The sequence below is a fragment of the Macromonas nakdongensis genome, from assembly GCF_002837145.1.
Lineage (GTDB): Bacteria > Pseudomonadota > Gammaproteobacteria > Burkholderiales > Burkholderiaceae_C > Macromonas_B > Macromonas_B nakdongensis.
Genome location: NZ_NWMV01000013.1, coordinates 1 through 57,671, shown reverse-complemented (window position 1 = coordinate 57,671; position 57,671 = coordinate 1). Strand labels below are relative to the sequence as shown.

At 67.5% G+C, this 57,671-nt stretch carries 46 protein-coding genes (1 of these 46 running past the window's edge); 30 read left to right on the top strand and 16 right to left on the bottom strand.

The genetic code is table 11. The annotated features are described in order from the left end of the window. The 18 genes from pyrH to CON77_RS02290 form a co-directional block, all read left to right on the top strand. Positions 1-524, top strand: the 3' portion of a protein-coding gene (pyrH, locus tag CON77_RS02375) for a UMP kinase (protein WP_101047453.1). The gene continues 187 nt to the left of window position 1, outside the view; the window shows 524 of its 711 coding nt (coding positions 188-711); its start codon lies off the left edge, out of view; its stop codon occupies positions 522-524. A gap of 33 nt (positions 525-557) precedes the next feature. Beyond that, positions 558-1,118: a ribosome recycling factor gene (gene frr, locus CON77_RS02370; RefSeq protein WP_101047451.1), complete on the top strand. Its 561-nt coding sequence runs from the start codon at positions 558-560 to the stop codon at positions 1,116-1,118. Positions 1,119-1,151: 33 nt separating this feature from the next. Then, a complete protein-coding gene (gene uppS, locus CON77_RS02365) occupies positions 1,152-1,889 on the top strand; it encodes a polyprenyl diphosphate synthase (protein ID WP_101047449.1) in 738 nt (245 codons plus the stop codon). An 18-nt stretch (positions 1,890-1,907) separates the two neighbouring features. Then, positions 1,908-2,729: a phosphatidate cytidylyltransferase gene (locus CON77_RS02360; protein WP_101047447.1), complete on the top strand. Its 822-nt coding sequence runs from the start codon at positions 1,908-1,910 to the stop codon at positions 2,727-2,729. 37 nt (positions 2,730-2,766) lie between these two features. Then, complete coding sequence (gene ispC / locus CON77_RS02355) at positions 2,767-3,960, top strand: 1-deoxy-D-xylulose-5-phosphate reductoisomerase (RefSeq protein ID WP_101047445.1); 1,194 nt, start codon at positions 2,767-2,769, stop codon at positions 3,958-3,960. Between the two features lie 13 nt (positions 3,961-3,973). Then, a complete protein-coding gene (rseP, locus tag CON77_RS02350) occupies positions 3,974-5,338 on the top strand; it encodes an RIP metalloprotease RseP (RefSeq protein WP_101047443.1) in 1,365 nt (454 codons plus the stop codon). A 12-nt stretch (positions 5,339-5,350) separates the two neighbouring features. Then, the gene (bamA, locus tag CON77_RS02345) at positions 5,351-7,669 is read left to right on the top strand and encodes an outer membrane protein assembly factor BamA (protein ID WP_101047441.1); all 2,319 of its coding nucleotides are present in this window, start codon (positions 5,351-5,353) and stop codon (positions 7,667-7,669) included. Continuing rightward, the gene (locus tag CON77_RS02340; protein WP_198552242.1) at positions 7,669-8,190 is read left to right on the top strand and encodes an OmpH/Skp family outer membrane protein; all 522 of its coding nucleotides are present in this window, start codon (positions 7,669-7,671) and stop codon (positions 8,188-8,190) included. Before bamA ends, CON77_RS02340 begins: the two co-directional genes overlap by 1 nt. Before the next feature lie 10 nt (positions 8,191-8,200). Next, positions 8,201-9,235 (top strand): UDP-3-O-(3-hydroxymyristoyl)glucosamine N-acyltransferase, encoded by a 1,035-nt coding sequence (lpxD, locus tag CON77_RS02335; RefSeq protein WP_232788372.1) that lies wholly within the window; start codon positions 8,201-8,203, stop codon positions 9,233-9,235. Continuing rightward, the gene (gene fabZ, locus CON77_RS02330) at positions 9,232-9,672 is read left to right on the top strand and encodes a 3-hydroxyacyl-ACP dehydratase FabZ (protein WP_101047437.1); all 441 of its coding nucleotides are present in this window, start codon (positions 9,232-9,234) and stop codon (positions 9,670-9,672) included. Before lpxD ends, fabZ begins: the two co-directional genes overlap by 4 nt. A 16-nt stretch (positions 9,673-9,688) precedes the next feature. Beyond that, complete coding sequence (gene lpxA / locus CON77_RS02325; protein WP_101047435.1) at positions 9,689-10,483, top strand: acyl-ACP--UDP-N-acetylglucosamine O-acyltransferase; 795 nt, start codon at positions 9,689-9,691, stop codon at positions 10,481-10,483. Next, complete coding sequence (lpxB, locus tag CON77_RS02320; protein WP_232788371.1) at positions 10,483-11,646, top strand: lipid-A-disaccharide synthase; 1,164 nt, start codon at positions 10,483-10,485, stop codon at positions 11,644-11,646. The genes lpxA and lpxB overlap by 1 nt, the downstream gene beginning before the upstream one ends. Further along, positions 11,618-12,280, top strand: coding sequence for a ribonuclease HII (gene rnhB, locus CON77_RS02315; RefSeq protein ID WP_101047433.1), 663 nt, complete (start codon positions 11,618-11,620; stop codon positions 12,278-12,280). Before lpxB ends, rnhB begins: the two co-directional genes overlap by 29 nt. Continuing rightward, positions 12,277-13,041 (top strand): TrmH family RNA methyltransferase, encoded by a 765-nt coding sequence (locus CON77_RS02310; RefSeq protein ID WP_101047431.1) that lies wholly within the window; start codon positions 12,277-12,279, stop codon positions 13,039-13,041. The genes rnhB and CON77_RS02310 overlap by 4 nt, the downstream gene beginning before the upstream one ends. A gap of 152 nt (positions 13,042-13,193) precedes the next feature. Next, the gene (gene carA, locus CON77_RS02305; RefSeq protein ID WP_101047429.1) at positions 13,194-14,360 is read left to right on the top strand and encodes a glutamine-hydrolyzing carbamoyl-phosphate synthase small subunit; all 1,167 of its coding nucleotides are present in this window, start codon (positions 13,194-13,196) and stop codon (positions 14,358-14,360) included. Position 14,361: 1 nt separating this feature from the next. Continuing rightward, positions 14,362-17,619, top strand: coding sequence for a carbamoyl-phosphate synthase large subunit (gene carB / locus CON77_RS02300; protein ID WP_101047427.1), 3,258 nt, complete (start codon positions 14,362-14,364; stop codon positions 17,617-17,619). Between the two features lie 123 nt (positions 17,620-17,742). After that, positions 17,743-18,219 carry a transcription elongation factor GreA gene (gene greA, locus CON77_RS02295; protein WP_101047425.1) on the top strand — a complete coding sequence of 159 codons (477 nt, stop codon included), beginning with the start codon at positions 17,743-17,745 and terminating at the stop codon, positions 18,217-18,219. Continuing rightward, positions 18,216-18,671, top strand: coding sequence for a DUF4149 domain-containing protein (locus tag CON77_RS02290; protein WP_101047423.1), 456 nt, complete (start codon positions 18,216-18,218; stop codon positions 18,669-18,671). The genes greA and CON77_RS02290 overlap by 4 nt, the downstream gene beginning before the upstream one ends. 34 nt (positions 18,672-18,705) lie before the next feature. On the opposite strand, the gene folD is transcribed toward CON77_RS02290, so the two are convergent. From folD to CON77_RS02275, 3 genes are read right to left on the bottom strand one after another with little or no spacing between them, the layout of a single operon-like run. Further along, positions 18,706-19,557 (bottom strand): bifunctional methylenetetrahydrofolate dehydrogenase/methenyltetrahydrofolate cyclohydrolase FolD, encoded by an 852-nt coding sequence (gene folD / locus CON77_RS02285; protein ID WP_101047421.1) that lies wholly within the window; start codon positions 19,555-19,557, stop codon positions 18,706-18,708. Between the two features lie 13 nt (positions 19,558-19,570). Next, on the bottom strand, positions 19,571-20,197 hold the full coding sequence (locus tag CON77_RS02280) for a response regulator transcription factor (RefSeq protein WP_101047419.1): 627 nt from the start codon (positions 20,195-20,197) through the stop codon (positions 19,571-19,573). 54 nt (positions 20,198-20,251) lie between these two features. Then, positions 20,252-22,756, bottom strand: a complete 2,505-nt coding sequence (locus CON77_RS02275) for a PAS domain-containing sensor histidine kinase (protein ID WP_101047417.1) — start codon at positions 22,754-22,756, stop codon at positions 20,252-20,254. Positions 22,757-22,924: 168 nt separating this feature from the next. Here CON77_RS02275 and aceE point away from each other — a divergent pair, with 168 nt between their 5' ends. The 3 genes from aceE to lpdA are packed head-to-tail and all read left to right on the top strand — an operon-like array spanning position 22,925 to position 29,141. Next, complete coding sequence (gene aceE, locus CON77_RS02270; protein WP_101047415.1) at positions 22,925-25,630, top strand: pyruvate dehydrogenase (acetyl-transferring), homodimeric type; 2,706 nt, start codon at positions 22,925-22,927, stop codon at positions 25,628-25,630. Between the two features lie 18 nt (positions 25,631-25,648). Continuing rightward, positions 25,649-27,310 carry a dihydrolipoyllysine-residue acetyltransferase gene (gene aceF / locus CON77_RS02265; protein ID WP_101047413.1) on the top strand — a complete coding sequence of 554 codons (1,662 nt, stop codon included), beginning with the start codon at positions 25,649-25,651 and terminating at the stop codon, positions 27,308-27,310. A 10-nt stretch (positions 27,311-27,320) separates the two neighbouring features. Then, positions 27,321-29,141 (top strand): dihydrolipoyl dehydrogenase, encoded by a 1,821-nt coding sequence (gene lpdA / locus CON77_RS02260; protein ID WP_101047411.1) that lies wholly within the window; start codon positions 27,321-27,323, stop codon positions 29,139-29,141. Positions 29,142-29,537: 396 nt separating this feature from the next. On the opposite strand, the gene fabI is transcribed toward lpdA, so the two are convergent. After that, positions 29,538-30,338: an enoyl-ACP reductase FabI gene (gene fabI, locus CON77_RS02255; RefSeq protein WP_101047409.1), complete on the bottom strand. Its 801-nt coding sequence runs from the start codon at positions 30,336-30,338 to the stop codon at positions 29,538-29,540. Positions 30,339-30,445: 107 nt separating this feature from the next. On the opposite strand from fabI, the gene CON77_RS02250 reads away from it, so the two are divergent. The 7 genes from CON77_RS02250 to CON77_RS02220 are packed head-to-tail and all read left to right on the top strand — an operon-like array spanning position 30,446 to position 39,497. Next, positions 30,446-32,266 carry an extracellular solute-binding protein gene (locus CON77_RS02250; RefSeq protein WP_101047465.1) on the top strand — a complete coding sequence of 607 codons (1,821 nt, stop codon included), beginning with the start codon at positions 30,446-30,448 and terminating at the stop codon, positions 32,264-32,266. 29 nt (positions 32,267-32,295) lie between these two features. Further along, the gene (locus tag CON77_RS02245; protein WP_101047407.1) at positions 32,296-33,321 is read left to right on the top strand and encodes a microcin C ABC transporter permease YejB; all 1,026 of its coding nucleotides are present in this window, start codon (positions 32,296-32,298) and stop codon (positions 33,319-33,321) included. 10 nt (positions 33,322-33,331) lie between these two features. Continuing rightward, positions 33,332-34,369: an ABC transporter permease gene (locus CON77_RS02240; protein WP_101047405.1), complete on the top strand. Its 1,038-nt coding sequence runs from the start codon at positions 33,332-33,334 to the stop codon at positions 34,367-34,369. Continuing rightward, positions 34,366-35,985: an ABC transporter ATP-binding protein gene (locus tag CON77_RS02235; protein WP_101047403.1), complete on the top strand. Its 1,620-nt coding sequence runs from the start codon at positions 34,366-34,368 to the stop codon at positions 35,983-35,985. The genes CON77_RS02240 and CON77_RS02235 overlap by 4 nt, the downstream gene beginning before the upstream one ends. Positions 35,986-36,016: 31 nt before the next feature. Further along, entirely contained in the window at positions 36,017-36,787 is a 771-nt protein-coding gene (locus CON77_RS02230; protein WP_101047401.1) for a DUF2189 domain-containing protein, read from the top strand. 12 nt (positions 36,788-36,799) lie between these two features. After that, a complete protein-coding gene (locus tag CON77_RS02225; RefSeq protein ID WP_198552241.1) occupies positions 36,800-37,021 on the top strand; it encodes a DUF2788 domain-containing protein in 222 nt (73 codons plus the stop codon). Positions 37,022-37,052: 31 nt separating this feature from the next. Continuing rightward, positions 37,053-39,497, top strand: a complete 2,445-nt coding sequence (locus CON77_RS02220; RefSeq protein WP_232788370.1) for a GspE/PulE family protein — start codon at positions 37,053-37,055, stop codon at positions 39,495-39,497. Positions 39,498-39,587: 90 nt separating this feature from the next. Here CON77_RS02220 and CON77_RS02215 read toward each other — a convergent pair whose 3' ends face one another. From CON77_RS02215 to CON77_RS02195, 5 genes are all read right to left on the bottom strand, one after another. Beyond that, on the bottom strand, positions 39,588-40,847 hold the full coding sequence (locus CON77_RS02215; protein ID WP_101047399.1) for an acyl-CoA dehydrogenase family protein: 1,260 nt from the start codon (positions 40,845-40,847) through the stop codon (positions 39,588-39,590). Positions 40,848-40,888: 41 nt separating this feature from the next. Then, positions 40,889-41,971: a phosphotransferase gene (locus tag CON77_RS02210; protein WP_101047397.1), complete on the bottom strand. Its 1,083-nt coding sequence runs from the start codon at positions 41,969-41,971 to the stop codon at positions 40,889-40,891. A gap of 22 nt (positions 41,972-41,993) precedes the next feature. Beyond that, complete coding sequence (locus tag CON77_RS02205; RefSeq protein WP_101047395.1) at positions 41,994-42,713, bottom strand: Crp/Fnr family transcriptional regulator; 720 nt, start codon at positions 42,711-42,713, stop codon at positions 41,994-41,996. A 68-nt stretch (positions 42,714-42,781) separates the two neighbouring features. Then, complete coding sequence (locus tag CON77_RS02200) at positions 42,782-43,561, bottom strand: oxepin-CoA hydrolase, alternative type (protein ID WP_101047393.1); 780 nt, start codon at positions 43,559-43,561, stop codon at positions 42,782-42,784. A gap of 1 nt (position 43,562) precedes the next feature. Then, positions 43,563-45,083: a 3-hydroxyacyl-CoA dehydrogenase gene (locus CON77_RS02195; protein ID WP_101047391.1), complete on the bottom strand. Its 1,521-nt coding sequence runs from the start codon at positions 45,081-45,083 to the stop codon at positions 43,563-43,565. 91 nt (positions 45,084-45,174) lie between these two features. Here CON77_RS02195 and CON77_RS02190 point away from each other — a divergent pair, with 91 nt between their 5' ends. Beyond that, the gene (locus CON77_RS02190) at positions 45,175-47,157 is read left to right on the top strand and encodes a hypothetical protein (protein WP_157826823.1); all 1,983 of its coding nucleotides are present in this window, start codon (positions 45,175-45,177) and stop codon (positions 47,155-47,157) included. A gap of 24 nt (positions 47,158-47,181) precedes the next feature. On the opposite strand, the gene CON77_RS02185 is transcribed toward CON77_RS02190, so the two are convergent. From CON77_RS02185 to dapC, 7 genes are all read right to left on the bottom strand, one after another. Next, positions 47,182-48,189, bottom strand: a complete 1,008-nt coding sequence (locus CON77_RS02185; RefSeq protein ID WP_101047387.1) for a D-2-hydroxyacid dehydrogenase family protein — start codon at positions 48,187-48,189, stop codon at positions 47,182-47,184. Between the two features lie 81 nt (positions 48,190-48,270). Beyond that, positions 48,271-50,295 (bottom strand): ABC-F family ATP-binding cassette domain-containing protein, encoded by a 2,025-nt coding sequence (locus CON77_RS02180; protein WP_101047385.1) that lies wholly within the window; start codon positions 50,293-50,295, stop codon positions 48,271-48,273. Next, positions 50,292-51,224: a 50S ribosomal protein L3 N(5)-glutamine methyltransferase gene (gene prmB / locus CON77_RS02175; RefSeq protein WP_101047383.1), complete on the bottom strand. Its 933-nt coding sequence runs from the start codon at positions 51,222-51,224 to the stop codon at positions 50,292-50,294. Before prmB ends, CON77_RS02180 begins: the two co-directional genes overlap by 4 nt. Continuing rightward, the gene (gene dapE, locus CON77_RS02170; protein WP_101047381.1) at positions 51,221-52,405 is read right to left on the bottom strand and encodes a succinyl-diaminopimelate desuccinylase; all 1,185 of its coding nucleotides are present in this window, start codon (positions 52,403-52,405) and stop codon (positions 51,221-51,223) included. The genes prmB and dapE overlap by 4 nt, the downstream gene beginning before the upstream one ends. A gap of 20 nt (positions 52,406-52,425) precedes the next feature. Continuing rightward, positions 52,426-53,586: a PilT/PilU family type 4a pilus ATPase gene (locus tag CON77_RS02165; RefSeq protein WP_101047459.1), complete on the bottom strand. Its 1,161-nt coding sequence runs from the start codon at positions 53,584-53,586 to the stop codon at positions 52,426-52,428. 27 nt (positions 53,587-53,613) lie between these two features. Further along, on the bottom strand, positions 53,614-54,447 hold the full coding sequence (dapD, locus tag CON77_RS02160; RefSeq protein WP_101047379.1) for a 2,3,4,5-tetrahydropyridine-2,6-dicarboxylate N-succinyltransferase: 834 nt from the start codon (positions 54,445-54,447) through the stop codon (positions 53,614-53,616). 26 nt (positions 54,448-54,473) lie between these two features. Continuing rightward, positions 54,474-55,709, bottom strand: a complete 1,236-nt coding sequence (gene dapC, locus CON77_RS02155; RefSeq protein WP_101047377.1) for a succinyldiaminopimelate transaminase — start codon at positions 55,707-55,709, stop codon at positions 54,474-54,476. Positions 55,710-55,855: 146 nt separating this feature from the next. Here dapC and CON77_RS02150 point away from each other — a divergent pair. Further along, a partial coding sequence (locus tag CON77_RS02150; protein WP_232788369.1) for a sensor histidine kinase occupies positions 55,856-57,671 on the top strand: 1,816 nt, incomplete at its 3' end.

The following is a 57,671-nucleotide window of genomic DNA, read 5'->3' as shown; positions in this document are numbered from 1 at the left end:
CCGTCGGCATGGACCGCGCCACGGCGGACTACATGGGCATGCTGGCCACGGTCATGAACTCCCTGGCCCTGGGTGACGCCATGGAAAAGGCCGGCGTCAAGGCCCGTGTGATGTCCGCCATTGCCATCGACCAGGTGGTCGAGCCCTATGTCCGACCCAAAGCCCTGCAGTACCTGGAGGAGGGCAAGGTGGTGGTGTTTGCGGCCGGTACCGGCAACCCCTTCTTCACCACCGACACCGCCGCGGCCCTGCGCGGTGCCGAGATCGGCGCGGAGATCGTGCTCAAGGCCACCAAGGTCGATGGCGTCTACACCGCCGATCCCAAAAAAGACCCGACCGCGACGCGCTTCCAGTCCATCAGCTTCGACGAGGCCATGTCGCGCCAGTTGCAGGTGATGGACGCCACCGCCTTCGCGCTGTGCCGCGACCAGAACCTGCCGGTGCGGGTGTTCAGCATTTTCAAGCCGGGTGCGCTGCGCCGCGTGGTGCTGGGTGAAGACGAAGGCACGCTGGTGCACGTCTGAGTGCGCCGGTCCTACAGAACAACGAGGTGAACCATGGAACTGTCTGAAATCAAACCCACCACCGAGCACAAGATGAACCAGTCGCTGGAGGCGCTCAAGGGCCAGCTGGCCAAGGTGCGCACCGGCCGTGCCAACCCAGCCCTGCTGGACACCGTGCACGTCGAGTACTACGGCTCCATGGTGCCGCTGTCGCAGGTGGCCAACCTGACCCTGATCGACGGCCGCACCATCGGCGTGGCCCCCTGGGAAAAAGGCATGGGCGCCAAGATCGAAAAGGCGATCCGCGAATCCGACCTGGGTCTGAACCCGGCGTCGCAGGGCGATCTGATCCGCGTGCCGATTCCCGCCATGACCGAAGAGCGCCGCAAGGAGTTGACCAAGGTGGTGCGCGGTGAAGGCGAGCAAAGCAAGATCGCCATCCGCAACCTGCGCCGCGACGCCAACGAACACGTGAAAAAGCTGGTCAAGGACAAGCTGGCCTCCGAGGACGACGAGCGCCGCAGCCAGGACGAGATCCAGAAGCTGACCGACAAAATGATCGGCGAAGTGGACAAGATCATTGCCTCCAAAGAACAGGAATTGATGGCGATCTGACCGCGCGTCCGCCCGCTTGTGTCGCCTTGTTCGATGGTGTCCGATTCCCTTCCCCCGTCCGCGGTGCCGACGCACGTGGCCATCGTCATGGATGGCAATGGCCGCTGGGCCAAGCAGCGCTTTTTGCCGCGCTTGGCCGGCCACCGCCAGGGCCTGGAAACCCTGCGCGCGGTGGTGCGCTGGAGCATGGCCCGCGGCGTGCGCGTGCTCACCGTGTTCGCGTTTTCGTCCGAAAACTGGAAGCGCCCGGCCGACGAAGTCTCTGGCCTCATGGGCCTGATGGCCAAGGCCCTGGTGCGCGAGGTGCCCGATCTGCTGAAGGCGGGCGTGCAACTGCATTTTCCCGGTGACCGCTCGGGCCTGCCCGCGGCCGTGTCGCAAGGCCTGCTGCAGGCCGAGCGCGACACCGCCGGCAACGAGCGTCTGGTGTTGAACATCTGCTTCAACTACGGTGGGCGCTGGGACATCGTGCAGGCCGCCGCCCGGCTGGCCGAATGTGGAGCCACCATCACCGAGCAGGCGCTGTCGGCCGAACTGGCCCTGTCGCACGTGCCCGACCCGGATCTGCTGATCCGCACCGGGGGCGAGGTGCGGATCAGCAACTTCCTGCTGTGGCAACTGGCCTATAGCGAACTGTATTTTTCCGACCGGCTCTGGCCCGCCTTCGACGAGGCCGAGTACGACCGTGCGCTGGCCGTCTTCGCCGGCCGCGAGCGCCGTTTCGGCCAGACGACCGAGCAGCTGCAGGCGCCGTCTGCGGCCCCCCACTGACCGACCGGCCTTCCCTTCATGCTCAAACAACGTGTGATCACCGCGCTGCTGCTGCTGGCGGTGCTGTTGCCGGCCCTGTTTTACCCGAGCCCCGAACCGTTTTGCGCGGTCACGCTGCTGCTCATCGTGGGTGGCGGTTGGGAGTGGGCGCGCCTGAACGGTTTCGGCCCCGTCGCGTCCTGGCTGTCGGGTGGCTTGCTGGGCGCCGTGTTGCTGGGGCTCTGGTGGCAACTGGGCCTGACCACCCCCATGCCCGGCTTGTGGCTGGCGGCCGCAGGGCTCTGGGGGCTGTTGTCGGTCGGGCTGCTGCGCGCCGGGGTGGCCGGCTGGCCGCGCATCCCCCGTGCCCTGCGTTTTGGGCTGGGCTGGGTGCTCATTGGCCTGGCGTGGTGGGCCATGGCCCAGGCGCGCCACCTGGGCGTGGCCATGCTGCTGAGCATGCTGCTGCTGGTCTGGATGGCCGACATCGCGGCGTATTTCGGCGGTCGGGCCTTCGGTCGCCGCAAGCTGGCGCCCACCATCAGCCCCGGCAAAAGCTGGGCCGGGGTGTACAGCGGTGCCTTGGGGGTGCTGCTGCTGGCGCTGGCCTGGGTGGCGGTTGATCCGGCTGGCACCAGCCTGTACGGTCGGCTCTGGGCCCTGGGGCCTGTACCGGCGCTGCTGGCCTTGTTCGGCCTGACAGCCCTGAGCGTGGCCGGCGACCTGATCGAGTCCCTGGTCAAGCGCAGCGCCGGCGTGAAAGACTCCAGCGGCTTGCTGCCGGGCCACGGCGGTGTGCTCGACCGTGTCGATGCCCTGCTGCCGGTGTTGCCGGTGGCCATGATGTTGGCGACCTGGTGACGCCGGGCGCCGCGAACCTTTCTTTCTTCACACCGGCATGCCTGCGCCCACCCCGTCCCGTCCCCAGCGCGTCACCGTGTTGGGCTCCACCGGCTCCATCGGCACCAGCACGCTGGACGTCATCGGTCGCCACCCCGAGCGTTTCGAAGTGTTTGCGCTCACCGCTTTCAGCCGGGTCGAGGAATTGCTGGCCCAGTGCCTGCGTTTTCGCCCGCGCTACGCCGTCATCGAGGCGCGCTACGCGCCCACGCTGCGCCAAGGGTTGCAGCAGCACGGCCTGCCGACCGAGGTGCTGTCGGGAGAGCAGGCGCTGTGTGACGTGGCCGCCGACGCGGACGTGGACGCGGTCATGGCCGCCATCGTCGGTGCCGCGGGCCTGCCGCCCTGTCTGAGCGCGGCCCGTGCCGGCAAAAAGCTGCTCCTGGCCAACAAGGAGGCCCTGGTGGTGGGCGGCGATTTTTTCATGGACACGGTGCGCCGCGGTGGGGCCACGCTGCTGCCCATCGACAGCGAGCATTCGGCCGTCTTCCAATCCCTCCCGGACGACCCGGCCACCTGGGCCGCGCGCGTCGACAAAATCATCCTGACCGCCTCGGGCGGGCCCTTCCGCCAGCGCGATCCGCAGACCCTGGCCGAAGTCACCCCGGAGCAGGCCTGTGCCCACCCGAACTGGGTCATGGGCCGCAAGATTTCGGTCGATTCCGCCACCATGATGAACAAGGCGCTGGAGGTGATCGAGGCCAAGTACCTGTTCGGCGTGGCACCCGAGCAGATCGAGGTGGTCATCCACCCCCAGAGCGTGGTGCACTCCATGGTGCAGTACCGCGACCGCTCGGTGGTGGCGCAGCTGGGCACGCCCGACATGCGGGTGCCGATCGCCTACGGCCTGTCCTGGCCCGACCGCATGGACTCCGGCGCCCAGGCCCTGGATTTTCTGGCGCTGGGGGGCTTGACCTTCGAGCCACCCACCCCCGAGCGTTTCCCCGGTCTGTTCCTGGCTTGGGAGGCGCTGCAGGCCCCGGCGGGCACCACGGCGGTGCTGAACGCGGCCAACGAGGTCGCGGTGGCGGCCTTCCTGGCCGGGCAATTGCGTTTCGACCGCATCCCGGCGCTCAACCGTGCAACTTTGGAGGCCTGCCCGCCCTCCAAGCCCGATGGCCTGGAGGCCCTGGTGGACCTGGACCGGTCCGCCCGGGCCTGGGCCGAGGCGCAGGTGCGCCGCTGGTCCTGAAGAAGGAGTGCAGATGCTGACGGTGCTGTCTTTCGTCGTGGCGCTGGCGATCCTGATCGCGGTGCACGAATACGGCCATTACCGGATGGCGCTGGCCTGCGGCGTTCGGGTGCTGCGCTTTTCCATCGGTTTTGGCAAGCCCCTGTGGCGCTGGACCTCGCGCCAACGCGGCACCGAATTCGTGTTGTGTGCCTTGCCGCTGGGCGGCTATGTGCGGATGCTGGACGAGCGCGAGGGTCCGGTCGATCCGGCCGAGCGCCACCGCGCCTTCAACACGCAAAGCCTGCGCGCGCGCGCCGCCATCGTGGCGGCCGGGCCGGCGGCCAACCTGCTGCTGGCCGTGCTGCTGTACGCAGTGGTCTCGTGGTACGGGGTGGAAGAGCCCGAGCCCATCTTGTCGAGCCCGCCCACCGCGACGCTGGCCGAGCGGGCCGGTCTGCGCGGTGGCGAACATGTCTTGCAGCTGGCCGCCGCGGACGCCGAGCCTGAGCCTGTCGTCTCCTTCGAGGCCTTGCGTTGGCACCTGACCCGGGCCGCGCTGGCGCAACAGGACGTGCGGCTGTGGGTGGCCGACAGCCCCGAGGGAGCGGCGCGCGAGGTCGTCCTGCCCCTGTCCGGCCTGGACGCACAGGACGCCGATGCCACCTTGTTCCAGAAAATCGGGGTGGTGGCGCCCTGGTCCGCTCCGGAAATCGGCGAGGTGCTGCCCGATGGGGCTGCTGCCGCCGCCGGCCTGCGCCCGGGTGATCGGGTGCGTGCCGTCGATGGACGCCCGGTGGCCGATGCGCAGCAACTGCGCACCTGGATCCGTGCCGGCGTGGCCCGCGACGGCCAGGCCCAAGCGCAGCGCTGGACGGTGGAGCGTGCCGGTCAGCGGCTGGAGTTGAGCGTCGTGCCCAAGGCCGAGCGCCAGGGCGATGCCTGGTCGGGGCGGGTGGGGGCCTACATCGGGGCGCTGCCCGCCATGCGCACCGTGACCGCCGGGCCCATCGAAGGCCTGTGGAAAGGCGCGGTCAAGACCTGGGAGGTGTCGGTCCTGTCGCTGAACATGATGTTCAAGATGCTGATCGGCGAGGCCTCCCTCAAGAACCTGAGCGGGCCGCTCACCATCGCCGACTACGCCGGCAAATCGGCCAGCCTGGGCGCCACGTCCTACCTGCTGTTTCTGGCGCTGATCAGCGTCAGCCTGGGGGTGCTCAACCTGCTGCCGCTGCCGGTCTTGGACGGTGGGCACCTGATGTATTATCTGTGGGAGGCGGTGACCGGGCGCCCGGTGTCCGACGTCTGGATGGAACGCCTGCAGCGCGGTGGTGTGGCCGTGCTGCTGTGCCTCATGTCCATCGCCATGTTCAACGATGTCGCCCGCTTGCTGGGCTGAAGACTCTCTTTCATGAAAATCAAGCAAACGCGTTGGCGCGGTGTCACCTGGGGTGCCCTGTTGTCCACGGTGGTCGCCTCCCTGCCGGCCTGGGCCGTCGATCCCTTCACCGTCCGTGACATCCGCGTCGAAGGCCTGCAGCGGGTCGAGCCCGGCACCATCTTCGCTTCCCTGCCGTTCCGTGTGGGCGACACCTACAACGACGAGCAGGGTTCCGCCGCCATCCGTTCGCTGTTCGGCCTGGGCCTGTTCTCCGACGTGCGCTTGCAGGTCGATGGCAACGTGCTGGTCGTCATCGTCGAAGAACGCCCGACCGTGGCCGACGTGGGCTTTTCTGGCGTCAAGGAGTTCGACAACGAGGTCTTGCGCAAGGCCTTGCGTGACGTCGGCCTGACCGAAGGTCGCCCCTTCGACAAGGCCCTGGCCGACCGCGCCGAGCAGGAACTCAAGCGCCAGTACCTCAACCGCAGCATGTACGCGGCCCAGGTGACCACCACCGTCACCCCGATCGAGCGCAACCGCGTCAACGTCAACTTCAGCGTGACCGAGGGCGACGTCGCCAAGATCACCGACATCCGCATCGTCGGCAACCAGGCCTTCAGCGAATCGACGCTGCGCGACCTGTTCGATCTGGACACCGGTGGCTGGCTGAGCTGGTACACCAAGTCCGACCGCTATTCGCGGGCCAAGCTCAACGCCGACCTGGAAAGCCTGCGTTCCTACTACCTGACCCGCGGTTTCCTCGAGTTCAGCATCGACTCCACCCAGGTGGCCATCGCCCCGGGAAAGGACGACATGTCCATCACCATCAATGTCACCGAAGGCAAGCGCTACGCCGTGTCTTCGGTGCGCCTGGAAGGCGACTACCTGGGCAAGGAAGCCGAATTCAAGACGCTGGTGAAGCTGCGCCCCGGCCAGGCCTACAACGCCGAGGATGTGACCGAAACCACCAAGGCCTTCACCGATTATTTTGGCGGCTTTGGCTACGCCTTTGCCCGCGTCGAGGCGGTGCCCGAGATCGACCGCGAGAACAGTGCCGTGGCCTTTGTGCTGCGGGCCCAGCCTTCGCGCCGTGCCTACGTGCGCCGCATCAACGTCGAAGGCAACAACCGCACCCGCGACGAGGTCGTGCGCCGCGAATTCCGCCAGCTCGAAGCCGGCTGGTACGACAGCGACCGCATCCGCCTGTCGCGCGACCGGGTGGACCGTCTGGGCTTTTTCACCCAGGTCAGCGTGGACACCCAGGAAGTGCCCGACGCGCCCGACCAGGTCGATCTGGTGGTGAGCGTGGTCGAAAAGCCCACCGGCAACCTGACCTTGGGTGCGGGCTACTCGCAGTCCGAGAAGCTGTCCTTCGTGGCCGGCATCCAGCAGGAAAACGTGTTCGGCACCGGCAACTACCTGGGCTTGAACGTCAACACCAGCAAGTTCAACAAGCAGCTGGTGGTCAGCACCACCGACCCGTACTTCACCGCCGACGGCATCTCGCGCTCGCTCGACGTCTACTACCGCACCACCCGCCCGCTGACCGAGCAGGAAGGCGACTATCGCCTGGTCACGCCTGGTGCCAGCATCCGCTTTGGTGTGCCCTTCACCGAAACCGACACCGTCTTCTTCGGCCTCGGGGTGGAGCAGACCCGCATCGAGCCGGGCAACGGCCTGCCGGTGGCCTACGGCACCTTCATCAACGATTTCGGCGATTCTGCCACCTCCATCCCCCTGACCGTGGGCTGGGCGCGCGACACCCGCGACAGCGCCCTGGTGCCGTCCGCCGGCCGCCTGCAGCGTTTCAACGGCGAACTGGGCGTGGCCGGCGACACCCGCTATGCCAAGGTCAACTACCAGTTCCAGCAGTACATCCCGCTGAACAAGAAGTTCACTCTGGCCTTCAACGCCGAAGCCGGTTGGGGCAAGGGCCTGGGCGGCAAGCCCTTCCCGCTGTTCAAGAACTTCTACGGCGGTGGCCTGGGCTCGGTGCGCGGCTTCGAGCAGGGCACCTTGGGCGGTATCAGCGCCATTCAGGGCAGCACCAGCAACTCCTACATCGGGGGCTCCAAGAAATTGGTGCTGAACACCGAAGTGATCGCGCCGTTCCCGGGCGCCGGCAACGACCGCACCCTGCGCATGTTCGGCTTCTTCGACATCGGCAACATCTCCGACGACACGCCGGGCAGCACCGCCAAGTTCACCGACCTGCGCGCCTCGGCCGGCGTGGGCATCAGCTGGATCTCGCCGGTGGGGCCGCTTAGAATCGCGTACGCCCGTCCGGTGCGCAAGCAGGACGGCGACAAGACCCAGAGCATTCAATTCCAGATCGGAACCTCGTTTTGATGAAATCGACTTTGCGTGAAATGTTGCGCCACGGCGTGTTGGCGTGTGTGCTGGGTTGTGCCACGGCCGCGATGGCGGCCCAGGACTTCAAGATCGGCTTTGTCAGCACCGACCGGATCTTCCGCGACTCGACCGCCGCCAAGGCCGCGCAGACCAAGCTGGAGCAGGAATTCGCCCGCCGCGAACGCGAAGTGGAAACCCTGGGCACCCAGCTGCGCACGGCGTCCGAGAAATTCGAAAAAGACTCGCCGACCCTGTCGGAGAGCCAACGCACCACCCGCCAGCGCCAGCTGGTCGAGATGGACCGCGAGTTCCAGCGCAAGCGCCGCGAATTCCAGGAAGACCTGAACCAGCGCAAGAACGAAGAGCTGCAGCAGGTGCTGGAGCGTGCCAACCGCGTCATCAAGCAGGTGGCCGAGGCGGAGAAGTACGACCTGATCCTCCAGGAGGCGGTGTACATCAACCCCAAGCACGACATCACCGAAAAAGTCATCAACACCCTCAATGCGGGTGGCAAGTGACGGGGTGTCTGTGACCGCCACCTTGCGCGAGATCCACGCCGCCTTGGGCGGCGTTTTGCATGGTGCGGGCGAGCGGGCGCTGTTGCGCATCGCCTCGCTCGCGGTCGCGGGTGCGGACGACCTGTCTTTCGTTTCGCACGCGCGCTACACCAGCCAGCTGGCCAGCACCGGGGCGGGCGGCCTGATCGTGCCGCCGGCGCTGGTCGAGGCGACGCGGGCGCGTGGCCTCGACTGCATCGAAGCGGCCGACCCCTACCTGTATTTTGCCCACCTGACCCAGTGGTGGAAGGCCCGTCGCGACGCGGCCGACCGCGCCGATGAGGCGCCCATCCACGCCACGGCCCAGGTGCACCCGTCGGCCCGCTTCGGCCATGGGGTGGTGGTGGGGGCTTTTGCCGTCATCGGGCCGCAGGTCGAATTGGGGCCGGGGGCGCACATCGGGGCGCACACGGTGCTGGAGCGTGGGGCGGTTGTGGGGGCGGGCACGCGCCTGGCCGCGCGCGTGGTGCTGGGGCGCGATTGCCGCATCGGCGATCGCGGCATCGTGCACAGCGGGGTCGTCATCGGAGCCGATGGGTTCGGCTTTGCCCCGCACCAGGGGCAGTGGGTCAAGATCGAGCAGCTCGGGGCGGTGCGCATCGGCCACGACGTGGAGATCGGCGCCAACTGCTGCATCGACCGGGGTGCCTTGGAAGACACGGTGCTGGAAGACGGCGTCAAGCTCGACAACCTGATCCAGATCGGCCATAACGTGCACGTGGGCGCCCACACCGCCATGGCCGGCTGCGTGGGCGTGGCAGGCAGTGCCAAAATCGGCGCGCATTGCACGGTGGGCGGTGGCGCGGTGGTGCTGGGGCACCTGACCCTGGCCGACGGCGTGCACATCTCGGCCGCCTCGGTGGTGATGCGCTCCATCCTGCAACCGGGCCAGTACAGCGGCGTCTTCCCCATCGACGACAATAAGAGTTGGGAAAAAAATGCCGCCACCTTGCGGCAACTGCACCGCTTGCGCGAGCGCATCAAAGCATTGGAAAACAGACCATGATGGACATTCACCAGATTCTCAAACAACTGCCCCACCGTTACCCCTTCCTACTGGTGGACCGGGTGCTGGCCGTGGAAAAGGGCAAGTCCATCCAGGCGCTGAAGAACGTCAGCATGAACGAGCCGCAGTTCACCGGCCACTTCCCGCACCGCCCGGTGTTCCCGGGGGTGCTGATGCTCGAGGCCATGGCCCAGACCGCCGCGCTGCTGGCCTTCGACACCCTGGGCGTGACGCCCGACGACAAGACCGTGTACTACTTCGCCGGCATCGACGGCGCGCGTTTCAAGCGCCCGGTGGAGCCCGGCGACCAGCTGGTGATGGACGTGACGCTGGAGCGCATGAAGGCCGGCATCTTCAAGTTCAAGGGCACCGCCCGCGTGGGCAACGAGGTGGCTTGCGAAGCCGAACTGATGTGCACCATGCGCACCATCGCCTGAAGCGCGGGAGCCGCGCATGACGAACATCCATCCCACCGCGGTGGTGGACCCGGCGGCGCAGCTGGATGCCAGCGTCACCGTCGGCCCCTACACCGTGATCGGCCCGCACGTGAAAGTGGGCGCGGGCACCACCATCGCCGCGCATTGCGTGCTGGAGGGCCACACCACCATCGGCCGGGACAACCGCATTTTCCAGTTCACCTCGCTGGGGGCGATCAACCAAGACAAGAAGTACGCCGGAGAGCCCTGCGAACTGATCATCGGTGACCGCAACACCATCCGCGAGTTCAGCACCTACCACATCGGCACGGTGCAGGGCGGCGGCGTCACCCGCTTGGGCAACGACAACTGGATGATGGCCTACACCCACTTGGCGCACGACTGCCTGGTGGGCAACCACACCATCTTCGCCAACAACGCGCAGATCGCCGGCCACGTGGTGGTGGACGACTGGGTGATCCTGGGCGCCTACACCTGTGTGCACCAGTTCGTGCGCATCGGCGCGCACGGCATGACCGGCATGGGCTCGGTGCTGCTTGCCGACCAGCCGCCCTTCGTGATGAGCGAAGGTCAGCCGGCAGGGGCGCGGTCCATGAACTTCGAGGGCTTGCGCCGCCGCGGTTTCAATGCCGCGCGCATCGCTGCCGTCAAGGCCATGCACAAGGCCCTGTACCGCGACAACCTGACCCTGGAGCAAGCCCAGGCCCGCATCGGGGCCTTGCCGGCGCAATACCCCGACGCCCAGGCCGACGTGGCGATGATGCTGCACTTCCTGCAGGGCCTGACCCCGCAGCGGGGCATCGTGCGCTGATGGCCGAGGCGCGCGGCGTGAGCGCGCTGGCCATGGTGGCCGGCGAGACTTCGGGCGATCTGCTGGCCGCCCAGTTGCTGGACGGCATCCAGCGGCGCTGGCCCGCGTGCCGAGCCTTCGGCATCGGCGGGCCGGCCATGCAGTCCCGGGGTTTCGAGGCCTGGTGGCCCAGCGAAAAGCTGGCGGTGCGCGGCTACGTCGAGGTGCTGCGCCATTACCGCGAGATCGTCGGCATCCGCCGGGCCTTGAAGGCGCGCCTGCTGACCGACCGGCCCCAGGTCTTTATCGGTGTGGACGCGCCGGACTTCAACCTCGATCTGGAGGGCGATTTGCGCGCCGCCGGCTGCAAGACGGTCCACTTTGTGGCGCCCGCTGTGTGGGCCTGGCGCCCGGAGCGCGTGGAAAAAATCCGCCGCTGCGTGGACCACGTGCTGTGCATCTTCCCGTTCGAGCCGGAACTGCTGGCGCGCCACGGCATTGCCGCCACCTACGTGGGCCACCCTCTGGCGCCCTTGATACCGAAAGAACCCGACCGCGCCGCCGCGCGCGCGCACCTGGGCCTGCCGCAGGACGCCCCGGTGGTGGCCTTGCTGCCCGGCAGCCGGCGCGCCGAAATCGAACACCTGCTGCCCCGGTTTTTGCAGGCCGCGCGCCTGATGCGCCAGGCCAACCCGACGTTGCGGCTGGTGGTGCCCGTGGTGCCGGCGCTGTGGGACGCCGTGCAGGCGCTGCTGCGCCAGTCCGGTCTGGCGGGTGAGGTGCTGGCGGTGCGGGGCGATTCGCACCGCGTGCTGGCCGCTTGCGACGTCACGCTGATCGCCAGCGGCACGGCCACGCTGGAAGCCGCGCTGTTCAAGCGCCCGATGGTGATCGCTTACCACATGAACTGGCTGTCCTGGCAACTCACCCGGCGCAAGATGCTGCAGCCCTGGGTCGGCTTGCCCAACATCCTGGCCGGCGAATTCGTCGTGCCCGAGTTGTTGCAGGACGCGGCCACGCCCGAGGCCCTGGCCCGCGAAACCCTGGCCTGGCTGGCCCCGGATGCGGCCACCCGGAGCCGGGTGCAGGCCTTGCAGCAGCGCTTTGCCGCCTTGCACGACGCGCTCTGGCGCGACACCCCGACCTTGGCCCTCGATGCGATCGAAACCGTCCTCGCGGCCTGAGCAGGCCGCCTTCACCTGGGACACGCCCGCCTTGATGGCCGGTGTGGACGAGGCCGGGCGCGGACCGCTGGCCGGGCCGGTCTACGCCGCGGCCGTCATCCTCGACGAGCAGCAGCCGATCGCCGGGCTGGCCGATTCGAAGAAGCTCTCGGCCGCGCGCCGCGACCGCCTGTACGACGAGATCCGGGCGCGGGCCCTGTGCACAGCGGTGGCCTGGGCCACGGTGGAGGAGATCGACCGCCTCAACATCCTGCAGGCCACGCTGCTGGCCATGCAGCGGGCCGTGGCCGGTCTGCGCCTGCGCCCCGGCCTGGTGTTGGTGGACGGCAACCGCTTGCCCGTGCTGGAGGTGCGGGCCGAGGCCATTGTCCAGGGCGACGCCAAGGTGCCGGCGATTTCGGCGGCCTCCATCTTGGCCAAGGTGGCGCGCGACCGCGAACTCGACCGCCTGCACACGGCACACCCGGCCTACGGCTTCGACCGCCACAAAGGCTACGGCACGGCGCAGCACCTGCAGGCCCTGCGTGCCTTCGGCCCCATTGCGGCGCACCGCCGCAGTTTTGCACCCGTGGCCGCGGCCCTGAGCGCCACGTCCTCTGCCGCGTCCCCGGTGGGCACGGCCATGCACCCATGAACGAAGCCATCACCTCCCGCGACAACCCCCTGGTCAAGCAGATCCGCGCCCTGGCCCAGGACCCCGGCGCCTACCGCAAGCTCGGTCAGGTCTGGCTGGAGGGCGACCACCTGTGTCGTGCCTTGCTGGCCCGCGGGGCCCAGCCGGCGGTGGTCGTCACCACGGCGGCGGCGCAACACCTGCCCGACGCCTGGGGGCTGGCCCCGGGGGTGCGCCGGGTGCTGCTGGCCGACGGGCTGATGGCCCAGGTCAGCGGGCTGGAGTCGCCGGCCCCGGTGGGCTGTTTGTTCGCCCCCACGCTCCACGCCGCGCCCGAAGCCGGGTGGCCGACCGTGGTGCTCGACCGCCTGCAAGACCCGGGCAACGTCGGCTCGGTGTTGCGCAGCGCGGCGGCCTTCGGGTTTCGGCAGGTCGTCGCGCTCAAGGGCACGGCGGCCCTGTGGTCGCCCAAGGTGCTGCGGGCGGGCATGGGCGCGCACTTCGGTTTGCGCCTGGTAGAGGGGGTGCAGGCCGCGGCCCTGGCCGATCTGGCGCTGCCGCTGCTGGCCACCAGCTCCCACGATGGCGCCTGGCTGCACCGGGCCGATCTGCCCTGGCCTTGCGCCTGGCTGCTGGGCCACGAAGGGCAGGGCGTGTCTCCGGAGTTGATGGCCCGGGCGCAACAGACGGTGCGCATCGCCCAGCCGGGGGGCGAGGAATCGCTCAACGTCGCCGCTGCGGCCGCGATATGCCTGCACGCCAGCGCCGCCGCCCGCTTGTGAGTGAACAACCGGCCAGCAAGCGGCGGGTGCGTCGGTTACAATAGCAAGGTTTACCCTAACCACACGCACCTGTCGGCGGCACAGGCCGAATCCCCTCGAAAACACCACTTTTCACAGCGGGCACAGGTGCGTCCAAAACTGGAGAGTTCCCCGTGTTTCCCGTCCCCGCACAAGCCATCCTCGCGCTCGCAGACGGCACGGTCTTTGTCGGCGCATCCATCGGCGCCACCGGTCAAACCGTGGGTGAAGTGGTGTTCAACACCGCCATCACCGGTTACCAGGAAATCCTCACCGACCCCAGCTACCGCCAGCAGATCGTCACCCTGACGTACCCGCACATCGGTAACTACGGCATCAACGAGGAAGACGTGGAGGCCGATGCCGTCCACGCCGCCGGCCTGATCATCAAAGACCTGCCCCTGCTCGCTTCCAACTTCCGCTCCACCCTGACGCTGAGCGACTACCTGAAGCGCGAAGGCACGGTGGCGATTGCCGGGATCGACACCCGCCAGCTGACCCGCATCCTGCGTGAAAAGGGTTCGCAGAACGGCGCCATCGTTGGCTTGGCCGAAGGCGTGGCCGTGACTGAGGCCCTGAAGGCGCAAGCCGTGGCCGCCGCCCAGGCCGCCCCCAGCATGGCCGGCCAGGACCTGGCCCAGGTGGTGAGCACCCAGGCCCCCTACATCTGGACCCAGACCGAGTGGCAACTGGCCCGCGCCGACGGCACACCGGGCTACGGCGAGCAGACCGCCCCGCGTTTCCACGTGGTGGCCTACGACTTCGGCGTGAAAAAGAACATCCTGCGCATGCTGGCTGAACGCGGGTGCAAGGTCACCGTGGTGCCCGCGCAAACCCCGGCCGCCGAAGTGCTCAAGTACAACCCCGACGGCATTTTCCTGTCCAACGGCCCCGGCGACCCGCAGCCTTGCGACTACGCCATTGCCGCCGCGAAAGAGTTGATCGAAACCGGCAAGCCGGTGTTCGGCATTTGCCTGGGGCACCAGATCATGGCCCTGGCTTCTGGCGCCAAAACCTTCAAGATGCCGCACGGCCACCACGGTGCCAACCACCCGGTGAAAGACCTGGACAACGGCCGCGTCAGCATCACCAGCCAGAACCACGGTTTTTCGGTGGACATGGACAACCTGCCCGCCAACCTGCGTGCCACCCACATCAGCCTGTTCGATGGCACCCTGCAAGGCCTGGAGCGCACCGACAAGCCCGCCTTCTGCTTCCAGGGCCACCCGGAAGCCTCGCCCGGCCCGCACGACATCGCCTACCTGTTCGACCGTTTCATCCAGCTGATGGAGGCGAAATAACATGCCCAAGCGCACAGACATCAAGAGCATCCTCATCATCGGCGCCGGCCCGATCGTCATCGGTCAGGCCTGTGAATTCGACTACTCCGGCGTGCAGGCCTGCAAGGCGCTGCGCGAAGAGGGGTACAAGGTTATCCTGATCAACAGCAACCCCGCGACGATCATGACCGACCCGGCCACGGCCGACGTCACCTACATCGAGCCGATCACCTGGCAGACGGTCGAGAAGATCATCGCCAAGGAACGCCCGGACGCCATCCTGCCGACCATGGGCGGCCAGACAGCGCTGAACTGCGCGCTGGACCTGTGGCACCACGGCGTGCTCAACAAGTACAAGGTCGAGCTGATCGGCGCCACGCCCGAGGCCATCGACAAGGCAGAAGACCGCCTGAAGTTCAAGGACGCGATGACCCGCATCGGCCTGGGTTCGGCGCGTTCGGGCATCGCGCACAGCATGGACGAGGCTTGGGGCGTGCAGAAGAAGGTCGGCTTCCCGACCGTGATCCGCCCCAGCTTCACGCTGGGCGGCACGGGCGGCGGTATTGCCTACAACCCGGAAGAGTTCGAGACCATCTGCAAGCGCGGCCTGGAAGCCTCGCCCACCAACGAGCTGCTGATCGAAGAGTCGCTCGTGGGCTGGAAAGAGTACGAGATGGAAGTGGTCCGCGACAAGAAGGACAACTGCATCATCGTCTGCTCGATCGAGAACCTGGACCCGATGGGCGTGCACACCGGTGACTCGATCACCGTGGCGCCGGCGCAGACGCTGACCGACAAGGAATACCAGATCATGCGCAACGCCTCGCTGGCGGTGCTGCGTGAAATTGGTGTGGATACTGGCGGCTCCAACGTGCAGTTCTCGATCAACCCGAAAGACGGCCGCATGGTCGTGATCGAGATGAACCCGCGCGTGTCGCGTTCGTCGGCGCTGGCCTCCAAGGCCACTGGCTTCCCCATCGCCAAGATCGCGGCCAAGCTGGCCGTGGGCTACACGCTGGACGAGCTGAAGAACGAGATCACCGGCGGTGCGACCCCGGCGTCGTTCGAGCCCTCGATCGATTATGTGGTGACCAAGATCCCGCGTTTCGCGTTCGAGAAATTCCCCACCGCCGACAGCCGCCTGACCACCCAGATGAAGTCGGTGGGCGAGGTGATGGCCATGGGCCGAACCTTCCAGGAAAGCTTCCAAAAAGCCCTGCGTGGCCTGGAAGTAGGCGTGGACGGCATGAACGAGAAAACCCAGGACCGCGAGATCCTGGAGCGCGAGCTGGGCGAGCCCGGACCCGAGCGCATCTGGTACGTGGGCGATGCCTTTGCCGCCGGCTGGTCGCTGGACGAGGTGTTCAACCTGACCAAGATCGACAAGTGGTTCCTGGTGCAGATCGAAGAGATCGTCAAGATCGAACTGCAACTGGACCAGCTGACCGCCGACAAGGGCGAGGGCGCCCTGGCGTCCTTGAGCGCGGACACCCTGCGCATCCTGAAGCAAAAGGGCTTTTCCGACCGCCGCCTGGCCAAGCTGCTGAAGACCACCGAAAAAGCCGTGCGCGACCAGCGCCGCGCCCTGAAGGTGCGTCCGGTCTACAAGCGCGTGGACACCTGCGCGGCCGAGTTCGCCACCAACACCGCCTACATGTACTCGACCTACGAGGCCGAGTGCGAGGCCGCGCCGTCGGACAAGAAGAAGATCATGGTGCTGGGCGGCGGGCCGAACCGCATCGGCCAGGGCATCGAGTTCGATTACTGCTGCGTGCACGCCGCGCTCGCCATGCGCGAAGACGGGTACGAGACCATCATGGTCAACTGCAACCCGGAAACCGTGTCCACCGACTACGATACCAGCGACCGCCTGTATTTCGAGCCGCTGACGCTGGAAGACGTGTTGGAAATCGTGGACAAGGAAAAACCGGCCGGCGTGATCGTGCAGTACGGTGGTCAGACGCCGCTGAAGCTGGCCTTGGGCCTGGAGGCCGAGGGCGTGCCCATCATCGGCACCAGCCCGGACATGATCGACGCGGCCGAAGACCGCGAGCGCTTCCAGAAGCTGCTGCACGAACTGGGTCTGAAGCAGCCGCCCAACGCCACCGCCCGCACCGAAGCCGAGGCGCTGGAAAAGGCCGCCGAACTGGGTTACCCGCTGGTGGTGCGCCCCAGCTACGTGCTGGGCGGCCGTGCGATGGAGATCGTGCACGAACAGCGCGATCTGGAGCGCTACATGCGCGAGGCCGTGAAGGTGAGCAACGACAGCCCGGTGCTGCTCGACCGCTTCCTCAACGATGCCATCGAATGCGACGTGGACTGCCTGCGCGACAGCGAAGGCCAGACCCTGATCGGTGGCGTGATGGAGCACATCGAACAGGCCGGCGTGCACTCGGGCGACTCCGCCTGTTCGCTGCCGCCCTACAGCCTGAGCGCCGACACCGTGGCCGAAATCAAGCGCCAGTCCCAGGCCATGGCCGCGTCGCTGAACGTGGTCGGCCTGATGAACGTGCAGTTCGCGGTGCAAAAGCAGAACGGCCAGGACGTGATCTACGTGCTGGAAGTGAACCCGCGCGCCTCGCGCACGGTGCCCTTCGTGTCCAAGGCCACCGGCATCCAGCTGGCCAAGGTGGCCGCGCGCTGCATGGCCGGCCAGACGCTGGCGCAGCAGGGCATCACCCAGGAAGTGACCCCGCCGTACTACAGCGTCAAGGAAGCGGTGTTCCCCTTCGTCAAGTTTCCGGGCGTGGACACCATCCTGGGCCCCGAGATGAAGTCCACCGGCGAAGTGATGGGCGTGGGCAAGACTTTCGGCGAAGCCTTCGTCAAATCGCAGATGGGCGCGGGCACCAAGCTGCCGCGCGCCAGCGACGAGGTGAAGAAGGTGTTCCTGTCGGTGAAGAACAACGACAAGGCGCGTGCCGTGAACGTGGCGCGCGACCTGGTGGCGCTGGGCTTCGAGCTGGTGGCCACGCGCGGTTCCGCGGCGTCCATCACCGCAGCCGGCGTGCCCTGCACCGTGGTCAACAAGGTGACGGAAGGCCGCCCGAACATCGTGGACATGATCAAGAACGGCGAAATCGCCATGGTCATCAACACGGTGGAAGAGCGCCGCAACGCCATCGCTGATTCGCGCTACATCCGCACCTCGGCGCTGGTGAACCGTGTGACCACCTTCACCACCATCGCCGGCGCCGAAGCCGCGGTGGAGGGCATGAAGCACCTGGACACCCTGGGCGTGATCTCGGTGCAGGAGATGCACGCACAGCTCGCGGCCTGAGCCGCGCGCCGGGTTTGTCCGGATCTGGCCGAAACGCGCGTCTTGGTCCGGTTCGGGCATAATCTGCCGCAGACACACACCGCCGACCGGCAACGATCGGCGGTTTGCTTTTGGAGAATTGAAATGTCGACCTTTCCCGTCACCAAGCGCGGCGCCGACAAGCTCAAGGAAGAGCTGCAGCGCCTGAAATCCGTCGAACGCCCGGCCGTCATCACCGCCATTGCCGAAGCGCGCGCCCAGGGCGACCTGAGCGAAAACGCCGACTACGACGCGGCTAAGGAGCGCCAGGGCTTCATCGAAGGCCGCATCGCCGAGATCGAGGGCAAGCTGTCGGTGGCGCAGGTCATCGACCCGGCCTCTCTGGACGCTGGTGGCCGGGTGGTGTTCGGGGCCACGGTGGAACTGGAAGACGAGGCTTCGGGTGACGGCGTGACTTACCAGATCGTGGGTGAGGACGAGGCCGACCTGAAGCAGGGCCTGATCAACATCTCCAGCCCAATAGCACGCGCGCTGATCGGCAAGGAAGAGGGCGACGTGGCCGAGGTGCAGGCGCCGGGCGGCGTCAAGCGCTACGAGATCGTCACGGTCCGCTACCAATGAAACCTGGCTGCGGCGCGGGGCTGCACCGTTGGCCGCTGCTGCTGGCGGCCCTGTGGTGGGGCGGTTTGAGCGGCTTGAGTTTTGTCGCAGTGCCGATGGCGTTCGCTTTTTTCGGCAACCCGGCCGTGGCCGGCCCGTTCGCGGCCAAGCTGTTCCAGGTGCAGGCCTGGATGAGCTTGGTCGCGGCCTTGACCTTGCTGGTGTGGGGCCGTTTGCAGCGTCTGCAAGGCGGCGAAGTGACCGCGCGCTGGGTGATGCTGCCGTGGTTGCTGCTCGCGGCTTTGGCGGCGCTGGTGCAGGAGCATGGGGTTGCTGAGCGCATCCTGACGGCGCGCAGCACCGGGGGCAACCTGCGGTTGTGGCACGCGGTTGGCACGGGCTTGATTGTGTTGCAGTGGCTCAGCGCCTTGCGCGTGCTGTGCTGGCTGGCGTCGCGCAACGGCCGGCACTGAACGGGGGGGGCGCCGCCCCCCACCTGTGGCACGTTCAGGCCAGCGCGCGCTCGGCCGATTCCAGGGTGTTGACCATCAGCATGGTGATGGTCATGGGGCCCACGCCACCGGGCACTGGGGTGATGTAACCCGCCACGTCCTTCACCCCGTCGAAGTCCACGTCGCCGCAGAGCTTGCCGGCGTCGTTGCGGTTCATGCCCACGTCCAGCACCACCGCGCCGGGCTTGACCATGTCGGCCGTCAGCACGTTGCGCTTGCCCACCGCGGCCACGATCACGTCGGCCTGCAGCGTCTGCGCCTTCAGGTCGGCGGTGCGCGAATGGCAGACGGTGACGGTAGCGTCTTGTTGCAGCAGCATCATGGCCATGGGCTTGCCGACAATGTTGCTGCGGCCGATGACGACCGCGTGCTTGCCGCGTAGGTCGTAGCCGATGCTTTCGAGCATCTTCATGCAGCCGTAGGGAGTGCAGGGCCAGAAGCCGGGCTGACCCACCATCAGGGCACCGGCGCTGGCGACGTGGAAGCCGTCCACATCCTTGGCCGGGCTGATGGCCTCGATGACCTTGTGCGCATCGATGTGCGCCGGCAGCGGCAGCTGCACCAGGATGCCGTGGATGGTCGGGTCGTTGTTCAGGGCATCGACCCGGGCCAGCAGCTCGGCCTCGGTCATGCTGGCGGGGTATTGCTCCAGGACCGAATGCATGCCGGTGTCGTGGCAGGCCTTGACCTTGTTGCGCACGTAGACCTGGCTGGCCGGGTTGTCGCCCACCAGGACGACGGCCAGCCCAGGGGTGTGGCCCTGGGCGCGCAGGGTGGCGACGCGTTCGGAAACTTCGGTGCGCAGTTGGCGCGAGAGGGCGTTGCCGTCGATCAGTTGTGCGGTCATGCGAAACAGGAGGTCAGGCCTTGGCGGTGGCGGGTGCCAAGGCGATTTTGAGCAGGTCGGCCACGGTGTTGGCGCCCAGCTTTTCCATGATGTTGGCGCGGTGCGCCTCCACCGTCTTGATGCTGATGCCGAGGTCGTCGGCGATCTGCTTGTTCAGGCGCCCGGCGACGATGCGTTCGAGCACCTGCGATTCGCGCGTGGTCAGGCGGCCGAGCAGGGCGTCGCGGTTGGCGGCCTGCTGATGCACCGAGAAGGCCTCGCGCGCGGTTTCCAGCATGCGTTCAACCAGGCCCACCAGTTGCTCTTCGTTGAAGGGTTTCTGAATGAAGTCGAGCGCGCCCTTTTTCATGGTCTCCACCGCCATGGGCACGTCGCCGTGGCCGGTGATGAAGACGATGGGCAGGGGGGACTGGCGCTCCAGCAGGCGGTTCTGCAGGTCCAGGCCGGTCATGCCGCCCATGCGGATGTCGGCGATCAGGCAGGCCACTTCGCGCGGGTCGTAGCGGCTCAGAAAAGCCTCGGCGGATTCGAAGCAGCGGACCCGGTAGTCCTTGCCCTCGAGCAGCCATTGCAACGAGTCGCGCACGGCCTCGTCGTCGTCCACCACGTACACCGTGCCTCTTTTCGGAATCAAGCTCATCTCACTCTTTCTGGTGTTGTGATTCGTGCATCGGGTGCGACCCCGACCGGGTTATCACGCATTGACCGTGGACGCGACAGGAATCCAGAAACTGAATTCGCAACCCGTGATTTCCGAGCCATTGTAGAGGTTTCGCGCCTGCAGTCTGCCGTGGTGCGACTCGACGATGGAGCGGCACAATTTCAGGCCGATGCCCATGCCTTCGGACTTGGTGCTGTAGAAGGCTTCGTAGATGCGTTCGAGCTGCTCCATCGGCACGCCCTGGCCGCTGTCGCGGACCACGAATTCGACCGCATCGGTGTCGTCGATCTTGCGCGGGGCCACGGTCAGCTCGACGTGCCGTTGCGCTGGGGCGCGCTGGGCCTGGGCGATGGATTCGCCCCCGTTCTTGATCAGGTTGATCAGCACCTGTTCGATCAGGATCGGGTCCACCATCAGGCGCGGCAGGCGCGCCGCGACGTAGGTGTTCAGCCGCACCGTGTGCCGGCGCAGGTCGATTTCGGCCAGCTCGGTGGCGTTGCTCACCATCTGCGCCACGTCCGAGAGGGTGGGGTTGGGCTCGCTGCGCTTCACGAAGGCGCGGATGCGCTGGATGATCTGCCCGGCGCGCTGCGCCTGCTTCGCGGTTTTTTCCAGGGCACCCAGCAACTCCTCTTCGCTGATCTGCTTTTTTTGCAGCCGCGAGATCATGCCGCTGCTGTAGTTGCTGATGGCGGTCAGCGGCTGGTTCAGCTCGTGCGCCACGCTGGACGCCATTTCGCCCATGGTGATGAGCCGGCTGGCGGTTTCGGCACGCTCGGCCTGGAGCGCGGCCTGCTCTTCGGCGAGGCGGCGGGCGGTGATGTCGGTGGCGATGACCATCTGCGCCAGGCGGCCGTCGACCCAGGTCAGGTAGCGGGTGCGCACCTCCAGCCACTTGTTGAGTTCGCCGATGTAGACCTGGACGTTCTCGGCGCTGGCGTCGAGCAGGGTGTCGGTGGGCAGGCCCGCCAGGCCATCGACCAGGTCGGCCCCTTCGGTGGACGGGACTGCCGGCAAGGTGGAGGACTGGTCGAGCAGCATCCGGTGCCCGCGCCCGCCGCTGCCCAGCCAGGTCTGGTACATCTTGTTGGCGAACAGCAGTTCGGCGCTGCCCAGCGGCGCCACCGAAATGGCTTCGTCCAGGCTGTCGAGTACGGTGGTGAAGCGGTCGTAGGAGGCGGTCAGTTCCTCGCGGATGCGCTTGGGTTCGGTGATGTCGGTCATGGACGTCATCCAGCCGGTCTGCCGGCCGTGCGCGTCCACCAGGGGCGAGACGTACATCCGCGCATAGAAGATGCTGCCGTTCTTGCGCTTGACGGGCACTTCAAACCCGCCCGGCAGGGAGCGGCCGTGCAGTTCGTCTTCCAGCCGGGCCATGAGGGTGTCGTGCTCGGCATCGGGCCAGTAGGGGAAGGGCGGGCTTCGGCCGAGCAGGTCGTCTTCGGTCCAGCCGGTCATGCGGCAGAAGGCCGGGTTGACGTAGGCGATCCGGCCCTGCAGGTCGAGTGCCCGCATGCCGGTGAGCATGGAGTTCTCCATGGCGCGGCGGAAATTGGTTTCGGCCACCAGGGCGCGCTGGGCCTGCAGGCGCCGGCGCGTATGGCGCATGTTGGCCAGCAGCATCCAGACGGTGAGGGCGCTCATCGCGCCCACGACCCAGAAAAAGGTTTCGCCGATGGTGTCGCGGCTGGTGCGGTAGCCCTCGGCCCGGATGACCAGGCTGTTGCCGACCGGGGACACCGGCATCTCGTGCGATTGGGGCTTTGCGGCCCAGGGCAGGCGGCGCAGCCCGGTCAGGGTGACGGCGTGCGCGGTGCCCGCCAGGACGTTGTGCTGGTCGTCGAGCAGGGTCACGGCGTACCGGGCCAACACCTCGTTGGGCACGCCGAAACGCATCAGCGCATCGACCGAGTATTCGGCCATCAGCACGCCGCTGAAGCGGCCCTGCTCGTTCAGCGGCACCAGCAGCAGGATGGTGCGTTCTTCGCCCGGCAGGCCCAGGGGGCGCGAGTAAAGGGTCTGGCGCAGGTCGCGGGCCAGCTCGAAGGTGCCGTCGGTGCTTTCCGGGGAGAGGGCCTGGCCGCTGGCCCGCGCCATGTGGGCCGGCGCGCTGGGCGAGGCGTAGCCGGTGACCACTTCGCGCAGGGCGTTGACCCAGGTCACCGCCAGCAACTCGGGGTACTGGGAGACCAGGGTTTCGATCTGGAAGCCGAATTCGGTTTCTTCGATCTCCCGGTTGGAGATGTCGCGCGCGATGCGCATCAGCTGCTCCTGGCGCTCCAGCAGGCGCAGCCGCAGGCGTTGCTGGGCGTACTCGACGTCGCGGGTGACGGCCTCCTGCTCCCGGTCGATTTCTTCCAGGGTGAAGTAGGTGATGGCGGAAAAGATGGCGGCCAGGAAGAGAAACACCGACAGCAGCGGGCCGATCGCGGCCAGCCTGTCCTGCTGCGTGGGGGGGAGGCTGCGCCAACGGTTGCGCCACCACGTCAAGGGCGAGGCGCTCCGGGTGGCGGGTTTCAAGGACGGGGGAACGGGCATGGCGCGAGTCTAGAGGATTGTCCGGTGCTTGCCACGATCGACGCGACATTTAAATTCCATAATATAAAAAAACAAATCGCATGTTGAAAATGAATCGAAACCGTGCGAAACTTCGTGACACGGTGAGGCGCTCACCGTTATCTTTGTTCAAACGCCCAGGAGACATCCATGTCCAACAGCCCCGCGCCGGCCAAAGGCTACGTGCCGCTCGACACCGACCAACAAGAAACCCGCGAGTGGCTCGATGCCTTGCGCGCGGTGATCGAGAAAGAGGGGGGCGAACGGGCCCACTTTCTGCTGGAGCAATTGCTGGAAGAGGCCCGCGAAAGCAGCATCGACCTGCCGTTCTCGGCCACCACGGGCTACGTCAACACGCTGGAGCCGACCGAAGAGGCGCGCTGCCCGGGCAACATCGAGATCGAGGAGCGCCTGCGCGCCTACATGCGCTGGAACGCCATGGCGATGGTGGTCAAGGCCAACCGCCACAACCCGGCCGACGGCGGCGATCTGGGCGGCCACATCGGCTCCTTCGCATCGCTGGCCCACATGTTTGGGGCCGGCTTCAACCACTTCTGGCACGCCGAGAGCGAAGGCCACGGCGGCGACTGCATCTACATCCAGGGTCATGTGTCGCCCGGCGTGTACGCCCGCGCCTACCTGGAAGGCCGCCTGACCGAAGAGCAACTGCTGAACTTCCGCCAGGAAGTGGACGGCCGGGGGCTGTCGAGCTACCCGCACCCCAAGCTGATGCCGGAGTTCTGGCAGTTCCCGACCGTGTCCATGGGCCTGGGCCCGCTGATGGCGATTTACCAGGCGCGTTTCCTGAAATACCTGCACGCCCGCGGCATTGCCGACACCAGCAACCGCAAGGTCTGGGTCTTCTGCGGCGACGGCGAAATGGACGAGCCGGAAAGCCTGGGCGCCATCGGCCTGGCCGCGCGCGAAGGCCTGGACAACCTGATCTTCGTCATCAACTGCAACCTGCAGCGGCTGGACGGCCCGGTGCGCGGCAACGGCAAGATCGTGCAGGAGCTGGAAGGCGAGTTTCGCGGGGCCGGCTGGAACGTGATCAAGCTGCTGTGGGGCTCGGGCTGGGACCCGCTGCTGGCGCGCGACAAGGATGGCGCCCTGCGCAAGATCATGATGGAGACGCTGGACGGCGACTACCAGGCCTTCAAGGCCAACGACGGTGCCTACGTGCGCAAGCACTTCTTCGGCCGCGACCCCAAGGCGCTGGAGCTGGTGGCGCACATGAGCGACGACGACATCTGGAACCTGAAGCGCGGTGGCCACGACCCGCAGAAGGTGTACGCCGCCTACCACAAGGCGGTGAACCACAAGGGCCAGCCGACCGTGCTGCTGATCAAGACCGTCAAGGGTTTTGGCATGGGCAAGGCCGGTGAGGGCAAGAACACCGTGCACCAGACCAAGAAGCTGACGGACGAGGACATCAAGTACATCCGCGACCGCTTCAATATCCCGATCCCGGACAGCGAGCTGCCCAAGATCCCGTTTTACAAACCGGCCGACGACACGCCGGAAATGCAGTACCTGCACGAGCGCCGCCAAGCCCTGGGCGGCTACCTGCCGCACCGCCGCACCCACGCCGACGAAAGTTTCACCGTGCCGGCGTTGGACACCTTCAAGGCGGTGCTGGAGCCCACCGCGGAAGGCCGGGAAATTTCCACCACCCAGGCCTATGTGCGTTTCCTGACGCAACTGCTGCGCGACCAGGCCCTGGGCCCGCGCGTGGTGCCGATTCTGGTGGACGAGGCCCGCACCTTCGGCATGGAAGGCCTGTTCCGCCAGGTCGGCATCTACAACCCACTGGGCCAGCAGTACACCCCGGTCGACAAAGACCAGGTCATGTACTACAAGGAAGACAAGGCCGGCCAGATCCTGCAGGAAGGCATCAACGAGGCCGGCGGCATGAGCAGCTGGATCGCCGCGGCCACGTCTTACAGCACGTCCAACCGCATCATGGTGCCGTTCTACGTGTACTACTCGATGTTTGGCTTCCAGCGCATCGGCGACCTGGCCTGGGCGGCCGGCGACATGCAGGCGCGCGGCTTCCTGCTGGGCGGCACCTCTGGGCGCACCACGCTGAACGGCGAAGGCCTGCAGCACGAGGACGGCCACAGCCACATCATGGCCGGCACCATTCCGAACTGCATCAGCTATGACCCCACGTTTGCCCACGAGGTGGCGGTGATCCTGCACCATGGCCTCAAGCGCATGGTGGAAAAGCAGGACAACGTCTTCTACTACCTGACCCTGCTGAACGAGAACTACGCCATGCCCGGCCTGACCGCCGGCACAGAAGAGCAGATCATCAAGGGCATGTACCTGTGCAAGGAAGGCGCCAAGCTGACCCCGCGCGTGCAATTGCTGGGTTCGGGCACCATCCTGCGCGAGAGCATCGCCGCGCAGGAACTGCTGGAGAAAGACTGGGGCGTGGCCGCCAACGTGTGGAGCTGCCCGAGCTTCAACGAACTGACCCGCGACGGCCAGGACGCCGAGCGCTGGAACCTGCTGCACCCGCTGGAAGCGCCGCGCGTGCCGTTCGTGGCCCAGCAACTGGCCGCGCACACCGGGCCGGTGGTCGCCTCCACCGACTACATGAAGGCCTATGCCGAGCAGGTCCGCCCCTTCATCCCCAAGGGCCGCACCTATAAGGTGCTGGGCACCGACGGTTTTGGTCGCAGCGACTTCCGCAGCAAGCTGCGCGAGCACTTCGAGGTGAACCGCCACTACATCGTGGTGGCGGCGCTCAAGGCCCTGGCCGAAGAGGGCACCGTGCCGGCGACCAAGGTGGCCGAAGCCATTGCCAAGTACGGCATCAACGCCGACAAAGTCAACCCCCTGTACGCCTGAAGCACCGGAGACACGAACATGGCACTGATTGAAGTGAAGGTCCCGGACATCGGCGACTTTGATGAAGTGGCGGTGATTGAACTGCTGGTGAAGGTGGGCGATACCGTGCAGGCCGAGCAGTCGCTGATCACGGTCGAGTCCGACAAGGCCTCGATGGAAATCCCGTCCAGCACGGCCGGCGTGGTGAAAGAAATGCGCGTGGCGCTGGGCGACAAGGTGAAAGAAGGTTCGGTGGTGCTGGTGGTGGAGGCCGCGGATGAAGCGGCTGCGTTGGCGCCTGCAGCGGCCCCTGCCAGCGCCGCCCCCGTGGCGGTTTCGGCGCCGGCCCCGGTGGCCGCACCCGTGGCAGCGCCTGCCGCGGCCGCGGGCCCGGTGGAGGTGCGTGTGCCCGACATCGGCGACTTCAAGGACGTCGCGGTGATCGAGGTGTTCGTGAAGCCGGGCGACACGGTGAAAGTAGAGCAATCGCTCATCACTGTGGAGTCCGACAAGGCGTCGATGGAAATTCCGTCGTCGGCCGCGGGCGTGGTCAAGGAACTCAAGGTCCAGTTGGGCGACAAGGTCAACATCGGCGACCTGCTGGCCATTTTGGAAGGCGCCGCTGGCGCACCTGCAGCGGCTCCGGTGGCTGCAGCACCCGCTGCCGTGGCAACTGCTGCCGCTGCGGCCGCAGCTCCGGTGGCGGCCAGCGTGTCGGCCCCGGTCGCCGCGCCGGCCCACAACCCCACCGCCACCTCGGCGCTGGGTCTGCCGCACGCTTCGCCCTCGGTGCGCAAGTTCGCCCGCGAACTGGGTGTTCCGCTGGCGGAAGTCAAGGGTTCCGGCGCCAAGGGGCGCATCACCCAGGAAGACGTGCAGGCCTTCACCCAGTCGGTCATGGCCGGCGCCATCCAGACCTTGGCGCAAGCCGCGAAAGCACCGGCTGCGGCGGCTGGTGGTGGCTCCGAACTGGGCCTGATCCCCTGGCCCAAGGTGGACTTTGCCAAGTTCGGCCCGATCGAGCGCAAGGAGCTGTCGCGCATCAAGAAGATCAGCGGCGCCAACCTGCTGCGCAACGCGGTGATGATCCCCGCCGTCACCAACCACGACGACGCCGACATCACCGACCTGGAAGCCTTCCGCGTGGCCACCAACAAGGAAAACGAGAAGTCGGGCGTCAAGGTGACGATGCTGGCCTTCCTGATCAAGGCCTGCGTGGCCGCCCTCAAGAAGTTCCCCGAGTTCAACTCCAGCCTGGACGGCGACGCGCTGGTCTACAAGCAGTACTACCACATCGGCTTCGCGGCCGACACGCCCAACGGTCTGGTGGTTCCGGTCATCAAGGACGCCGACAAGAAGGGCGTGCTGCAGATCAGCCAGGAAATGGGCGAACTGGCCAAGAAGGCGCGCGACGGCAAGCTGGGCCCGGCCGACATGTCCGGCGCGACCTTCACCATTTCGTCGCTGGGTGGCATTGGCGGGCGGTATTTCACGCCCATCATCAACGCGCCCGAAGTGGCCATTCTGGGCGTCTGCAAGAGCCAGATGGAGCCGGTGTGGGACGGCAAGGCCTTCCAGCCGCGCCTGATGTTGCCGCTTTCCCTGACCTGGGACCACCGCGTGATCGACGGCGCTGCCGCCGCCCGCTTCAACGTGTACCTGGGCCAGATCCTGGCCGACTTCCGCCGCGTGCTGCTGTAAGGAGAACAAGATGGCATTGATGGACATCCAGGTTCCCGACATCGGCGACTTCGACGCGGTGGCGGTGATTGAATTGCTGGTCAAACCCGGCGACACGGTGAAGCCCGAGCAATCGCTGATCACGGTCGAATCGGACAAGGCTTCGATGGAGATTCCGTCGTCGCACGCCGGCGTGGTGAAAGAACTCAAAGTCAAGCTGGGCGACAAGGTGAGCCAGGGCTCGGTGGTGCTGTCGCTGGAGGTGGAGGGCGCTGCGGCGGCGCCGGTTCCGGCCGCTGCGCCCGCACCGGTGGCTGCTCCGGTGGCCGCCCCGGCCGCGCCGGTGGTGGCCCCCACGGCCGCCAGCTTTGGCGGTTCGGCCGACATCGACTGCGACGTGCTGGTGCTGGGCGCCGGCCCCGGCGGCTATTCGGCCGCCTTCCGCGCGGCCGACCTCGGCCTGAAGGTCGTGCTCGTCGAGCGCTACGCCCAACTGGGCGGCGTCTGCCTGAACGTGGGTTGCATCCCGTCCAAGGCGCTGCTGCACGTGGCGGCGGTGATGGACGAGGTCTCGCACCTGGGCGATCTGGGCGTGGAGTTCGGCCAGCCCACGGTCAGCGTGGACAAGCTGCGCGCCCACAAGGAAAAGGTCATCGGCAAGCTGACCGGTGGTCTGGCCGCCATGGCCAAGATGCGCAAGGTCACCACCGTGCGCGGCTACGGCGCCTTCGTCGGCCCCAACCATGTGGAGGTCGAAGAGACCACCGGCACTGGGCAGGAGAAGACGGGCACCAAGAAGGTCGTGGCCTTCAAGACCTGCATCATCGCGGCCGGCTCGCAGGCCGTGCGCCTGCCCTTCATGCCGGACGATCCGCGCGTGGTGGACTCCACCGGTGCGCTGGCGCTGCAGGGCGTGCCCAAGAAGATGCTCATCGTCGGCGGCGGCATCATCGGCCTGGAAATGGGCACGGTTTACAGCACGCTGGGCGCGCGCCTGGACGTGGTCGAGATGATGGACGGCCTGATGCAGGGCGCCGACCGCGACCTGGTCAAGGTCTGGGAAAAGATGAACAAGGGCCGCTTCGACAAGATCATGTTGAAGACCAAGACCGTGGGCGCCACGGCCACGCCCGAGGGCATCCAGGTCCAGTTCGAGGGCCTGGACGGCAGCAAGAGCGAAGGCACCTACGACCTGGTGCTGCAGGCCGTCGGCCGTACCCCGAACGGCAAGAAGATCGCCGCCGACAAGGCCGGCGTGGCCGTCACCGACCGCGGCTTCATCAACGTTGACATCCAGATGCGCACCAACGTGCCGCACATCTTCGCCATCGGCGACATCGTGGGCCAGCCCATGCTGGCGCACAAGGCGGTGCACGAGGCGCACGTGGCGGCCGAAGTCATCGCTGGCGAACTGCAAGGCAACCAGGAACTGGCCAGTGCCGCCTTCAACGCCCGGGTGATTCCGTCGGTGGCCTACACCGACCCCGAGGTGGCCTGGGTGGGCTTGACCGAGGACCAGGCCAAAGCGCAGGGCATCAAGGTCAAGAAGGGCCTGTTCCCCTGGACGGCTTCGGGCCGCGCCATCGCCAACGGCCGCGACGAGGGCTTCACCAAGCTGCTGTTCGACGATTCGCCCGAGGCCCATGGCCACGGCAAGATCCTGGGCGGCGGCATGGTGGGCACCCACGCCGGCGACATGATCGGCGAGATCGCGCTGGCGATCGAGATGGGCGCCGACGCGTTGGACATCGGCAAGACCATCCACCCGCACCCCACGTTGGGCGAAAGCATCGGCATGGCGGCGGAGGTGGCGCACGGCTCCTGCACCGATTTGCCGCCGAGCAAGAAGTAAGGCATTCACCGCCCATCCACAAAGCCCGGACCGGCGACGGTTCGGGCTTTTTCGTTTCACTCCAGGATTTTCCTCAGGCAGGCGACCAACCAGCGGTGCTGGTATCACGCCCCAACGGCCTCTTCATCGAAGGGAGGCAAGCCCTCCGAAGGCTGCCGGGTCCTGCAGTGTCCCCAAACGCATGTCATGCAGAAACCATTGACCCGGAGTGCCGTCATGCAGGGAACACCTGCCTGCACAGCAGCCTGTCCATCGCGACCGGCGATCTGAAAGACCACCGCGATCAAAAGCGCTTGTTGCCGGTGGGCCTGCGCGCCACCGGTTGAGGCCGGCTCAGACCCGTCAGCGCTTCAAGAGGGGTGGATACGCCCCTCTTGCTTGATCAAGATTCAAAACTCAGGCGTCGGCCGGTTCGGCGATGCCGCCCACCACCTGGCTGAAACCGCCGTCCACGTAGGTGATTTCGGCGGTCACGCCTGCGGCCAGGTCGCTCAGCAGGAAAGCGGCGACGTTGCCCACGTCGTCGATGGTGACGTTGCGGCGGATGGGTGCGGTCTCGGCCACCACGTTGAGGATCTTGCCAAAACCCTTGATGCCGCTGGCGGCCAGTGTCTTGATGGGGCCGGCCGAGATGCCGTTGGCGCGCAGGCCGCGGCCCTTGGCGCCCAGGGATTCGGCCAGGTAGCGCACCGAGGCCTCCAGAGACGCTTTGGCCAGGCCCATGGTGTTGTAGTTGGGCACGTTGCGGATGGCGCCCAGGTAGGTCAGGGTCAGCAGCGCGGCGTTGTCGTTCAGGTGGGGCAGGGCGGCCTTGGCCATGGCCGGGAAGCTGTAGGCGCTGATGTCGTGCGCGATCTGGAAGCCCTCGCGGCTCAGGCCGTCGAGGAAATCGCCAGCGATGGCTTCGCGCGGGGCGTAGCCGATGGCGTGCACAAAGCCGTCGAAGGTGGGCCAGTGGGCCGACAGGTCGCTGAACAGCTGCGCGATCTGGGCGTCGTCGCCCACGTCGCAGTCGAACACGAGCTTGGAGCCGAATTCGGCGGCAAATTCGGTGATGCGGCCTTTGAAGCGCTCGCCCACATAGCTGAACGCCAGCTCGGCGCCCTGTGCATGGCAGGCCTTGGCGATGCCGTAGGCGATGGAACGGTTGGACAGCACGCCCGTGATCAGCAGTTTCTTGCCAGCCAGAAAACCCATGGGTCAAATCTCCAGTAAAAATCCTGCAGAATTGTCGCATGCTCTCCCCCTGGTCTCGGTCCATGCCCACCCGCTCGGCCATTTGGCTCGCTTGGCGCCACTTGGCCATGGCGGGCGCCTGGGCCTGTGTGGCCGCGTCGCCGGCCTGGGCGGCCCACGGTTACGCGCTGTGGGGCGAACTCAAGTACCCGGCCAGCTTCGGCCATTTCGACTACGTCAACCCCCAGGCACCCAAGGGCGGCGAACTGCGGCTCGTGAGCAACCTGCGCACCTCCACCTTCGACAAATACAACCCGTTCACCTTGCGCGGCAGTGCGCCGGCCTACCTGTCGGACCTGATGTTCGACACGCTGCTGACGGGGGCCGCCGACGAGAGCGGGGCCGCCTACGGCCTGCTGGCCGAGGACGTGCAGGCCGCGCCGGACGGCCTGTCGGTCACCTTCCGCCTGCGGGCGCAGGCCCGCTTCCACAACGGTCAACCGGTGCTGGCCGCCGACGTGAAGCACAGCTTCGACACTTTGATGGGGCCGCACACCTCGCCCGCCTACAAAACGGTGCTGGCCGACGTGGCCGGCCTGGACGTGCTGGACGAACGCACCGTGCGCTACCGCTTCAAGAAGGCCAGCCGCGAACTGCCGCTGACGGTGGGCGGCCTGCCGGTGTTCAGCCGCGCCTGGGGCGACGAGCCCGACCCCAAGACCGGCCAGCGCAAGACCTTCGACCAGGTGGTGATGGACACGCCCATCGGCAGCGGGCCTTACCGCATCGGCCCGGTGCGTTTCGGCAAGGACATCACCTACCTGCGCGATCCCCAATACTGGGCGCGCGACCTGCCGGTGCGCCGCGGCACGGCCAATTTCGACCGCATCACGGTCAAGATCTACAAGGACAACACCGCCAAGCTCGAAGCGTTGAAGGCCGGCGAGTTCGACCTGATGCGCTTTTTCTCGGCCGGCGACTGGGCGCGCCGCGTCAGCGGCAAGCGTTTTGCCAGCGGCGAACTGGTCAAGGGCGAGTTCACCCACCGGCTGCCCACCGGTTTCCAGAGCTACGTGCTCAATACCCGGCGTCCGCCGCTGGACGACATCCGCGTGCGCGAAGCCCTGGGCCTGGCGCTGGACTACGAGTGGATGAACCGGCAGATGTTCTACAGCGCCTACCGGCGGGTGCGCGGGCTGTTCGGCAACACCGACTGTTCGCCACAGGGCGTGCCCGACGCGGCCGAGCTGGCCCTGCTCACGCCCTGGCGGACCCAACTGCCGCCGGCGGTGTTCGGCCCCATGTTCGAGCCGCCGCGCACCGACGGTGACCGCAGCCTGCGCGCCAACCTGCGCCGCGCCCAGGCCCTGCTGCGCGAAGCCGGCTGGACGGTGCAGGGCGGCCAGCTGCGCAACGCCCGGGGCGAGCCGCTGGTGCTGGAGTACCTGGACAGCAACGAGGGTGGGGCCCGCGTGGTCACGCCCTGGGCGCGCAACCTGAGCAAGCTGGGCATCGAGCTGAAGTACCGCCCGGTCGACTTTGCCCTGTACCAGCAGCGCCTGCGCAGCTTCGACTTCGACCTGATCTCCATCGCCTACCAGGGCAGCGACAACCCCGGCGCCGAATACGCCGACCTGTTCGGCAGCGTGGCCGCGCGCACCGAGGACTCGGGCAACTTCGCCGGCGTGTCCAGCCCGGCGGTGGACGCGCTGATCGCCCGCATGACCGGGGCCAAGACCCGGCCCGACTTCCTGGCCGCCTGCCGGGCGCTGGACCGTGCCATCAGCCACAGCCATGTGCTGGTGCCGCAGTGGTCGGCCACCACGCACCGGCTGGCCTACAACGCCTGGCGCCTGGCCCGGCCGGCGCAGATGCCCCCTTATGCCAGCGGCGAGGGCTGGGCCCTCGACACCTGGTGGGCCCAGCCGGCGGCGCCCGCCGGCCGGTGAGTTCCCGCCACCGGCCATAATCGAACGCCATGTGGGTCTACATCCTCAAACGCCTGTTGCTGATGCTGCCGACGCTGTTCGGCGTGCTGTTGCTGACGTTTGTGGTGATCCAGTTCGTGCCCGGCGGCCCGGTGGAGCAGTACCTGGCCGAGGCACGGGCCGGCCTGGGGCATGGGGCCGAAGGCGGTTCGGTCTACCGCGGCGCGCAAGGGGTGGACCCGCAGCGCCTGGCCCAGATCAAGGCCCTATACGGTTTTGACAAACCCGCGCACGAGCGCTTTGTGCAGATGCTGGGCCAGTTCGCCCGTTTTGACCTGGGCACCAGTTTTTTCCAGAACAAGGCGGTGGCCGATCTGGTGGTTGAAAAGCTGCCCGTCTCCATCAGCCTGGGGCTGTGGACCTTTTTCATCAGCTACGCGGTGGCGGTGCCGCTGGGCGTGGCCAAGGCGGTGCGCGCCGGCTCGCGTTTCGATGTGCTGACCACCCTGCTGGTGCTGGTGGGCTACGCCATTCCCGGCTTTGTGCTGGGGGTGGCGCTGCTGGTGATTTTCGGCGGCCAGTTGCAGTGGTTCCCGCTGCGCGGGCTGACCTCGTCGAACTGGGAAGAAATGAGCTGGGGCGCGCGGGTGGTGGACTACCTCTGGCACATCGCCCTGCCGGTCACGGCCATGGTGCTGGGCAGCTTCGCCGTCACCGCTATGCTGACCAAGAACGCCTTCCTGGAAGAAATCCGCAAGCAGTACGTGCTCACGGCCCGCGCCAAGGGCCTGAGCGAGCGCCAGGTGCTGTGGAAGCACGTGTTCCGCAACGCGCTCATTCCCATCGTCACCGGTTTCCCGGCGGCGTTCGTGGGGGCCTTCTTTGCCGGCTCCCTGCTGATCGAGACCCTGTTCTCGCTCGACGGCCTGGGCCTGCTGAGCTACGAGAGCGTGATCCGCCGCGACTACCCCGTGGTGCTGGGCACGCTCTACCTGTTCACGCTGATCGGTCTGGTGACCAAGCTCATCAGCGACCTGTGCTACGTGTGGGTGGACCCACGCGTCAAGTTCGACTGAGCGCCGCCGCATGACCGTGCCCATCTCTCTGAGCCCCTCGCGCCGCGCCTGGCAGCGCTTTCGTCGCAACCGCCTGGGGTATGTCAGCCTGCTGGCCTTTGCCGTACTGGTGGCCCTGAGCCTGCTGGCCGAGGTGCTGTCCAACGACAAACCCCTGCTGGTGCGCTACGAGGGCCGTTATTACTTTCCGCTGGTGCAGGACCATGCCGAAACCGTGTTCGGTGGCGATTTCGACACCCCGACCGATTACCTGGACCCCTTCATCCGCGCGCAGCTGGCCCGGGGCGACAACTTCGCGGTCTATCCACCCAACCCCTACGGCCCCCAGACGCTGAACTACTTTGCCCAGGCGCCCAACCCGGCGCCGCCTTCGGCCGACAACTGGCTGGGCACCGACGACCGCGGCCGCGACCTGCTGGCGCAACTGATTTACGGCTTCCGGGTGAGCGTGCTGTTCGCCCTGGCCCTGACCGGCATCGGCGTCGTGCTGGGCGTAGCCGCCGGGGCGGTGCAGGGCTATTTCGGCGGCCGCACCGACCTGGTCTTCCAGCGCTTCATCGAAATCTGGGGTGCCATGCCGGAGTTGTACCTCCTGATCATCTTCAGCGCGGTGCTGGCGCCGAGCGTGGCGCTGTTGCTGGCCTTGCTCAGCCTGTTTGGCTGGATGGGCCTGAGCGACTACGTGCGCGCCGAATTCCTGCGCAACCGCCAGCTCGACTACGTGCGCGCGGCCCGTGCCATGGGCCTGAGCCACGGCGAAATCATCTGGCGCCACATCCTGCCCAACAGCCTGACGCCGGTGGTCACCTTCCTGCCCTTCCGCATGGGCGGGGCCATCCTGGCGCTGACCTCGCTGGATTTTCTCGGTCTGGGCGTGCCGCCCGGTACCCCTTCGCTCGGAGAGCTGTTGAGCCAGGGCAAGAACAACATCGACGCGTGGTGGATCTCGCTGTCCACCTTTGCGGTGCTGGTGCTGACCCTGTTGCTGCTGACCTTCATGGGCGACGCCCTGCGCGACGCCCTGGACCCGCGAAAGGCCGACCGGTGAGCGACGCCCCCTTGCTCGACGTGCAGGACCTGCGGGTGCGCTTTGGTGACCAGGACGTGGTGCACGGCCTGCAGCTGCAACTGCGTGCCGGTGAAAAGCTGGCGCTGGTGGGCGAATCGGGTTCCGGCAAGACGGTGTCGGCCCTGAGCCTGCTGCGGCTGGTGCCCGAGGCCAGCGTGACTGGGCGGGCCCATTTCGCCGGCCGCGACCTGTTGGCGCTGAGCGAACGCGGTCTGCGCGCGGTGCGTGGCGACGAGGTGGCGTGCATTTTCCAGGAGCCGATGACGGCGCTCAACCCCTTGCGCAGCATCGGCGACCAGATCGCCGAGGTGCTGATCCTGAAGAAGGGCCTGACCGGCGCCGAGGCCGGGCAGCGGGTGCTGGAGCTGCTCCAATCCACCGGCTTGAGCGAACCCGAGCGCCGCGCCCGGGCCTACCCGCACCAGCTCAGCGGCGGGCAGCGCCAGCGCGCCATGATCGCCATGGCCCTGGCCAGCGAACCGCGCCTGCTGATCGCCGACGAACCCACCACCGCGCTGGACGCGAGCCTGCGCGGCCAGATCCTGGCCTTGCTGAGCGACCTGCAGCGCCAGCGGGGCATGGCGGTGCTGCTCATCACGCACGACCTGCACCTGGTGCGGCGCTTCGCCGACCGCGTGGCGGTGATGGAACGCGGCCAGTTGGTGGAGCAGGGCGATGTGGCCTCGGTGTTCGAGCGGCCGCAACACCCCTACACCCGCAAACTGCTCGACAGCCGGCCGCGGCGCACGCTGGACGACGCCGCTCCGCCACCCGCCAGTGCCCCCGCGCCGCTTCTGCAGGCCCAGGGCCTGACCGTGGCCTACCCGACGCCGCTGCCGGGGCTGCGCGGCTGGTTCCGGCGCGGGCGTTTCGAGGCGGTTCGGGGCGTCGATTGGGCCTTGCCACCGGGCCGTACCCTGGGGGTGGTGGGCGAATCGGGCTCCGGCAAATCCACCCTGGCGCTGGCGGCACTGGGGCTGCTGCCGCACGAAGGCCGGCTCCGCGTCATGGGCCGGGCCTGGGCAGGCGGCATCGCCGACCGGCCGCTGCGCCAGCAGGTGCAGGTGGTATTTCAAGACCCGTTCTCGTCCCTGTCGCCGCGCCTGACGGTGGAGCAGATCGTGGGCGAAGGCCTGCGCGTGCACGCGCCTGGGCTGGACGACGCCGCCCGGCGTGTGCGCGTGCTGCGGGCCTTGCGCGAGGTGGGGCTTTTGCCCGAGGACACCCCTGACGGGGCCGCCGTGGCCTGGCTGCAACGCTACCCGCACGAGTTCTCCGGCGGGCAACGCCAGCGCCTGGCGATCGCGCGCGCCCTCATCGTCGAGCCCCGCCTGCTGGTGCTGGACGAGCCGACCAGCGCGCTGGACGTGACCGTGCAGCGCCAGGTGATCGAACTGCTGCTGCGGCTGCAGCGCGACCACGGGCTGAGTTATCTGCTGATCACCCACGACGTGGACGTGATCTGGGCCATGGCCCACGAAGTGATGGTGATGCAGGCCGGCCAGGTGGTGGAACACGGCCCGACGCCGCAGGTGTTGCGCACGCCCGCGCACCCTTGCACCCGCGCTTTGATCGAGGCTTGCGCGCCCTTGTGATTCAATTGGGGCTTTCCTCCTGCTTTTGTCCATGGCGTTGTCCTCTTCATCACCGGCTCCGGTCCACCTGCTGTCGCCTTTGCGCTGGCTGGCCCTGGGGCTGCGCGACTTCTGGCGCAACCCCGCGCCCGGCCTGCTGCACGGCACCTTGCTGGCCGCCTTCGGTGCGCTCCTGTTCTGGCTGGCGCGCGATCAGTTCTGGTGGCTGGCCGGTGCGTTTTCGGGTTTTCTGATCGTGGCCCCGGTGCTGGCCACCGGTTTGTACGAGGTCAGCCGCCAGGCCGAGCAGGGCCAGCGCGTGTGCTGCCGCCGGGTCTGGGCGGTGTGGCGCTCGGGCGACCGCCGGCTGGTCGGCTTCGGAGTGCTGCTGGCCCTGGCCGGCACTGGCTGGGTGCTGACGTCGGCCGGCCTGATCACCCTGTGGGCGCGGGTGCCGGTGGAAAAACCGATCGATTTCCTGCACCACGTGGTGCTCGCTCCTTCGCCGGGCCTGTTCGAGGTCTGGCTGTTGCTGGGCGCCTTGCTGGCGGCCCCGGTGTTCGCCTCCAGCGTCATCACCCTGCCCATGCTGGTGGACACGCGCCAGCCTGTCTGGGTGGCCGTGGGGGAGAGTTGGCGCGCGGTCGGCAGCCACCCCGTCGTGATGGCGTTCTGGGCCCTGCTGATCGTCGCCCTGGTGGGGCTGGGGCTGCTGACCCTGACCCTGGGCCTGGTGGTGGTGGTGCCGGTGCTGGGCCACGCCAGCTGGCACGCCTACGAAGACCTCAAGCACGCCGGCGCCATCCACACCCCGCCGCGTTGAGACGGAACACGCATGGAAGGCACCATTTTCGGTTACACCGAGGGGCAGATCGCCCAATTCGGCCTCACCTTTGGCGTGGGGGCGTTCATACTGTACATGCTGTTCATCGTCTTCAACCTGGCCCGCGAGTCCAAGGCGGGCAAGTTCGGCACCTTCATTCTGTTTCTGGTGCTGTCCTTCGGGATGCTGGGCTTTTTGGCAAAAAACGTGATCAAGTGGGTGTTGGGCCTGTGAGCCGCGCCACCGAGCAGGGGGGAATGAGACCATGAGAAAAACCCATTTTTTGGTGCCCAACACCCAGCGCGAAGATGTGCTGGAGGTGGGCGGCAAGGTGCTGACCTGCACCGCCGAGGGCTGGAACGGGAATTCGATCGCGGGGCACCTGGTCGATTTCGACCCCGAGCACCGCCAGCTCAAGATCCAGCCCTTTGGCGATGCCCGGGGCCTGGGGCTGAAGTTCAACCAGATCAAGCGCCTGAAAGTGGACACCCAGTCCGAGTTGGACCAGGACTTCGGTCCATCCGGTTTTCTGGGAGACGCGCAACCGCCTTTGCAGTCTTTTGTGGTGCACCTGCGCGACGGGGCGCTGTACCCGGGCATCTGCCACGGCCACCTCAAGCTGCCCTATGGCCTCTGGGTTTTTCCCAAGAAGAGCCTGGACGACGACCCGTACCGGGTGTTCATCCCGAAAAGCGGGATCACCCGGTTCGAGTTGCGCCGCGGGGCCGACGACATGATCGCCGACACCGATTTCAGCGAAACCTTGCTCGGCGAGGCCGGTGAAGTCAGTGTGGAAGACCTGCAGGCGGTGGCGCCGTCGATGGTGGAAAACTTGGCCCAGCTCAAGGAGGCCCTGGAGCGGCAGGCGCGCCTGAAACCGGTGCCCATCGGTGAAGCCCTGCTGGGGCTGGGCAAGATCACCCCGACCCAGCTGGCGCAGGCCCTGAAAAGCCAGCGGCAGGACAAAAAGGGGCCCCTGGGCCAGATGCTGGTGTCTATGGGGCTGGTCACCTCGGCCGATTTGCAGACCGCTTTTGCCCGCAAGATGGGCTACCCCTTCGTCGATCTGAACAAGTTCCCAGTGGACACCGCGGCCCTGCGGCGGGTGCCCGTGCACATGGCCATGCGCCTGAAGGTGTTGCCGATCGTCGATCTGGGCTCCTCGCTGGTGGTGGCCATGGCCGATCCGCTGCAGTTCAAGGTGATCGACGAACTGGAGTTCTCGACCCAGCGCAAGGTGGTGCCGGTGGTCAGCACCAGCGCGGAATTGCCGACCAAGATCGGCAAGGCCTACCGCGAGATCGGCATGGGTGACCTGGCCGCAGCCAACGCCCCCACGCGCCCGGACGCCACGGCCCCCAATCCCGATGCCCCGGCCGGCGCCGGCATGGACGCCCTGCAACTGGCGGTGGAACTGACCGGCGAGGCCAAGGCCGAGCAGGACGAGGACAAGCCGGTCGAGCAGTCGGACAACACCCTGGTCAAGCTGATCAATTCCATGATCTCCGAGGCTTTCTACCAGCGCGCCTCCGACATCCACATCGAACCCTACCCCGGCCGCGAAAAGGTGGTGATCCGCTTCCGCATCGACGGCGAGATGCGGCCCTACCTGGAACTGCCGGCGAGCTACCGCAACGCCCTGATCGCACGCATCAAGATCATGTGCGACCTCGACATCTCCGAGCGCCGCAAACCGCAGGACGGGAAAATCAACTTCTCCAAGTTCGGCGGTCTCGCCATCGAACTGCGGGTGGCCACCATCCCCACGGCCAATGGGCTGGAGGACGTGGTGATGCGGGTGCTGACCTCGTCCGAGCCCTTGCCGCTGGAGGCCTTGAACCTGAGTCCGGCCAATCTGCAGGCCTTCGAGCACATTGTGGGCCGTCCTTACGGCCTGTTCCTGTGCGCCGGCCCCACCGGGTCGGGCAAGACGACGACGCTGCACTCGGCGCTCAAGCGCATCAACACCCCGAACCGCAAGATCTGGACGGCCGAAGATCCGGTGGAAATCACCCAGCGCGGGCTGCGCCAGATCCAGGTGAACCCGAAAATCGGCTGGAGCTTTGCCACGGCGCTGCGTTCGCTGCTCCGCGCCGACCCGGACGTGATCATGGTTGGGGAGATCCGCGACCAGGAAACCGCGGAAATCGCGATCGAGGCCTCTCTGACTGGGCACCTGGTGTTCTCGACCCTGCACACCAACTCGGCGGCCGAAACCATCGTGCGCCTGATCGACCTGGGCGTGGACCCGTTTTCCTTTGCCGATTCCCTGCAGGGCATCCTGGCACAGCGCCTGGTGCGGCGCTTTTGCAAGGTCTGCGTGCAGACGGAGGTGGTGTCGCAGGAGCGGCTGGACGAACTGCTGCACGACTACCAGGCCCAACTGCCCCCCACGCACCCCTTGCAGGTGCCCGGGGCTTTGCAGGCCGAGTGGCTGGCCCGTTTCGGCCACGAGGGGGTGTTGCACCTGAAACACGCCACCGGCTGCGAGCAATGCGGCCACACCGGTTACAGCGGTCGGGTCGCCATTCACGAGCTGCTCAGCAGTTCGCCGGAGTTGCGCCACCTGGTGCAGAACCGGGCGCGGCCCCAGGACCTGCAGTCGCAGGCCATCACCGAAGGCATGCGCACCCTGCGCCAGGACGGCATCGAAAAGGTGTTGATGGGCCTGACCAGCCTGGCCGAGGTGCGTTCGTCCAGCAACGTCTGACAGCATCAAGCCGCGGCGTCGTGGGACGCGTGGCCTGTGTCAGACGGGTGCCGCCCAGCCCGGCGGACCGGGCAGGACGTCGGCCTCGGCTCAGCAGCCCCGGGTGATGGGCATGTCGATCTCTTTAGCGATCAGGCTGTGCTTGGCCAGTTCCAGCTTGGCGATGGCGGCGCGGTGCACCTCGTCCGGACCGTCGGCGAAGCGCAGCGTGCGCTGGTGCGCCCAGGACATGGCCAGCGGGAAGTCCTGCGAAATGCCGCCGCCGCCGTGCGCCTGGATGGCCCAGTCGATGACCTGGCAGGCCATGTTCGGGGCCACCACCTTGATCATCGCGATCTCGGCCTTGGCCACCTTGTTGCCCACGGTGTCCATCATGTAGGCGGCTTTCAGTGTGAGCAGGCGGGCCTGTTCGATCATGCAGCGCGCGTCGGCGATGCGCTCGTGCCACACCGACTGGGCCGCCACCGGCTTGCCGAAGGCGACGCGGCTGTTCAGTCGGCCGCACATCAACTCCAGGGCGCGTTCGGCTGCCCCGATCGAGCGCATGCAGTGGTGGATGCGGCCCGGGCCGAGGCGGCCCTGGGCGATCTCGAAGCCCCGACCTTCGCCCAGCAGGATGTTGGCGGCCGGCACGCGCACGTTCTCCAGCAGCACCTCCATGTGGCCGTGGGGAGCGTCGTCGTAGCCGAACACGCTCAACGGGCGCAGCACGGTGATGCCGGGGGCGTTGGCCGGCACCACGATCATCGACTGTTGGGAGTGGCGCGGGGCTTCGGGGTCGGTCTTGCCCATGACGATGTAGACGGCGCAGCGCGGGTCGCCGGCACCGGACGACCACCACTTGCGGCCGTTGATGACGTATTCGTCGCCGTCGCGCTCGATGCGGCACTGGATGTTGGTCGCGTCGGACGAGGCCACTTCCGGCTCGGTCATCAGGAAGGCAGAGCGGATCTCGCCGCGCAGCAGCGGCTCCAGCCACTGGTCTTTCAGGGCCTCGGTGGCGTAGCGCTCCAGCGTTTCCATGTTGCCGGTGTCGGGGGCGGAGCAGTTGAACACCTCGGCGGCGAAGGGCACGCGGCCCATGATCTCGCACAGCGGCGCGTACTCCAGGTTGCTCAGGCCTTCGGGAGCGCGTTTGGAGTGCGGCAGGAACAGGTTCCACAGGCCAGCGGCGCGGGCCTTGGGCTTGAGGTCCTCGATCACGCGGGTGGGCACCCAGGCGTTGCCCTTGGCGCGGTTGGCTTCGACCTCGGCGTGGAACGCGGTTTCGTTGGGGTAGATGTGCTCGTCCATGAAGGCCAGCAGGCGGGCGCGCAGCTCCTGGACTTTGGGCGTGTAATCGAAATTCATGGATCGCTCCTCTGTGGTGGTGAATCTGGGGGAATGAAAACTCAGGCCTGCGCGGCCGACTGGGCGTAACGCCAGGCCAGTTCGGCCATGGGGCGGGCGCCGGCGCCGGACTGGCGTGCTTGCGCGCTGGAGGCGGTGCCGTCTTCCACCCGCTTGGCGATGCCCTGCAGGATGGCCGCGAGGCGGAACATGTTGTAGGCGAGGTAGAAGTTCCAGTCGGCTTTCAGCGCCTCGGGCGTGGTGAAACCGGTGCGCTGGCAATACAGCCCGATGTACTCCTGCTCGCTCGGGATGCCCAGGGCCGTGATGTCCAGCCCGGCGATGCCGCGGAAGGTGCCCGGCGGGATGTGCCAGGCCATGCAGTGGTAGCTGAAGTCGGCCAGCGGGTGGCCCAGGGTGGACAGTTCCCAGTCCAGCACGGCCAGCACGCGCGGCTCGGTGGGGTGGAACATCAGGTTGTCGAGCCGGTAGTCGCCGTGGACCACGGAAACCAAGGATTCGTCCCGCGCCATGGCCGGGATGTTCGCCGGCAGCCATTCGATCAGCCGGTCCATCTCGGGGATGGGCTGGGTGATGGAGGCCAGGTACTGCTTGCTCCAGCGGCCGATCTGGCGCTCGAAGTAGTTGCCCGGCTTGCCGTAGTCGGCCAGGCCGACGGCGCGGAAGTCGGCGGTGTGCAGGGCGGCCTGGACCCGGTTCATTTCCAGGTAGAGGGCGCGGCGCTGGGCCGGCGTCATGTCGGGCAGGGCCTGGTCCCACAGCACGCGGCCCTGCACGAATTCCATCACGTAGAAGGCGCGGCCGATGACGGATTCGTCCTCGCACAGCACGTGCATGCGGGCCACCGGCACGTCGGTGTGGCTGAGCCCGCTCATCACCTTGAACTCGCGTTCGATGGCGTGGGCCGAGGGCAGCAGCTTGGCCACCGGGCCGGGTTTGGCGCGCATCACATAGGTTTGCCCCGGCGTGACGAGCTTGTAGGTGGGGTTGGACTGGCCGCCGGCGAATTTCTCCACGCTCAGCGGGCCGGTAAAGCCGTCCAGGTGGGCGGCGAGCCAGCGCTCCAGCGCCGCCACATCGATCTGGTGGGGGTCGGCCATGGGGGTGTCGGGGGTGTTGCTCATGGCCGTTCGGGTCTCCTGGAGGTCAGTTGTCGGCTTCGGCGATCCGAAGCAGGGCGTCCCGGTCGCGCACCACCAGTCCGCCCGGCTCGATGCGGATGGCGTCCTCGCGCTCCATGGACTTGAGTTCCTGGTTCACCCGCTGGCGCGAGGCGCCCAGCAGTTGCGCCAGTTCTTCCTGCGCCAGTTGCAGGCTGATGCGGTATTCGTTGCCGCTGGACAGGCAGGGCACGCCGTAGCTGCGCACCAGGTGCAGCAACTGCTTGGCCAGCCGCGCCCGCAGCGGCAGGGTGTTGAGGTCTTCCACCAGCCCGAACAGCGTGCGGATGCGGCGCGCCTGCAGTCGCATCAGTGCTTCGTACAGCTCCACATGCGCAGTGAGGATTTTCTGCAAATCGGAACGCGACACGCACAGCAGCGTGGTCGGGCCGTGGGCGTAGGCATCGTGGGTGCGCTGGTCGCCGTCGAACATCGCCACGTCGCCGAACCACACGCCCGGCTCCACGTAGGTCAGCGTGATCTGCTTGCCCGACAGGGAGGTCGAACTCACCCGCACCGCGCCCTTGGCCACCGCCGTCCATTCGGTCGGTGGGTCGCCGCGGGCAACGATCAGGTCGCCGTCCTTGTAACGCTTGACGTAGGCACATCGCAGGATGTCGTGTCGCAGAGAGGGTGAAAGACTTGTGAACCAGCGACCGCTGTTGATCGCCTCACGTTCTTCCATTGTCAGAATCGGTTCGTCCATCGTCTGTCTTTTGAGTGACTGGGGGTGGGGGTACCTGTCCCTTGGGTGACCGGGGCAGGGCGAAGGGCTCAGCGGTAGCGCGCCGGGCGTTTTTCCAGGAAGGCGGCAATGCCCTCGCCACCGTTGGCGTGGTGCAGGTTGCGCACGAAGTGGTCGCGCTCGTCGCGCAGGTGTTGGCTCAGCGTCTGTTCGGGCGCGGCGTTGACCAGTTCCTTGATGCTGGTCAGGGTGTTGGGGGCCTTGGCGTTGAGCTGTTCGCACAGCGCCAGGGCTTCGTCCAGGGCCGCCCCGGCCGGGGTGACGCGGTTGACCAGCCCGAGCTGCTGCAGCCGCTCGGCGCCGATGCGTTCGCCCAGCATCAGCAGCTGCAAGGCGGTGGCGCGGGGCAGGTTGCGCGCCAGGCTCCAGCTGCCGCCACCGTCGGGCGAGAGGGCCACGTTGGCGTAGGCCATGACGAACACGCTGTTGTTCGCGGCGACCAGAAAGTCGCTGGCCAGGGCGAGCGAAAAACCGGCGCCGGCACAGGCCCCTTCGACGGCGGCCACCACCGGCTTGGAGAAGCTGCGCACCGCTTCGATCCAGCTGTGCAGGCCTTCGATGCTGTCGGCCTGCACCTGGGGCGGCTGCTGGCGGTTGCCCAGCAGTCGTTGCAGGTTGCCGCCGGCGCAGAAATGCGCGCCTTCGCCAGTGAGGACGACCGATCGCACCTCGGGGTTGCTGTCGGCCGCGTTGATGGCCTCGACGCCGGCGGCGTACATCTCGGGGCCCAGGGCGTTGCGGTGCTCGGGGTTGCTGATCGTCAGCACCAGGGTGGCGCCGACGCTGTGGCTTTTGAGGCAGGCGGTCATCTCAGGCTCCCACGTGTTGCAGGCTCAGGCCCAGGGCGCCGCGGCGGCGCAACCAGGGCGAGGGGCGGTAGCGCTGGTCGCCGTACACCGTCTGCAGGTTGAACAGGATTTCCAGCACGCTGGTCGGGCCGATCTTGTCGCCCATGGCCAGCGGGCCCAGGGGGTAGCCCAGGCCCAGCGTCACGGCGGTGTCCAGGTCCTGCGGGGTGCAGATGCCTTGCTGACAGATGTCGCTGGCGATGTTGACGATGCTGGCCACCACCCGCTGGGTGACGAAGCCGCCGCTGTCCTTGATGACGCTGACCGCCTTGCCGTCGCGGGCGAACAGGGCGTGGGCGGCGTCGCGCATGTCGGAGCGGGTGGCGGGGTTGGTGGCGAGCACGCGGCGCTTGACGGTGCTGTCCGGCAGCATCATGTCGATGCCGACGGTGCGGCTGGCGTCCAGGCGCTCCACCGCGGCCACGGTGGTCACGTCGTGGCCCAGCGGGGCGACCACGATCAGGGCCTGCTCAGACGGCTGTTGCGCCGTCTCGATGCGCGCGCCCAGGGTCTTGAGCAACAGGTACAGCTCGGCCCGGCGCGCGGCGCGCGGGGGCACCCAGACCGGCGGCAGTTCGCCCACCCCGGGCACGGGCGGCTCCGGCGGCAGTTCTTGCTGGCCATTGGGGTAGCGGTAAAAGCCCTCACCCACTTTGCGGCCCAGCAGCCCACCCGCCAGCCGTTGTGCGGTGATGACGCTGGGGCGGTAGCGCGCTTCCTCGTAGTACTGGTGGTAGATCGACTCCATCACCGGGTGCGACACGTCGAGCGCGGTCAGGTCGAACAGCTCGAACGGGCCCAGGCGAAAGCCCATCTGGTCCTTCAGGATGCGGTCGACGGTGGCGAAATCGGCCACGCCTTCGCTGACGGTGCGCAGGGCTTCGGTGCCATAGCCGCGCCCGGCGTGGTTGACGATGAAGCCGGGGGTGTCCTGCGCCTGCACCGGGGTGTGGCCCATGGCCTGGGCGTAGGCGCTCAGGCGTTCGCAGGTGTCGGGGGCGGTTTTCAGGCCGGCGATCACCTCGACCACCTTCATCAGCGGCACCGGGTTGAAGAAGTGAAAACCGGCCAGCCGCTCGGGCCGCTTCAGCCCGTGGGCGATGGCGGTGACCGACAGCGACGAGGTGTTGGTGGCCAGCACGGCGTTGTCGCCGAGCAGGGTTTCCAACTGGGCGAACAGGGCCTTTTTCACCTCCAGCCGTTCCACCACGGCTTCCACCACCAGGTCGCAAGGCGCCAGCTCGGCCAGGGTGGTGGCCGGGCGCAGCCGCCCGGCGCAGGCTTGGGCCTGCTCGGGGCTGAGCTTGCCCTTGGCGGCGAGTTTCTGCCAGGTGTCGTTCAGCAGGGCGATGGCGCTGTCGATCGCTGCGGGTTGGGTGTCGAACAGCCAGACGGTGCTGCCGGCCTGGGCGGCGATCTGGGCGATGCCGCGCCCCATGGCGCCGGCGCCGACGATGCCGACGTGGGGGAAGGTGTGGCTCATGGCTTGTCTCTTGTGTGTGAAAAAAATGGGATGTGCCAGAATGTAGCGTCAATAAAAACGCACGACGAATCACATGGGCAAGGAACGCACGATGTTGAAGTTTGCGGTGGGTGGCGCACTGCTCGTGACCGTCACGCAAGGCTGGGCCTTGTCGCTGGGGGCGACCCAAGGCCAAGTGATTATCGGGCGACCGCTCGACATTCTGGTGCAAAGCAGCATCGACGCCTCGGAAGCCGCCGCCGGCCTGTGCCTGGAGGCCGAGGTGCTGTACGGCGATGTGCGTGTGCCCGCCAGCGCCGTGACCACCGCGATCCACCGCCTCGGCGCTGACGGCAGCGGTGCGCTGCGGGTCCAGGTGTCGCAAGCGGTGAGCGAGCCCATCGTCACGGTGCTGCTCAAAGCCGGTTGCCCCCCCACTTTCCGCCGCAGCTACGCCTTGTTGGCCGATGTCGAGCCCTCTGCGGTGGCCGCTGCGCCGCTGCCGGGGCCTGTGGCCCGTCCGGTCACTTCGGGAGGCTCGGGTGGGGTGGTGGGGGGCGCGCCCGTGCCGGTCCGGCCGCTGTCCTCCCGGCCTGCTGCGCTGCGTCCCGCGGGCCAGGCGCCGGCCACTGCCGCCGTGGCGGCGCCGGCCGCGTCGGGGGCCGCGGTATCCGACACGCCGGTCCGCCTCGCGGCACCCAGCCCCCGGCCGACCGGGGTTGCCAAGCTGCGTTCCAAAGCGCGCCCGCCCAACGTGGCCCAGCCGGTGCCGGTCGACGCTGGGCGCCCGCCAGCCCCCAGCCCCTTGCAATCCCCCAAACCGGTCGAGGCCGCAGGGCCGCGCTTGAAACTCGATCCGCTGGACCTGTCGTCGGCGGGGCCTGTGGCCCCGGCCCCATCGGCCGAGATCCCTCCGGTGGCGTCTGCGCCTGCGGAGGCCGGTGTCGCGCCCTCCACGGCACCGACCGAGGCGGCGACGGCACCCGCGGTGGCCAAAGAGCTGGAGGTGCTGCGCGCCGAACAGGAGCGCCTGCGCCTGGCCATGGAAACCATGAACGCCCAGCTGGCCCAGGCCGAGGCCGGCCGCTACCAGAACCCCGTGGTCTATGGTTTGGGCGCGGCGGTGCTGGCCCTGCTGGGGGGCGTGGCCGTGTTGTGGCGCCGCCGCCGCGGTGCGGCCGCCACCCCGGACGCTGGCCACAGCACGGTCTGGTGGGAGACCGGCATGCCAACCGACCCCGGGGAGGCCGTCCCACCGACCCCGGCGACAGCGTCCGCTGTGTCGACCGCGTGGCCGCATGCCGACGACGAGGTGGACGGCCTGGAGGTGCGCGAGGCGGGCGAGTCCTTGTTCCGGGAGGTGCCGGTGGCCCCCCTGGAGGCCGAAGCCCTGTTGGACCTGTGGCAGCGGGTGGATTTTTTCGAAACCCTCGGCCAGCACACCGAGGCCATGGCGGCGCTGCAAGCTTTCGTTTCCGAGCACTCGCGCGCTTCGGAGGCACCCTACCTGCGCTGGCTGGCCATCGCCAGGGCCAGCGGCCAGGCCGAAGCGCTGGCCACCGCCCAGGCTTTCTACGAACACCATTTCCAGCGCCTGGTTCCGTCCGGCCCTGCGGCCGCCGGCCTCGACAGCGATGCCGCCCTGGTGCAGGTGCTGATCCAGGCCTGGCCGGACGCTGCGGTACGCGACCGCCTACTGGCGGCCCTGGCCAGCCAGCCGGGCGATCCCGCATCGCCCCTGAGCGTGCGCAGCCTGGAGGCCTTCGACGATCTGCTGTCGTTGCTGGGCACCTGGGGTTTGCGCGACCACAGCGATGAGCTGCCAGCCCCGGCGGTGCAGCCCGTGTCGGCGCAGGCGCCCACCCCGGCATCCGGGCTCGCGGCCAGCGAAGCCGCTGCGCCATTGGCTTTCCCCGAATGGTTGTCGGTGGCCGATCTGCCTGGCGCCTCCGCCGGTCAGCCCCCCGCGCCTGCCGCAGCCGAATTGACCGCGCCGAAGGACGAACCCGCGCCCCTGGACTTCGATTTCTTCGAGTGGGAACCGGCCCCCCAACCGGGCGACGCCCCGGCACCAGCCAAGAAGCCCCAGGGCTGAAGCCCGTGAGGCCTGCGCCTGGCCTCAGCGCCGCATTTGCAGGGCCCCTGGGTTCACCAGATTGGTAGGGGTGCCCTTGATGTAGTTGACCACGTTGTCGAACGCGGCTGAGAAAAACTGCTCGTAGCTGTCCTGCTCGACAAAGCCGATGTGCGGCGTGCAGATGCAGTTTTCCAGCCGCAACAACGCGTGGCCTTGCAGAATGGGCTCGGACTCGAACACGTCGACCGCCGCCATGCCCGGCCGCCCGCGGTTGAGGGCGGCGACCAGGGCGTCGGGCTGCAGCAGCTCGGCGCGCGAGGTGTTGACCAGCAGCGCCGTGGGTTTCATCAGCGACAGATCGTCCAGTGAGACGCAGCCCTGGGTGGTTTCGCCCAGGCGCAGGTGCAGGCTCAGCACGTCGCAGGCGGCGAACAGGGCGGCTTTCGAGGCGGCCACGTCGAAGCCGTCGTGCATGGCCTGCTGGCGCGCCGATTCGCTGCCCCAGACCACCACGCGCATGCCAAAGGCCCGGCCGTAAGCGGCCACGAGCTTGCCGATGGCCCCGTAGCTCCAGATGCCCAGAGTTTTGCCGCGCAACACCATGCCCAGCCCGAAATTCGCCGGCATGGAGGCGGCCTTCAGCCCGGATTGTTGCCAGACACCGTGTTTCAGGTGTCCCACGTATTGGGGCACCCGGCGCATCGCGGCCATGATCAAGGCCCAGGTCAGCTCGGCCGGCGCCACCGGCGAGCCGACGCCGTCGGCCACGGCCACGCCGTGTTCGGTGCAGGCGTTCACGTCGATGTGCGCGCCGACCTTGCCGGTTTGTGCGATCAGCTTGAGTTTGGGCAGTTTTTCCAGCAGTTGCCGGGTGATGTGGGTGCGTTCGCGGATCAGCACCAGGATGTCGGCGTCGCGCAGGCGCACGGACAGCTGCCCCACGCCCTTGACGTTGTTGGTGAACACCTTGGCGGGGTAGGCCTCCAGTTTGGCCGCGCACGGCAGCTTGCGCACGGCGTCCTGGTAATCGTCGAGGATGACAATGTTCATGGGTGTTATTGTGCCGCCAGCCGGGCGCTGCCAGGCCCAGGAGCGCGCAGGGCCTGGCCGGGATTTACGATTGGGAACATCTCACGACGCGGTGACCTGGGCCTGTTCGATGGCTTCGATCTCGCTGGCCACCTCCAGCCAGGCTTCTTCGGCCTCGGCAATGCCGTCGTCCACCTGTTTCAGGCGTTTGCCGGCCTCGGCCAGTTGTGCCGGAGACAGGTTGCCCTGCAACTGCGCGTGCAGTGCGGTCTGTTCGGCCTGCAGCTGCGCGAGTTGCCGGTCCAGGGTGTCGCGGCGCTGCTTGAAGGGTTTGAGCTGCTCGGCCAGTTGCTGGCGGCGTTGCGCCTCCAGGCGGCGCTGTTCGGCCGGGTTGATCGCCGCGGCGGTCGCGTTGCCACGCGGGGCAGGGTCCAGCGGCACAGGGGCGCTGGCAGCGTTGGGCTGGCGTGGGGCGGAGGCACCGGCCTGGGCCGCCTCGCGCTTTTGCTTGGCCACGTCCAGCAGGTAGCGTTGGTAGTCGTCCAGGTCGCCGTCGAAGGGGGCGATGCCGCCGTGCGACACCAGCCAGAATTCGTCGCAGACCGAGCGCAGCAGGGCGCGGTCGTGGCTGACCAGCATCACCGTGCCTTCGAATTCGTTCAGCGCCATGGCCAGGGCCTCGCGCGTGGCCAGGTCCAGGTGGTTGGTCGGCTCGTCCAGCAGCAGCAGGTTGGGGCGCTGCCACACGATCATGCACAGCACCAGGCGCGCTTTTTCGCCGCCGCTCATGCTGCCCACGGCTTGCTGCACCATGTCGCCGCTGAACTGGAAGCTGCCCAGGAAGTTGCGCAGGTCCTGCTCGCGGGTGGACTGGCCGGTGAGCGTGCCGGCGGCCTCGGCTTCACGTGCCAGGCGGACCATGTGGGCCAGCGGCGAATCGTCGGGGCGCAGCACGTCCAGTTCCTGCTGGGCGAAGTAGCCGATGTTCAGGCCCTTGCCTTCGGTGCAGGTGCCGCCCAGCAGGGGCAGGGCGCGTGCCACGGTTTTGACAAAGGTGGACTTGCCCTGGCCGTTGGCGCCCAGAATGCCCAGGCGCTGCCCGGCCTGCACCGAGCGGGTCACGTTCTGGACGATGGTGGTTTCGGCCCCGCCTTCTGCGCGGTAGCCGAAGCGGGCGTCGCGCAGGTTGAGCATGGGGTTGGGCAGTTGCGCCGGTTCCTGGAATTCGAAGGTGAATTCGGCCTCGGCCAGCACCGGGGCGATCTTTTCCATGCGCTCCAGCGCCTTCACGCGGCTCTGCGCCTGCTTGGCCTTGGTGGCCTTGGCCTTGAAGCGGTCGATGAACTTCTGTAGGTGGGCGATTTTGTCCTGCTGGCGGGCAAACGCCGCCTGCTGCTGGCTCATCTGCTCGGCGCGCATGTCCTCGAAGCGGCTGTAGTTGCCGCCGTAGCGGGTGAGCTTGCCGTTTTCGATGTGCAACGTGACCTGGGTGATGGCGTCCAGAAACTCGCGGTCGTGGCTGATGACCAGCAGCGTGCCGGGGTAGCGTTTGAGCCAGCTTTCCAGCCACACCAGGGCGTCCAGGTCCAGGTGGTTGGTGGGTTCGTCCAGCATCAGCAGGTCGCTCGGGCACATCAGCGCGCGCGCCAGTTGCAGGCGCATGCGCCAGCCGCCGGAAAAGCTGTTGACCGGGCGATCGAGTTCGTTGACCTGGAAGCCCAGGCCCAGCAGCAGCGCCTGGGCGCGGGCCGGGGCGTCGTGGGCGCCGGCGTCGTGCAGGGCGGTGTAGGCGTGGGCCATGCGCTCGCCATCGCCGCTGGCTTCGGACGCTTGCACCTCGGTTTGGGCCGCCCGCAGCCGGGTGTCGCCGTCGATGACGAAGGCGGTGCAGGGCTGATCGGTTTCGGGCATTTCCTGCGCCACTTGGGCCAGTTGCCACTGGCGCGGCCAGGCGAAATCGCCGCCGTCTTCGTGCAGGTGGCCTTGAAGCAGCGCGAACAGGCTGGATTTGCCGGCGCCGTTGCGGCCCACCAGCGCGGCCTTTTCGCCGGGGTTGATGGTGGCGTTGGCCTGGTCCAGCACCACTTTGGTGCCGCGGCGCAGGGTGACGTTGCGCAGGGTGATCATGCTGCCAGCCCTTTCGTGGCTTGCCAGTCTTCCAGCGCCTCGCGGGTCAGCAGCAGCACCGGGCCTTCGCCCGAGGTGGTGTCGGGCCAGTAGGCCAGCAGGGTGGGGAAGGCACGCTCGAAGTGTTCGCGCTCGTTGCCAATTTCCAGCACCAGCACGGCGTGCTCGGTCATGTGGTCCAGCGCGTGGGCCAGCAGGTGGCGCACAAAGTCCATGCCGTCGCTGCTGCCTTGCAGGCCACCGTCCAGCGAAATCACCGGCTCGGCGCGGTACTCGGCGGGCAGGGCGTCCATGCCGGCACGGCTCACGTAGGGCGGGTTGCACAGGATCAGGTCGTAACGCCCGGGCAGGCTCGCCCAGCCGTCGGATTCGACCAGCTGGATGCGGTCTTGCAGGCCGTGTTTGTCCACGTTGATGCGGGCCACGGCCAGCGCGTCGGGCGAAATGTCGGCGGCGTCCACCGTCACCTCGGGCCAGGCCAGCGCCGCCAGCACCGCCAGGCTGCCGTTGCCGGTGCACAGGTCCAGCACGCGCTGGGTGTGCGTGCCCAGCCAACCGTCGATGCTCTCGGCCCCTTCGGCGTTGGCCACCAGCTCGGCGATGAAGCTGCGCGGCACGATGACGCGCTCGTCCACGTAAAACGGCACGCCTTGCAGCCAGGCTTCGCGCGTCAGGTAGGCGGCGGGCTGGCGGGTGGCGATGCGGCGCCCGATCAGCGCCAGCACGGCGGCTTGCTCGTCGGCGGACACCGGGCGGCCGGCCAGCTCGGACACATCGCTGTCCAGCGGCAGGCCCAGTTGCCACAAGGTCAGCCAGACGGCTTCGTCGTGGGCGTTGGTGGTGCCGTGGCCGTAGGCCAGGTGGGCGGCGTCCAGCTGGGCTTGGGCCTGGGCCAGCAGCCCGCCCAAGGTCGGCGTGGTGCCGCTCATGGGGTGACCTCGTCGTGCGCCGGCACCTGGGCCAGGTGTTCCAGCACGCGCCGGTAGATGTTTTTCAACGGATCCAGGTCGGCCACGGCCACGCACTCGTTCACTTTATGGATGGTGGCGTTGGGCGGGCCGAGTTCGATCACCTGCGGGCAGATTTGGGCGATGAAGCGGCCGTCGCTGGTGCCGCCGGTGGTGCTCAGTTCGGTCTCCAGTCCGGTTTCGGCGCGGATGGCGCTGCGCACCGCGTCCACCAGGGTGCCGGGGCGGGTGAGGAAGGGCAGACCGCCCACGGTCCAGGCCAGCTCGTAATCGGTACCGGCTTGCAGGCCGTGGCGGGCCAGCAGCTCGGCCACGCGCTGCTGCAGGCCTTCGGCGCTGCTTTCGGTGCTGAAGCGGAAGTTGAAGTCCACCACCACGCTGCCCGGGATGACGTTGCTGGCGCCGGTGCCGCCGTGGATGTTGCTGACCTGCCAGGTGGTGGCGGGGAAAAATTCATTCCCTGCGTCCCAGCGGGTTGCCACCAGTTCGGCCAGCGCCGGGGCCAGCAGGTGGATGGGGTTGCGCGCCAGGTGCGGGTATGCGATGTGGCCCTGCACGCCCTTCACAGTGAGCTTGCCACTCATGGTGCCGCGGCGACCGTTTTTGATCATGTCGCCGGTCCGTTGCACCGAGGTGGGTTCGCCCACGATGCAGAAGTCCAGCCGTTCGCCGCGCCGTTGCAGTTCGCGGCAGACCACCACGGTGCCGTCGTGGGCGGGGCCTTCTTCGTCGCTGGTCAGCAGAAAGGCGATGTTCAGGGGTGCTTTCGGGTGCTGAGCCACGAACTCCTCGCAGGCCACCACCATGGCCGCGAGCGAGGCTTTCATGTCGCTGGCGCCGCGGCCGTAGAGCAGGCCGTCGCGGTGGGTGGGGGTGAAGGGGTCGCTGGCCCACTGGTCGAGCGGGCCGGTGGGCACCACGTCGGTGTGGCCGGCGAACACCAGGGTGGGCGCGTCGGCCGCCACGGTGCGCTTGGCCCACAGGTTGGTCACGCGGAAGTCGGTGGGGCCGCTGGCCAGGGTGTCGCAGGCAAAGCCCAGCGGGGCCAGCCGTTCGGCCAGCAAATCCTGGCAGGCGGCGTCGTCGGGGGTGACGGAGGCGCGGGCGATCAGCGCCTCGGTCAGGCGCAGGGTGGCGTTCATGGCGGGGGCTCCGGGCGACGTCACGAACGGACGTCGATGGTGAAGTCGGAAAACGAGGGACCGGTGGGGGCGGTGGCTTCGGCCGCGGCGGCGGGTGTGTCGGCACCGCGGTTGTGCAGCGCGGCGTCGTTTTGCAGGCGCCACATCAGGTTGGTGGGCGAGTCGGCGTAGGACAGGCCCTCCTTGCGGTCCACCGTGCCGTCCAAAATCAGGCGGGCGATGTCGGCCTCGAAGGTCTGCGACTCTTCGGCCATGGACTTTTCCAGCGCTTCGCGCACGCCGAAGAAGTCGCCCTTTTCAATCAGCTCGCTGATCAGCCGGGAGTTGACCATCACCTCCACCGCGGGCACGCGGCCGCCGTCCACAGTGCGCATCAGGCGTTGCGAGACGATGGCCTTGAGCGCCGAGGCCAGGTCGTTGAGCATGGACGGACGCACTTCCACCGGGTAGAAGTTGAGGATGCGGTTGAGCGCCTGGTAGCTGTTGTTGGCGTGCATGGTGGCCAGCACCAGGTGGCCCGACTGCGAGTAGGCGATGGCCTGCGACATGGTTTCGCGGTCGCGGATTTCGCCGATCAGGATCACATCGGGCGCCTGACGCAGCGCGTTCTTGAGCGCGATGTGCAGCGATTCGGTGTCGGTGCCGACCTCGCGTTGGTTGACGATGCAGCGCTTGTTCTTGAACAGGTACTCCACCGGGTCCTCGATGGTGAGGATGTGGCCGCTGGTGTTCTCGTTGCGGTGGTCGAGCAGGGCCGCCAGCGTCGTGCTCTTGCCCGAGCCGGTGGCGCCCACCACCAGCATCAGCCCGCGCTTGGCCATGATCATCTGGGCCAGCACCGGCGGGATGTTGAGCGAGGCGATGGTGGGGATGTCGGTGGTGATGTAGCGGATCACCACCGCGCAGCTGCCGCGCTGCTTCATGGCACTGACGCGAAAGCGCCCCACGCCAGCCAGCGGCACCGCGATGTTGAGTTCGCTGGTGGCGTGGAATTCCGCCATGTGGGCCTCGGAGACGATTTCGGCCAGCAGCTGCAGCGGGCCTTCGGCCGGCAGGGGCTGGGTATTGACGGGGGCGCAGACGCCGTTGATCTTGATCTGGATCGGCGAGTTGGCCGACAGGTAGACGTCCGACGCCTTTTTCTCGCCCATCAGGCGCAGCAGTTTTTCCATCATGCCCATGCTCATCCCCCGTCGGTGGTGGCCCGGTCAGTCGCGCAGCAGGTCGTTGATGCTGGTCTTGGAACGGGTCTGCGCGTCCACCTTCTTGACGATGATGGCGGCGTACATGCTGTAGGGTTGGCCGTTGGCGGCGACCTTGGGCAGGTTGCCGCTGACGACCACCGAACCTGCCGGCACCCGACCGTAGGAGATTTCGCCGGTGGCGCGGTCGAAGATCGGGGTGCTTTGGCCGATGTACACGCCCATGCCCAGCACGGCGTTTTCTTCCACGATCACGCCCTCAACCACCTCGGAACGGGCTCCGATGAAACAGTTGTCTTCGATGATGGTGGGGTTGGCTTGCAGCGGTTCCAGCACGCCGCCCAGGCCCACGCCACCGCTCAGGTGCACGTTCTTGCCCACTTGTGCGCAGGAGCCCACGGTGGCCCAGGTGTCGACCATGGTGCCTTCGCCCACGTAGGCGCCGATGTTGACGTAAGACGGCATCAGGATGGCGCCCTTGGCCACGAAGCTGCCACGGCGGGCCACGGCCGGCGGCACCACGCGCACGCCGGTGGCGGCCATTTCCTGCGGGCTCAGGTGGGCGAATTTGGTTTGCACCTTGTCGTAGAAGGCCAGGTCGCCGGCCTGCATGATTTCGTTGTCCTTCAGGCGGAAGCTCAGCAGCACCGCCTTCTTGATCCACTGGTGCACCGTCCACTGGCCCACACCTTCCTGGGTGGCCACGCGCAGCTTGCCCACGTTCAGGTCGGCGATCACGGCTTCCACGGCGTCCTGCACTTCTTGCGGTGCGGTGGCGGGGCTGATCTGGGTGCGGTTGTCCCAGGCGTTGTCGATGATTTGTTGGAGTTGTTGGGTCATGTCGTGATCCGATCGGGGGTGAAAAATCAAGGGGTGCGCACGAAGGCGGCGATGCGGTGCGCGGCTTCCACGCATTCCGCGGTTTCGGCCACCAGGGCCATGCGCACGCGCTGCGCACCGGGGTTGTGGCCCTGGGCTTCGCGCGCCAGGTAACTGCCCGGCAAAACCGTCACATTGTATTGAGCCAGCAAGGCCCGGGCAAAGTCGGTGTCACTGCCGCCCGCCTGGCCGCCAAAGCGCTCGGGCACTTCGGCCCAGAGGTAGAAGCCGGCGTCGGGCAGGGCCACGTTCATCACCTCGGCCAGGATGGGGGTGACTTCGGCGAACTTGGCGCGGTACTGGGCGCGGTTGTCCACCACGTGCTGCTCGTCCAGCCAGGCCGCGGCGCTGGCGGTCTGCACCGTGGTGCTCATGGCGCTGCCGTGGTAGGTGCGGTAGAGCAGGAAGGCCTTGAGCAAAGCGGCGTCGCCGGCCACAAAGCCGCTGCGCAGGCCGGGCACGTTGCTGCGCTTGGACAGGCTGGTCAACGCGATCAGGTTCTTGAAGTCGCGGCGGCCCAGCTTCGCAGCGGCCTCCAGGCCGCCCAGCGGGGCTTCGTCGCGGAAGTAGATCTCGCTGTAGCACTCGTCGCTGGCGATGACGAAGCCGTACTTGTCGCTCAGCTCGAACAGCATGGCCCATTCGTCCAGCGGCATCACCGCGCCGGTGGGGTTGCCGGGCGAGCAGGTGTAGAGCAGCTGGGTGCGCTGCCACACCTCGGCGGGCACGCTGGCCCAGTCCACCGCGAAGTTGCGTGCCGGGTCGCTCGGGGCGAACCAGGGCTGGGCCCCGGCCAGGTAGGCCGCGCCTTCGTAGATTTGGTAGAAGGGGTTGGGGCACACCACCACCGGTTCCACGCCCTGGGCGAAGGCGCGCGGGTCCACCACCACCTGGGCCAGGGCGAACAGCGCCTCGCGCGAGCCGTTGACGGGCAGGATCTGCGTCGCCGGGTCCAGCGCCAGGCCGTAGCGGCGCTGCATCCAGGTGGCGCAGGCTTGCTTCAGTTCGGGTGTGCCGCCGGTGGCGGGGTAGGTGGCCAGGCCGCCGTCGGTACTTTGCACCGCTTCGCACAGACGGTCCTTCAAAAAGGCCGGAGTGGGGTGTTTCGGCTCGCCGATACCCAGGCTGATGGGGCGGTGGTCCGGGTGGGGCGTGACACCGGCGAACAACTGGCGCAGGCGTTCAAAGGGGTAGGGTTGCAGGCGGGTCAGCAGCGGATTCATCCGGGTGATGTTAGCTGCAAGCGGCAGGCTTGTTGCCGCTGTGGCCGGAATGTCATGCGCCCAATGGTCCGCACATCCTGTATTTTGAGGAAAACAAGCTTGAATATGTTTTAATCTGCCGATAATTTGGTAAAAATTGCATATAAATGAAAAATACAGGGGATTTTTCAGTGCGCGTGCCCGATGTGGTGCGGCTGCCGTGGCCGCGCATCGTGGTGCTGCTGGGGCTGGTGCTGGCGGCGTTGGTGGTCTGGCTGGGTGAGTTGGCGCGGACGCGCGACCGCCTGCAGTTCCTCGAAGCGGCGCACCTTCATGCCGACAGCGTGGCCCAACTGCTCTGGACCCAGGTGCAAGGGGCGGAACGCGTCCTGGTCACCGAGTTGGAGCTGGTGGACAGCCTGTTGCTGGAACCCGTCCGCCAGGAAGCCGCCACCGCGCACGAAGGCGCGGGGGTCTTGCCGGCCTGGTCGTTTTTGAGCACCCAGTTGCGCCAGATGCGGGCGAGCACCCCCCACTTGCGGTCTTTGTCGGTGGTGAATCGGGCCGGTGACGTGTTGGCCAGTTCGCACCCGAGCAACGTGGGCATGCGCCTGGTCTGGGCCGAACTGGGCTTGTCCACAGAAACTGGGCGGCCGTTGCAACTGGGTCGCTTGCAGTGGTGGTCAGACTGGCATTTCCAGCGGGTGGCGGGTGCCACGCCCGAACGGCAGCCGTCCCTCCTGCTGCGGCGCGAGGTCTTGCCCGTGGGGGGCGATCCCCTGTTTTTGCTGGCCCTGGTCGCCCCAGACTATCTGGGCGCCATCGGCGACAGCTGGTTGCCCCGCACGGAAGGGTATGTCTGGATCGCTGACGCCGCGGGCACGGTGCTGTCCAGCGGCGCACATGCGCCGGTGGTGGCTGGTCAGGTCCTGAACGGGCCTTTTCTGCCGTCAGCCCAGCCCGGGGAGGGCGCAGGCGGGGTGCGACGGACTCGTGGCGCGGTGGGCGACGGGGCGGCGTTCGTGCACCACCTAACGTCGCCCGAGGCCAACTGGGTGGTTGGGGTGGCCATGCACGAGTCCACCTTGCTGCAACGCTGGGCATCCCGTCAGGCCGGGGCCCGCTGGTGGGCCGCGGGTTTGGCCGGCCTGATCACCGCCACCGCCGCGTTGATGGCCCACACCCTGCACCGCTACCGGCAGTCGGACGCACACCTGAAGGCGAGCCGCGAGGCCTTGCAGGCGTCGAACGACGCCCGGAACGCCTTTGTGGCCAATATCAGCCACGAGATCCGCACCCCCATCGGCGTGATCCTGGGCATGACCGAATTGGCCCTGGACAGCGCCCCCGGACCGGAGGTGCAGCAGCACCTGCAGGCGGTGCGCCAGGCCAGTTTGCGTTTGAGGCAATTGCTGGACCGGGTGCTGGACTACGCCAAGCTCCAGGCCGGCGTTTTTCCCTTGGCACAGGCCGCGTTTGCTTTGCGCTCGTGGTGCCGCGAGCAGGAGGCGGCTTGGGCCCCACCAGCCCAGGCGCGGGGGGTGGACCTGGTCTGGCGGGTGGACCCCGACGTGCCCGAACGCGTGCGGGGCGATGCGGACCGGTTGCGCCAGATCGTCGACACCCTGCTGGACAATGCCCTGCGTTTCACCCCCTCCGGTGGGCGGGTCGAGGTGGCGGTCGAACGCCTGTCGTTCCACCAGGGTGTGTACCGCTTGGGCCTGTCCGTGACGGACACCGGGCCGGGCATGACGCCGGCGTTGGCCCGGGCGGTGTTCGAAGGTTTTGTGCAGGCCGACGGGAGCACCACCCGCACCCACAGCGGGGTGGGCTTGAGCCTGGCCCTGGCCCGGCAACTGGCCCGGCGCATGGGTGGGGATGTGCAACTGCAACCCCACCCTGGACCCGGGGCCTGCTTGCGGGTGACCTGTGATCTGGCCGAGGCCGACGAGGCAGACCCTGCCGCCGCGACCGCCGCGACCG

Excerpts from the sequence above, each read along its gene's own strand:
- CON77_RS02165 (WP_101047459.1), bottom strand. The coding sequence starts at position 53,586 with ATGGGCATGATGGAAAAACTGCTGCGCCTGATGGGCGAGAAAAAGGCG.
- CON77_RS02190 (WP_157826823.1), top strand. The coding sequence starts at position 45,175 with ATGTTGAAGTTTGCGGTGGGTGGCGCACTGCTCGTGACCGTCACGCAA.
- CON77_RS02185 (WP_101047387.1), bottom strand. The coding sequence starts at position 48,189 with ATGAACATTGTCATCCTCGACGATTACCAGGACGCCGTGCGCAAGCTG.
- rseP (WP_101047443.1), top strand. The coding sequence starts at position 3,974 with ATGCTGACGGTGCTGTCTTTCGTCGTGGCGCTGGCGATCCTGATCGCG.
- dapE (WP_101047381.1), bottom strand. The coding sequence starts at position 52,405 with ATGAACGCCACCCTGCGCCTGACCGAGGCGCTGATCGCCCGCGCCTCC.
- aceF (WP_101047413.1), top strand. The coding sequence starts at position 25,649 with ATGGCACTGATTGAAGTGAAGGTCCCGGACATCGGCGACTTTGATGAA.
- CON77_RS02200 (WP_101047393.1), bottom strand. The coding sequence starts at position 43,561 with ATGACCGCCTGCCTCAAAAGCCACAGCGTCGGCGCCACCCTGGTGCTG.
- CON77_RS02360 (WP_101047447.1), top strand. The coding sequence starts at position 1,908 with ATGCTCAAACAACGTGTGATCACCGCGCTGCTGCTGCTGGCGGTGCTG.
- carB (WP_101047427.1), top strand. The coding sequence starts at position 14,362 with ATGCCCAAGCGCACAGACATCAAGAGCATCCTCATCATCGGCGCCGGC.
- uppS (WP_101047449.1), top strand. The coding sequence starts at position 1,152 with ATGGTGTCCGATTCCCTTCCCCCGTCCGCGGTGCCGACGCACGTGGCC.
- CON77_RS02290 (WP_101047423.1), top strand. The coding sequence starts at position 18,216 with ATGAAACCTGGCTGCGGCGCGGGGCTGCACCGTTGGCCGCTGCTGCTG.
- CON77_RS02340 (WP_198552242.1), top strand. The coding sequence starts at position 7,669 with ATGAAATCGACTTTGCGTGAAATGTTGCGCCACGGCGTGTTGGCGTGT.
- greA (WP_101047425.1), top strand. The coding sequence starts at position 17,743 with ATGTCGACCTTTCCCGTCACCAAGCGCGGCGCCGACAAGCTCAAGGAA.
- bamA (WP_101047441.1), top strand. The coding sequence starts at position 5,351 with ATGAAAATCAAGCAAACGCGTTGGCGCGGTGTCACCTGGGGTGCCCTG.
- CON77_RS02205 (WP_101047395.1), bottom strand. The coding sequence starts at position 42,713 with ATGGACGAACCGATTCTGACAATGGAAGAACGTGAGGCGATCAACAGC.
- dapC (WP_101047377.1), bottom strand. The coding sequence starts at position 55,709 with ATGAATCCGCTGCTGACCCGCCTGCAACCCTACCCCTTTGAACGCCTG.
- lpxA (WP_101047435.1), top strand. The coding sequence starts at position 9,689 with ATGACGAACATCCATCCCACCGCGGTGGTGGACCCGGCGGCGCAGCTG.
- folD (WP_101047421.1), bottom strand. The coding sequence starts at position 19,557 with ATGACCGCACAACTGATCGACGGCAACGCCCTCTCGCGCCAACTGCGC.
- CON77_RS02195 (WP_101047391.1), bottom strand. The coding sequence starts at position 45,083 with ATGAGCCACACCTTCCCCCACGTCGGCATCGTCGGCGCCGGCGCCATG.
- frr (WP_101047451.1), top strand. The coding sequence starts at position 558 with ATGGAACTGTCTGAAATCAAACCCACCACCGAGCACAAGATGAACCAG.
- CON77_RS02180 (WP_101047385.1), bottom strand. The coding sequence starts at position 50,295 with ATGATCACCCTGCGCAACGTCACCCTGCGCCGCGGCACCAAAGTGGTG.
- CON77_RS02310 (WP_101047431.1), top strand. The coding sequence starts at position 12,277 with ATGAACGAAGCCATCACCTCCCGCGACAACCCCCTGGTCAAGCAGATC.
- ispC (WP_101047445.1), top strand. The coding sequence starts at position 2,767 with ATGCCTGCGCCCACCCCGTCCCGTCCCCAGCGCGTCACCGTGTTGGGC.
- CON77_RS02250 (WP_101047465.1), top strand. The coding sequence starts at position 30,446 with ATGGCGGGCGCCTGGGCCTGTGTGGCCGCGTCGCCGGCCTGGGCGGCC.
- CON77_RS02230 (WP_101047401.1), top strand. The coding sequence starts at position 36,017 with ATGGCGTTGTCCTCTTCATCACCGGCTCCGGTCCACCTGCTGTCGCCT.
- prmB (WP_101047383.1), bottom strand. The coding sequence starts at position 51,224 with ATGAGCGGCACCACGCCGACCTTGGGCGGGCTGCTGGCCCAGGCCCAA.
- lpxB (WP_232788371.1), top strand. The coding sequence starts at position 10,483 with ATGGCCGAGGCGCGCGGCGTGAGCGCGCTGGCCATGGTGGCCGGCGAG.
- aceE (WP_101047415.1), top strand. The coding sequence starts at position 22,925 with ATGTCCAACAGCCCCGCGCCGGCCAAAGGCTACGTGCCGCTCGACACC.
- CON77_RS02240 (WP_101047405.1), top strand. The coding sequence starts at position 33,332 with ATGACCGTGCCCATCTCTCTGAGCCCCTCGCGCCGCGCCTGGCAGCGC.
- lpdA (WP_101047411.1), top strand. The coding sequence starts at position 27,321 with ATGGCATTGATGGACATCCAGGTTCCCGACATCGGCGACTTCGACGCG.
- CON77_RS02280 (WP_101047419.1), bottom strand. The coding sequence starts at position 20,197 with ATGAGCTTGATTCCGAAAAGAGGCACGGTGTACGTGGTGGACGACGAC.
- CON77_RS02210 (WP_101047397.1), bottom strand. The coding sequence starts at position 41,971 with ATGAGCAACACCCCCGACACCCCCATGGCCGACCCCCACCAGATCGAT.
- CON77_RS02245 (WP_101047407.1), top strand. The coding sequence starts at position 32,296 with ATGTGGGTCTACATCCTCAAACGCCTGTTGCTGATGCTGCCGACGCTG.
- CON77_RS02215 (WP_101047399.1), bottom strand. The coding sequence starts at position 40,847 with ATGAATTTCGATTACACGCCCAAAGTCCAGGAGCTGCGCGCCCGCCTG.
- CON77_RS02225 (WP_198552241.1), top strand. The coding sequence starts at position 36,800 with ATGGAAGGCACCATTTTCGGTTACACCGAGGGGCAGATCGCCCAATTC.
- fabI (WP_101047409.1), bottom strand. The coding sequence starts at position 30,338 with ATGGGTTTTCTGGCTGGCAAGAAACTGCTGATCACGGGCGTGCTGTCC.
- CON77_RS02275 (WP_101047417.1), bottom strand. The coding sequence starts at position 22,756 with ATGCCCGTTCCCCCGTCCTTGAAACCCGCCACCCGGAGCGCCTCGCCC.
- CON77_RS02220 (WP_232788370.1), top strand. The coding sequence starts at position 37,053 with ATGAGAAAAACCCATTTTTTGGTGCCCAACACCCAGCGCGAAGATGTG.
- fabZ (WP_101047437.1), top strand. The coding sequence starts at position 9,232 with ATGATGGACATTCACCAGATTCTCAAACAACTGCCCCACCGTTACCCC.
- rnhB (WP_101047433.1), top strand. The coding sequence starts at position 11,618 with ATGCGATCGAAACCGTCCTCGCGGCCTGAGCAGGCCGCCTTCACCTGG.
- dapD (WP_101047379.1), bottom strand. The coding sequence starts at position 54,447 with ATGACCCAACAACTCCAACAAATCATCGACAACGCCTGGGACAACCGC.